Origin of the sequence: Ferrimonas kyonanensis DSM 18153 (assembly GCF_000425405.1) — a bacterium.
GTDB classification, from domain to species: Bacteria; Pseudomonadota; Gammaproteobacteria; order Enterobacterales; family Shewanellaceae; genus Ferrimonas; species Ferrimonas kyonanensis.
The window spans coordinates 1-57,671 of record NZ_AUDJ01000002.1 but is presented as its reverse complement, the minus strand read 5'-3'; the positions used below and the strand labels follow the sequence as shown (position 1 = coordinate 57,671).

49 protein-coding genes and 2 tRNA genes (1 of these 51 running past the window's edge) are annotated in these 57,671 nt (G+C 58.1%); 20 read left to right on the top strand and 31 right to left on the bottom strand.

Annotated features, from left to right (window positions below; all coding sequences use genetic code 11):
- Positions 1-1,593, top strand: partial view of an HD domain-containing phosphohydrolase gene (locus H598_RS23150; protein WP_051252321.1) — the 3' portion only. 339 nt of this gene lie to the left of the window's left edge; 1,593 of the gene's 1,932 nt are visible here — the last part of the coding sequence; its start codon lies beyond the left edge, outside the window; the stop codon is at positions 1,591-1,593.
- A 9-nt stretch (positions 1,594-1,602) separates the two neighbouring features.
- On the opposite strand, the gene H598_RS23145 is transcribed toward H598_RS23150, so the two are convergent.
- From H598_RS23145 to dnaQ, 3 genes are all read right to left on the bottom strand, one after another.
- A complete protein-coding gene (locus H598_RS23145) occupies positions 1,603-4,026 on the bottom strand; it encodes a heavy metal translocating P-type ATPase (RefSeq protein WP_084144295.1) in 2,424 nt (807 codons plus the stop codon).
- Between the two features lie 157 nt (positions 4,027-4,183).
- A complete protein-coding gene (locus H598_RS23140; protein WP_084144294.1) occupies positions 4,184-5,434 on the bottom strand; it encodes a TIGR03503 family protein in 1,251 nt (416 codons plus the stop codon).
- Between the two features lie 3 nt (positions 5,435-5,437).
- Positions 5,438-6,166 carry a DNA polymerase III subunit epsilon gene (dnaQ, locus tag H598_RS0102875; RefSeq protein WP_156896912.1) on the bottom strand — a complete coding sequence of 243 codons (729 nt, stop codon included), beginning with the start codon at positions 6,164-6,166 and terminating at the stop codon, positions 5,438-5,440.
- Positions 6,167-6,232: 66 nt separating this feature from the next.
- Between dnaQ and rnhA the strand changes: the two genes are divergently transcribed.
- Positions 6,233-6,706: a ribonuclease HI gene (rnhA, locus tag H598_RS0102870; protein WP_028111658.1), complete on the top strand. Its 474-nt coding sequence runs from the start codon at positions 6,233-6,235 to the stop codon at positions 6,704-6,706.
- 7 nt (positions 6,707-6,713) lie between these two features.
- Here the strand turns inward: rnhA and H598_RS0102865 are convergent, their stop codons facing one another.
- Positions 6,714-7,457 carry a class I SAM-dependent methyltransferase gene (locus H598_RS0102865; protein ID WP_028111657.1) on the bottom strand — a complete coding sequence of 248 codons (744 nt, stop codon included), beginning with the start codon at positions 7,455-7,457 and terminating at the stop codon, positions 6,714-6,716.
- A gap of 214 nt (positions 7,458-7,671) precedes the next feature.
- Between H598_RS0102865 and gloB the strand changes: the two genes are divergently transcribed.
- Together gloB and H598_RS0102855 are read left to right on the top strand one after the other, a co-directional pair.
- A complete protein-coding gene (gloB, locus tag H598_RS0102860) occupies positions 7,672-8,439 on the top strand; it encodes a hydroxyacylglutathione hydrolase (RefSeq protein ID WP_035415171.1) in 768 nt (255 codons plus the stop codon).
- An 85-nt stretch (positions 8,440-8,524) separates the two neighbouring features.
- A complete protein-coding gene (locus tag H598_RS0102855; RefSeq protein ID WP_035415169.1) occupies positions 8,525-10,111 on the top strand; it encodes a LysM peptidoglycan-binding domain-containing protein in 1,587 nt (528 codons plus the stop codon).
- A gap of 57 nt (positions 10,112-10,168) precedes the next feature.
- On the opposite strand, the gene H598_RS0102850 is transcribed toward H598_RS0102855, so the two are convergent.
- The 5 genes from H598_RS0102850 to H598_RS0102830 form a co-directional block, all read right to left on the bottom strand.
- Complete coding sequence (locus H598_RS0102850) at positions 10,169-11,362, bottom strand: ABC transporter permease subunit (protein WP_028111654.1); 1,194 nt, start codon at positions 11,360-11,362, stop codon at positions 10,169-10,171.
- Complete coding sequence (locus tag H598_RS23135) at positions 11,359-12,174, bottom strand: ABC transporter ATP-binding protein (RefSeq protein WP_051252318.1); 816 nt, start codon at positions 12,172-12,174, stop codon at positions 11,359-11,361. Before H598_RS23135 ends, H598_RS0102850 begins: the two co-directional genes overlap by 4 nt.
- A gap of 157 nt (positions 12,175-12,331) precedes the next feature.
- On the bottom strand, positions 12,332-12,838 hold the full coding sequence (locus tag H598_RS25405; RefSeq protein ID WP_028111653.1) for a BsuPI-related putative proteinase inhibitor: 507 nt from the start codon (positions 12,836-12,838) through the stop codon (positions 12,332-12,334).
- Positions 12,838-14,691 carry an AsmA family protein gene (locus H598_RS0102835; protein WP_028111652.1) on the bottom strand — a complete coding sequence of 618 codons (1,854 nt, stop codon included), beginning with the start codon at positions 14,689-14,691 and terminating at the stop codon, positions 12,838-12,840. Before H598_RS0102835 ends, H598_RS25405 begins: the two co-directional genes overlap by 1 nt.
- Positions 14,692-14,772: 81 nt before the next feature.
- On the bottom strand, positions 14,773-15,261 hold the full coding sequence (locus tag H598_RS0102830; RefSeq protein ID WP_028111651.1) for a putative 4-hydroxy-4-methyl-2-oxoglutarate aldolase: 489 nt from the start codon (positions 15,259-15,261) through the stop codon (positions 14,773-14,775).
- 217 nt (positions 15,262-15,478) lie between these two features.
- Here H598_RS0102830 and H598_RS23125 point away from each other — a divergent pair, with 217 nt between their 5' ends.
- The 5 genes from H598_RS23125 to H598_RS23115 all read left to right on the top strand — a co-directional run bounded on the left by H598_RS23125 (position 15,479) and on the right by H598_RS23115 (position 19,465).
- Positions 15,479-15,694, top strand: a complete 216-nt coding sequence (locus H598_RS23125; RefSeq protein WP_169629200.1) for a TIGR02450 family Trp-rich protein — start codon at positions 15,479-15,481, stop codon at positions 15,692-15,694.
- Positions 15,695-15,993: 299 nt separating this feature from the next.
- Positions 15,994-16,081: transfer RNA gene (locus H598_RS0102815), tRNA-Ser, on the top strand.
- 117 nt (positions 16,082-16,198) lie between these two features.
- Positions 16,199-16,286 (top strand) — tRNA-Ser (locus H598_RS0102810).
- A gap of 1,822 nt (positions 16,287-18,108) precedes the next feature.
- Positions 18,109-18,555 (top strand): prepilin-type N-terminal cleavage/methylation domain-containing protein, encoded by a 447-nt coding sequence (locus H598_RS27090; RefSeq protein ID WP_051252316.1) that lies wholly within the window; start codon positions 18,109-18,111, stop codon positions 18,553-18,555.
- A gap of 121 nt (positions 18,556-18,676) precedes the next feature.
- Positions 18,677-19,465 (top strand): Rossmann-like domain-containing protein, encoded by a 789-nt coding sequence (locus H598_RS23115; RefSeq protein ID WP_051252314.1) that lies wholly within the window; start codon positions 18,677-18,679, stop codon positions 19,463-19,465.
- 42 nt (positions 19,466-19,507) lie between these two features.
- Here the strand turns inward: H598_RS23115 and H598_RS23110 are convergent, their stop codons facing one another.
- The 3 genes from H598_RS23110 to ggt all read right to left on the bottom strand — a co-directional run bounded on the left by H598_RS23110 (position 19,508) and on the right by ggt (position 24,030).
- Entirely contained in the window at positions 19,508-21,523 is a 2,016-nt protein-coding gene (locus H598_RS23110) for an LTA synthase family protein (protein ID WP_084144292.1), read from the bottom strand.
- Positions 21,524-21,536: 13 nt separating this feature from the next.
- Positions 21,537-21,917: a diacylglycerol kinase gene (locus H598_RS0102790; protein ID WP_028111650.1), complete on the bottom strand. Its 381-nt coding sequence runs from the start codon at positions 21,915-21,917 to the stop codon at positions 21,537-21,539.
- A gap of 391 nt (positions 21,918-22,308) precedes the next feature.
- A complete protein-coding gene (gene ggt / locus H598_RS0102785) occupies positions 22,309-24,030 on the bottom strand; it encodes a gamma-glutamyltransferase (protein ID WP_028111649.1) in 1,722 nt (573 codons plus the stop codon).
- Positions 24,031-24,316: 286 nt separating this feature from the next.
- Between ggt and H598_RS0102780 the strand changes: the two genes are divergently transcribed.
- Positions 24,317-24,838, top strand: a complete 522-nt coding sequence (locus tag H598_RS0102780; protein WP_028111648.1) for a GNAT family N-acetyltransferase — start codon at positions 24,317-24,319, stop codon at positions 24,836-24,838.
- Here the strand turns inward: H598_RS0102780 and H598_RS0102775 are convergent.
- From H598_RS0102775 to H598_RS0102765, 3 genes are read right to left on the bottom strand one after another with little or no spacing between them, the layout of a single operon-like run.
- Positions 24,821-25,225: a GtrA family protein gene (locus H598_RS0102775; protein ID WP_028111647.1), complete on the bottom strand. Its 405-nt coding sequence runs from the start codon at positions 25,223-25,225 to the stop codon at positions 24,821-24,823. The two genes, H598_RS0102780 and H598_RS0102775, sit on opposite strands and share 18 nt — an antisense overlap.
- On the bottom strand, positions 25,203-26,618 hold the full coding sequence (locus H598_RS23105) for an ArnT family glycosyltransferase (protein ID WP_051252312.1): 1,416 nt from the start codon (positions 26,616-26,618) through the stop codon (positions 25,203-25,205). Before H598_RS23105 ends, H598_RS0102775 begins: the two co-directional genes overlap by 23 nt.
- Complete coding sequence (locus H598_RS0102765; RefSeq protein ID WP_028111646.1) at positions 26,615-27,619, bottom strand: glycosyltransferase family 2 protein; 1,005 nt, start codon at positions 27,617-27,619, stop codon at positions 26,615-26,617. The genes H598_RS23105 and H598_RS0102765 overlap by 4 nt, the downstream gene beginning before the upstream one ends.
- A gap of 159 nt (positions 27,620-27,778) precedes the next feature.
- Here H598_RS0102765 and H598_RS0102760 point away from each other — a divergent pair, with 159 nt between their 5' ends.
- Positions 27,779-28,471: a response regulator transcription factor gene (locus H598_RS0102760; RefSeq protein WP_028111645.1), complete on the top strand. Its 693-nt coding sequence runs from the start codon at positions 27,779-27,781 to the stop codon at positions 28,469-28,471.
- Positions 28,472-28,500: 29 nt separating this feature from the next.
- A complete protein-coding gene (locus H598_RS0102755; RefSeq protein ID WP_035415156.1) occupies positions 28,501-29,724 on the top strand; it encodes a sensor histidine kinase in 1,224 nt (407 codons plus the stop codon).
- On the opposite strand, the gene H598_RS26340 is transcribed toward H598_RS0102755, so the two are convergent.
- The 5 genes from H598_RS26340 to H598_RS0102730 all read right to left on the bottom strand — a co-directional run bounded on the left by H598_RS26340 (position 29,721) and on the right by H598_RS0102730 (position 40,389).
- Positions 29,721-30,737, bottom strand: coding sequence for an HD-GYP domain-containing protein (locus H598_RS26340; protein WP_028111643.1), 1,017 nt, complete (start codon positions 30,735-30,737; stop codon positions 29,721-29,723). The two genes, H598_RS0102755 and H598_RS26340, sit on opposite strands and share 4 nt — an antisense overlap.
- Positions 30,738-35,420: a response regulator gene (locus tag H598_RS26725; RefSeq protein WP_051252311.1), complete on the bottom strand. Its 4,683-nt coding sequence runs from the start codon at positions 35,418-35,420 to the stop codon at positions 30,738-30,740.
- Positions 35,421-35,431: 11 nt separating this feature from the next.
- Positions 35,432-36,457, bottom strand: a complete 1,026-nt coding sequence (locus H598_RS0102740; RefSeq protein ID WP_028111642.1) for a DUF2860 family protein — start codon at positions 36,455-36,457, stop codon at positions 35,432-35,434.
- Positions 36,458-36,568: 111 nt separating this feature from the next.
- On the bottom strand, positions 36,569-39,598 hold the full coding sequence (locus H598_RS23095; protein ID WP_051252309.1) for an efflux RND transporter permease subunit: 3,030 nt from the start codon (positions 39,596-39,598) through the stop codon (positions 36,569-36,571).
- Positions 39,595-40,389 carry an efflux RND transporter periplasmic adaptor subunit gene (locus H598_RS0102730; RefSeq protein ID WP_084144291.1) on the bottom strand — a complete coding sequence of 265 codons (795 nt, stop codon included), beginning with the start codon at positions 40,387-40,389 and terminating at the stop codon, positions 39,595-39,597. Before H598_RS0102730 ends, H598_RS23095 begins: the two co-directional genes overlap by 4 nt.
- Positions 40,390-40,580: 191 nt before the next feature.
- Here H598_RS0102730 and H598_RS0102725 point away from each other — a divergent pair, with 191 nt between their 5' ends.
- The 5 genes from H598_RS0102725 (at position 40,581) to H598_RS25390 (ending at position 47,764) form a co-directional block, all read left to right on the top strand.
- The gene (locus H598_RS0102725) at positions 40,581-40,895 is read left to right on the top strand and encodes a hypothetical protein (RefSeq protein WP_028111640.1); all 315 of its coding nucleotides are present in this window, start codon (positions 40,581-40,583) and stop codon (positions 40,893-40,895) included.
- A gap of 189 nt (positions 40,896-41,084) precedes the next feature.
- Entirely contained in the window at positions 41,085-42,302 is a 1,218-nt protein-coding gene (locus H598_RS0102720; RefSeq protein WP_028111639.1) for a TolC family protein, read from the top strand.
- Between the two features lie 25 nt (positions 42,303-42,327).
- Positions 42,328-43,596: an efflux RND transporter periplasmic adaptor subunit gene (locus H598_RS23090; protein WP_051252307.1), complete on the top strand. Its 1,269-nt coding sequence runs from the start codon at positions 42,328-42,330 to the stop codon at positions 43,594-43,596.
- A 12-nt stretch (positions 43,597-43,608) separates the two neighbouring features.
- Positions 43,609-46,791, top strand: coding sequence for an efflux RND transporter permease subunit (locus H598_RS0102710; protein WP_028111638.1), 3,183 nt, complete (start codon positions 43,609-43,611; stop codon positions 46,789-46,791).
- Positions 46,792-47,035: 244 nt separating this feature from the next.
- Positions 47,036-47,764 carry a LuxR family transcriptional regulator gene (locus tag H598_RS25390; protein ID WP_028111637.1) on the top strand — a complete coding sequence of 243 codons (729 nt, stop codon included), beginning with the start codon at positions 47,036-47,038 and terminating at the stop codon, positions 47,762-47,764.
- 88 nt (positions 47,765-47,852) lie between these two features.
- Here the strand turns inward: H598_RS25390 and H598_RS25385 are convergent, their stop codons facing one another.
- Positions 47,853-49,385 carry a hypothetical protein gene (locus H598_RS25385; protein WP_051252305.1) on the bottom strand — a complete coding sequence of 511 codons (1,533 nt, stop codon included), beginning with the start codon at positions 49,383-49,385 and terminating at the stop codon, positions 47,853-47,855.
- A 197-nt stretch (positions 49,386-49,582) separates the two neighbouring features.
- Here H598_RS25385 and H598_RS0102695 point away from each other — a divergent pair, with 197 nt between their 5' ends.
- Complete coding sequence (locus H598_RS0102695; protein ID WP_028111636.1) at positions 49,583-50,284, top strand: pseudouridine synthase; 702 nt, start codon at positions 49,583-49,585, stop codon at positions 50,282-50,284.
- Between the two features lie 8 nt (positions 50,285-50,292).
- Here H598_RS0102695 and H598_RS25380 read toward each other — a convergent pair whose 3' ends face one another.
- Positions 50,293-50,712: a hypothetical protein gene (locus H598_RS25380; RefSeq protein WP_156896911.1), complete on the bottom strand. Its 420-nt coding sequence runs from the start codon at positions 50,710-50,712 to the stop codon at positions 50,293-50,295.
- 37 nt (positions 50,713-50,749) lie between these two features.
- Positions 50,750-51,697, bottom strand: coding sequence for an AraC family transcriptional regulator (locus H598_RS0102685; protein WP_051252302.1), 948 nt, complete (start codon positions 51,695-51,697; stop codon positions 50,750-50,752).
- Positions 51,698-51,811: 114 nt separating this feature from the next.
- On the opposite strand from H598_RS0102685, the gene H598_RS0102680 reads away from it, so the two are divergent.
- Both H598_RS0102680 and H598_RS0102675 read left to right on the top strand, forming a co-directional pair.
- Positions 51,812-52,192, top strand: a complete 381-nt coding sequence (locus tag H598_RS0102680) for a hypothetical protein (RefSeq protein WP_028111634.1) — start codon at positions 51,812-51,814, stop codon at positions 52,190-52,192.
- A 235-nt stretch (positions 52,193-52,427) separates the two neighbouring features.
- Positions 52,428-52,913, top strand: coding sequence for a DUF1097 domain-containing protein (locus H598_RS0102675; RefSeq protein WP_028111633.1), 486 nt, complete (start codon positions 52,428-52,430; stop codon positions 52,911-52,913).
- A gap of 62 nt (positions 52,914-52,975) precedes the next feature.
- Here the strand turns inward: H598_RS0102675 and H598_RS0102670 are convergent, their stop codons facing one another.
- The 8 genes from H598_RS0102670 to H598_RS26720 form a co-directional block, all read right to left on the bottom strand.
- The gene (locus tag H598_RS0102670) at positions 52,976-53,191 is read right to left on the bottom strand and encodes a hypothetical protein (protein ID WP_028111632.1); all 216 of its coding nucleotides are present in this window, start codon (positions 53,189-53,191) and stop codon (positions 52,976-52,978) included.
- Positions 53,192-53,406: 215 nt separating this feature from the next.
- Positions 53,407-53,895, bottom strand: coding sequence for a pyrimidine dimer DNA glycosylase/endonuclease V (locus H598_RS0102665; protein WP_028111631.1), 489 nt, complete (start codon positions 53,893-53,895; stop codon positions 53,407-53,409).
- Positions 53,896-54,137: 242 nt separating this feature from the next.
- On the bottom strand, positions 54,138-54,557 hold the full coding sequence (locus tag H598_RS0102660; RefSeq protein ID WP_084144290.1) for a VanZ family protein: 420 nt from the start codon (positions 54,555-54,557) through the stop codon (positions 54,138-54,140).
- Between the two features lie 382 nt (positions 54,558-54,939).
- Complete coding sequence (locus H598_RS0102655) at positions 54,940-55,497, bottom strand: GNAT family N-acetyltransferase (RefSeq protein WP_028111629.1); 558 nt, start codon at positions 55,495-55,497, stop codon at positions 54,940-54,942.
- Between the two features lie 106 nt (positions 55,498-55,603).
- Positions 55,604-55,906 (bottom strand): hypothetical protein, encoded by a 303-nt coding sequence (locus tag H598_RS0102650; RefSeq protein WP_028111628.1) that lies wholly within the window; start codon positions 55,904-55,906, stop codon positions 55,604-55,606.
- A 22-nt stretch (positions 55,907-55,928) separates the two neighbouring features.
- Positions 55,929-56,195, bottom strand: a complete 267-nt coding sequence (locus tag H598_RS25885; RefSeq protein WP_156896910.1) for a hypothetical protein — start codon at positions 56,193-56,195, stop codon at positions 55,929-55,931.
- Positions 56,196-56,365: 170 nt separating this feature from the next.
- On the bottom strand, positions 56,366-56,788 hold the full coding sequence (locus H598_RS0102645; RefSeq protein ID WP_028111627.1) for a UPF0158 family protein: 423 nt from the start codon (positions 56,786-56,788) through the stop codon (positions 56,366-56,368).
- 549 nt (positions 56,789-57,337) lie between these two features.
- A partial coding sequence (locus H598_RS26720) for a hypothetical protein (protein ID WP_035415151.1) occupies positions 57,338-57,671 on the bottom strand: 334 nt, incomplete at its 5' end.

The following is a 57,671-nucleotide window of genomic DNA, read 5'->3' as shown; positions in this document are numbered from 1 at the left end:
CAACTGCACCCGGATTACAACCATGCCCTGCAATCCAGCGATCAGTGGCTTGGCCACCTGGAATCGGTGATGCAATCGGCGCCGGAGCAGGTCTTTCAGCAGGCGATCCTAAATGCGGTTCACCTGTCCGGCTCCGAACACGGCTACCTGATGCAGCTCAGTGACAACCGCGACAGCCTGACACTCACCGCCACCACCCTTGATGACGCGCCGCTGCAGCACAGTTTTGCCACACCACAGTTGCCGTTACAACAGCAGTGCTTGCTCCAGCAACAACCGGTCATCGACAACGCCCCCGACAGTGCCACTGTTGCCCCCTGGCTCAACGGCCTTGGCATCCGCAATCACCTGTGTCTGCCGGTTAACTATCGCGGCCGCACCGTCGGCATTGTCGGCGTGGTCAATCGAGCCAACGCCTACACCGACATCGACGCCAAAACCCTGTTGGTGTACAGCACCATCATCTGGCATGCCATTCAGCTGCCCCGCACCCTGAAAGTGGTGGCCAGGCAATCGCAGTTGATTCGAAAGCAAAAACTGCAGTTGAATCAGTCACTGGTCAAACTGGTCAGCGCCATCTCCGACTCCCTGGAACTCAACGACCCTTACACCGCCGGACACCAGCGAGCGGTGGCGGAGTTGGCCTATCAGATCGGCGAGAAGATGGGCATGAGTCAGCACCAGTTAGAAGGGTTGAAGCTGGGGGCGCTGATCCACGACATCGGTAAACTGGCCATTCCATCCCAGCTGCTCAGCAAGCCTTCGCGCCTGTCCAGCCAGGAATTTGAACTGATCAAAACCCACGCCGTTAAAGGCGCCGACATCATCAAAGACGTGGTCTTCCCCTGGCCCATCAAGGCGATGATTCTGCAGCACCACGAGCGCCTCGACGGCTCAGGCTACCCCATGGGGTTAAAGGGAGAGGCGATCATTCTCGAAGCCCGCATCCTGGCGGTGGCCGACGTGGCCGACTCGATGCTGTCGCACCGCCCCTACCGTCCGGCTCAGGGCTTTGAAAATCTACGACAGGTACTGATGGAGGGCCGAGGCAGCCTGTTTGATGCCACCGCCGTGGATCTGTGCCTGTCGATCCTGTGCAAACAGCAGTCAAGCAACCACAATCTGGTCAACGCCCTGCCCCTGAATAACGTGGTGATCCTGCACCTGGATGACACCCTCGAACAGGCAGAGCAACGGCTGCACAGTCAGGATGCCAGCGTCGGCTTTGTGGTGGACGACCACAGCCCCAGACTGCTGGGCTACCTGACCGCTTCCATGCTGACCTTCTGGCACAGCCCCCTGCTGGATACCGCCGCCGAACGCACTCTGGATAGGGAACTGCAACAACGTAAGCTGCACCAGGTGATGCGCCACAACATTCCCAGCATTCCCTGCTGTACCTCGTTGGCCAATGCCGCACTGGCGTTGCAGCAGAGCGACGAGCACTTCCTGTTAGTCACCGACAACGACGAGCAGCCACAAGGGGTGCTGACCTGGCCCACTCTGGCCACGGCGCTGCAGCATCAACACCCCGCCGACAATCACCCCTGGACCGGGGTCAACCTGGGCTTCAGTGACTCCACCGCCAACTGAGCAACGGCGCTATTGGTGCGGCGACCAGCGAAAGCGTTTTAATCGATTGGCATTGCTGACCACGGTTACCGACGACAACGCCATCGCCGCCGCCGCGACCACCGGACTGAGCAGGCTACCAGTCAGCGGATAGAGCACGCCGGCAGCGATGGGAATGCCCAGGCTGTTATAGACAAAGGCACCAAACAGGTTCTGGCGAATGTTGGACAGGGTTGCCCGTGACAAGGCGATGGTCTTTGCCACCCCGAACAGCGACGGCTTGACCAGGATGATGTCTGCCGACTCTTTGGCCACGTCGGTGCCGCTGCCCATGGCAAAGCCCACATCGGCGGCCGCCAGCGACGGGGCGTCATTAATGCCATCGCCCGCCATGGCCACCTTCAGCCCCTGCTGCTGCAATCGGGCTATCACCCGGGCCTTATCGGCGGGCTTCATCTGTGCCTCAAACCGATCCAGCGTTAACTCGGTGGCAATGGCCGCCGCCGTGGTCTGGTGATCTCCGGTCAACATCATGATCTGCAGCCCCATGGATTGCAGCTGTGCCACCGCTTGTCTGGCATCGTCCCGCAGCGGATCGGCAATGGCCAGCAAAGCCACCACCACTCCCTCACGAGCCAGGTATACCGGCGTCTTACCCTGGGCCGCCAGGGTGGTCATCAGCTCGGCAACCCCTTCCACACCGATTCCCAACTGCGCCATCATCTCGCCATTGCCCAGCGCCATGGCCACACCATCGACCTCACCCTGCACTCCCAAGCCGGTAATGGCCTGAAACCGGCTCACAGCTAACAGTGGCAACTGTTGTTGCTGGGCCCGGGCCATCACCGCCTCTGCCAAGGGGTGTTCTGACCCCTGTTCCAGCGATGCAGCCCAGCTCAGTACCTCGGCCTCGTGGTAGTGCGCCACAACCATCACATCGGTGACCACAGGTTGCCCCTGTGTCAAAGTGCCGGTCTTATCCACCACCAGGATATCCAGATCGGCGGCCTGCTGCAGCGACTCGCCAGTGCGAATCAACAGCCCCATCTGCGCCGCCTTGCCAACGGCGTTGATCACCGACATCGGTGTCGCCAGCCCCAAAGCACAGGGACAGGCGATGATCAGCACCGTGGTCAGCACCACCAAGGCGTGACTGGCCGCAGGCGCCGGCCCCCACAGATACCATAACGAGGCGCTGAACAAGGCAATGACCACCACCACAGGCACAAATATCGAGGCAACCCGGTCCGCCAGACTGGCAATGGGCAACTTGCTGCTTTGTGCGGTCCGTACCAAGCGAATGATCTGCGCCAACGCCGTTTGCCGGCCAACCCGGGTCGCTTCCAGCACCAGCGTCCCCTGTTTGTTCAGGGTGCCGGCACTGACCGTGTCACCAACCCCTTTGGCCACTGCCACCGGCTCTCCCGTAAGCATGGACTCATCCACAAAGGTCTCTCCGGCAATCACGCTGCCATCCACCGGCACCTGCTCACCGGGCTTGAGCCTGAGCCGCTCTCCCACCCTGACCTGATACAAGGGGCGCTGTTGCTCCCGGCCATCCACCAACACCCAGGCGGTTTTCGGTGCCAGCGCCAGCAACGCCCGCAGGGCACTGTTAGTCTGGCGCTTGGCTTTCTGTTCCAAAGCCTGGCCCAGATTAATGAGGCCGATGATCATCGCGGAAGCTTCGAAATACAGGTGCCGACTGATGGCAGGAAAGGCGTCCGGCATCAACACCACCGCCATGCTGAACAGCCAGGCACTGCCTGTACCCAGGGCGATGAGGGTGTCCATGGTGGCACTGCGATGACGCAGCGCCTGCCAGGCACCGCGATAAAAGTGGCCGCCGCAAATCGCCATTACCGCCAGCGTTACGACGCCCACCAGCCCCCAGGCCAGTTGCTGCAGCGGCGTATCGACGGTCATCGGCATGCCGGCCCAGGCCCACAACATCAATCCGCCGCCGAGCAGCAGTGCCACCGCGCTGTCCCGGCGCAGCCGGATCAACTGCTGCTGTGCCTGTTGCCGCTGCGGCTCATCGTCTTGAGACTCCTGCCAGTGACCCGGGTAACCGGCTTGTCGCAACTGCTGCTCCAGTTCCACCGGCTCCAGAGTGCTGTTGATCAGCACCTGTTTGCTGGCCAAATCGGTGCGCACCTCGTCGACACCGGCAACGCCAGTCAGGGCCGACTCGATGCGACCGACGCAGGCGGCGCAGCGCATGGCGGGCACCGAGAACGTCATCCAGTCGGTAAGCCGCTCGCTGGCGTCATACCCCGCTGCTGCCAGGGCCTGAATCAGGCTATCAACGTCGACGTCACCGTCGACCTCAGCCTGCTTCAGGGCCAGATTGGTCCGCACCGAGGTCACTCCGGCGACCGTGCTAAGCGCTTGCTCGATCTTACTGACGCAGGCGGCGCAGCGCATCGGCGAAATCGTTAATTGAATGGACATGGGACTCTCCGCTTAACCGAATGCAAGCAGTATAAAGTCTCCCGTCACTGGAGGGTCAAAGGGAAAGGTCTCCCGTCACAGGAGCGTCATAGGAGAGGGTCACTCGAAGCCGGACGCTCAGCCCTTCGGCACCCAGGATGCCAAAGGGCGCGCTGACTCAGGAGGAGAGATCGATCTTACTGGCCTCAATCTGCATCTCGGCTTCGCGACTGGCCGCTTCCATTTGCTCGGTCAAACGCATCCGCTTGCGCCAAAACAACAGCACCACAATGCCAAACCCGAACAGCAGCGCATTGGCGCCAACCACGATGCTGATCACCCGCCAGCGGGCCGCATCCTCTTTTTCCTGCAGCTGCTGCTGCACCAACGCCGCCCGCTCTCGTGGGCTTAACGTCGGCGGCGGTGGCGGCGAGACATAGAAATTCAACGCCGGTAACGTCAGGTAGAACTCTTTGCCCTCGGCAGTCGTACCGACGGCGATGCCGTTAATGACGTAGCTGCCCATGTCCATCACCATGGACAACGGATAGCTTTGCTGCGGCAGGGTGGGATCCACGGCCAGATCACTGACCATGCCGGAAGGGGCTCGAATCGACAGCGCCAGATGCAATTCACCCGGCATCAGGTCCTCTTGATCGACGCTGACGTGGACCCGAAAATCCCGGGCATCGGCTCCAGGCTTCTCCGGCACCGACAGCCGCACCGGCTGACTGATGATCTCCATCTCCTGCTCGATCACCCGGCTGAAGACCTTGTTGTTCACCATCAGTTTCAGGTCATACATGCCTGAGGGCTGATCAAAATCCAGCGTCGAGGTAAACAGGCCGTCGTCAGGGCGCTCATCCAAGGAGGAGCCGTCGTCGATAAAGCCACCGATTTTGCGCACTCCGGCGGCGTAGTTTTCGTCGCCGGGACGATTGGAACTGGTCAGCCGTACTTCCCAGCTGAGCATCTTATGAAAATCGCGAATGGCCAGGCGCTTACTGTCGCCCTCGATGCTGGCATTAAGCTTGATGCGCTCACCGCGAAATACCTTGGCAGGCAGGGGGTCCAGCTGCAACTGAATGTCGCTGATCAGCAAGATCTTACTGTGTTCACTGACCTGGCCAATCAACTGCCACGGGCCGGGAGTCGGATTGGCGACCTTGATCATGTCACCGGCAGGGCCTTCACTCCACTGCACCGAGTCCGGATGGCGGGTGGAATACCACTTACTGCCATCGGGCAGCACCACGATCACCGGCGCGGAGCGCTCTTTGCGCTGCACCAGCATGGTGATGGCATCAATGCCATGATCCACCCGAAAACGGTTGTCCAGCAGTTTTAACGCCTGGGGCGACACCGCCCAGGCTGCACTGCTCATCCCCATAAGCAGCAGTCCGAAGACCGCCGCTGTCAATCGCCTCATCCGTTACCCTCGTTGCCAGATTGGATCGCTGACCAACTCCATGCGCGTGTCGTGTCTAGTTATATCATCGGCCGATGCCCGAATCACTTTAAGGGGACGTCGGGATGGATCCAACCGAATGATGCCACCACCATCGGCGTCGGCCCCGGAGGCCAGCTCCAACGCCTTTTGGCCACCGGTCATAAACAGGAACACGTCCGCCAGGATCTCGGAATCGAGCAATGCGCCGTGCAAAGTACGGTGGCTGTTGTCGATGCCGTAGAAACGACATAAGGCGTCCAGATTCAGGTTGCCCTGAATCTCACCCTTACTTTTTTTCTCCCGTGCCAGTTGCAGGGTATCGATGATGGTGCAGTGGGCCTCAATGGTTTCATTGCGGCCCAGTTTCTCAAATTCATAGTTGATGAAGCCGGTATCGAACGAAGCGTTGTGTGCGATCAGTTCAGCACCGCGAACAAACTCGACAAAGTCATCCACCACTTCATGGAACATCGGCTTGTCGGCCAAAAACTCATCGGTGATGCCGTGAACTTCGATGGCCTCCGGATCCACTTCCCGGTCGGGCTTGATGTACACATGGTAGGTTCGGCCGGTCAATTTACGATTGACCATCTCCACACAGCCGATCTCAATCAGGCGGTGACCCAGGTAATGGGGACCGGCATCCTGGTTCATACCGGTGGTTTCCGTATCAAATACGATCTGGCGAATTGGGCTATTTATGTCTGTCATAATCCTGATTAGCAACAAGTTGCGATATACTGGGGCGCTACGGCACACGCTATGGTACCAATTTAAATGACTCAACCAAAACATGTCACCCTATATACCGACGGTTCCTGTCTCGGCAACCCGGGGCCCGGGGGATACGGCGTGCTGATGCGTTATCAGCAACACACCAAAGAACTCAGTGCCGGCTACCAGCTGACCACCAACAACCGCATGGAGATGCTGGCCGCCATCGTGGCACTGGAGACCCTCAACGCTCCCTGCACGGTGGATCTGCACACCGACAGCCAATACCTGCGTCAAGGGATCACCCAGTGGATTCATGGCTGGAAACGAAAAGGGTGGAAGACTGCCAGCAAGCAGCCGGTGAAGAATGTCGACTTGTGGAAACGCCTGGACGCCGCCACCCAACAACACCAGATTGAATGGCACTGGGTCAAAGGCCATTCCGGCCAACCAGAGAATGAGCGGGTGGATGATCTTGCTCGTGAAGCCGCCGGCCAGAGCAACCTATTGGAAGACAGCGGCTACCAGCCGGCCTGATTCCGCCCTAGCGGCTACAGCGGCGCTGACCCGCGGCCTCACGCCCCATGGCTGCCGGTGAGGCGATCAAACGCTTCTTCGGCCGCCACAATGGCCGTGCCGGCGTCAATGGCACTGCCAGCTTACGCGCGACGATCAGGTACACCGATGCCAATGACGGCGTCTGTTGCGCCATCCATTGTTGTGGCCACAGGAACCGATCCGGTGACCACAACAGCGAACTGAAGGCCAGCGGTTCGTGTCCCACAATCTGATACCCCAGCAGCCCCAGCCAATCTTTGATTCGATTGGGAGTGAACATGCGGCCGTTCCACGGGTAGCGTTTGCGACAACTGGGCGATAACAATCCCATCCCGGCAGGGCTGACCGGGTTAAAGCCGACGATGACCATATGGCCCCCCTCCACCAACACCCGATCGGCTTCACGCATCACTCCATGGGGATCCTGGTGGAAATCCATCACCAGCGGCAACAGGCAGGCATCGACGCTGCGACACTGCAGCGGCAGATCATCCAGGTCGCCCCACATATCGCCACCGGTGGCGGTGATCACCATCTGATGACGAATGGAGCACAAACCAGAATTCAGTTGCGGCGCCAACGGGCCCAGTTTCACCATGTGATAGCCGAACAGCTTCGGCCACCAGCTGTCCAGGCCAGCAGAGATCTGCTGGCATAACCAGTCACCCCAGGGCAGTTGCTGCCAGTTGGCGGGCGGTGTGATGGCGTTATGACTGTATGCTGGGCGCATCGAACTCCATGGATTGGCTAACCGACTCAGGAGTAAAGATAACTGACAATGTGGTGCCGACGCCAGCATACCGTCGGCAACCGGCGTGGTAATTGCCGCCCAAATCGCGGCAAAGAGCTGCAGCTCATGCCTGCGGCACAAGGCGACGATTTCTCTTTGCTATGTCATTTTTCAGGCTTACACTGGTGACTCACCGCCCTTTCGGAATCCCATCATGCTGAGCATTACCCCGATCCCCGCCTTTACCGATAACTACATCTGGTGCCTGACTGTCGGCGCCAATGCCTGGGTCGTGGATCCCGGCGATGGCGACGCCGCCGAGCGTTACCTCAATCAGCAGGGGCTGGTGCTGTGTGGGGTATTGATTACCCACCACCATTCCGACCACGTCGGTGGCGTTGCCCAGTTGAAGCAGAGCTGGCCGAGCATCAGCGTGCTGGCTCCCGCCGGGTCGCCCTTTACCGGCGCCAGCGTCAGCGTCAATGACGGCGATCTGCACACATTGCAAGGGCTCGGTCTCAGTGCGCTGGTAACCCGCTGTCCGGGCCACACCCTGGATCATGTCGCCTACAAAATCGACAATCACCTGTTTTGTGGCGATACTCTATTCAGCGGCGGCTGCGGGCGGCTGTTTGAAGGCAGTGCCGAGCAGATGTACGACTCACTGCAACGGCTTCGGGATCTCGGCGCCTCCAACCTGCTTTACCCCGCCCATGAATACACCCTGGCGAACCTGGAGTTCGCCTTGGCGGCGGATCCGGACAATCAGCAACTGCAAGCCCACAAGGCCCGCTGCCTGAAGCTGCGCCAGGACGGCATTCCAACCCTGCCCACCAGCATGGCATTGGAGCTCGGCATCAACCCGTTCCTGCGCAGCCACCTGCCGGAACTGCAGCATCAGGTCAGCCAGCACATCGGCCGCGACTGTAAGGACAGCATCGACTGCTTCGCACAGTTACGCTCGTGGAAAGACAAGTTCTGACAAAACGGTTACAATCCCCGTCCATATACGCCTGGCGCAGTCTGTTATCTGCGCCTTTTTGTAGGCTGATAAAAACGGTATATAAATGATTAATAAGAGACTTTCTGCTCTTTCTCTGGCGGTTCTGCTGACCGGCTGTCAAAGCCTGAGCGGCGGCGAAGAGCACGCCTTGAACGACGCAGCAATCCCCGCTGAAGTTGCCCAGGACAACGCCGAACTGGCCCCTGGCAACAACAACGACGAGCAGGAAGCTCAGCAGCCCGTCATTCTGCCCCCCGACGACGTGTGGGAACGAATCAGCCGTCAAATGGCCATGACCGTCCCCGACAACGCCCGGGTCGAGCGGTTCCGTAAATGGTACAAGGCCAACCCTCGCCATCTGGAGATCGTCTCCGAACGCGCCGATCCCTACCTGTATCTGATTGTCGAAGAGGTGGAACGACGCGGGCTGCCCATCGAACTGGCGCTGCTGCCCATCGTCGAAAGCTCATTCGATGCCTTCGCCTACAGCCATGGCGCCGCCGCCGGGCTGTGGCAGTTCACCAGCCCCATGGGCCGCTACTTCGGCCTGCAGCAGAACTGGTGGTACGATGGCCGCCGTGATGTCGCCGCCTCCACCCGCGCGGCCATGGACATGATGGAGTACCTGTATAACAAGCTCGATCACAACTGGTTGTACGCCCTGGCCGCCTACAACACCGGCGAAGGCCGAGTATTCCGGGCGATTAAGAAAAACAAAGCCAAAGGCAAGCCTACCGACTTCTGGTCGCTGGACCTGCCCAAAGAGACCGAGCGTTACGTGCCGCAACTGCTTGCCGTGGCCGACGTGATTCGCAACGCGGAACAGTACGGCATCGAACTGGCGCCCATTGCCAACAAGCCGCAGTTGCAGGAGATCGACACCGGCAGCCAGATTGATCTGGCCCTGGCCGCCGACATGGCCGACATGTCCGTGGCCGACCTGCACCGCCTCAACCCGGCCTACAACCGCTGGGCCACCGCCCCCGACGGCCCTCACAAGCTGCTGCTGCCGGTGGACAAGGCCGACGGCTTTATCACCGCCCTGGCGGACACCGGCTCTACCGAGCGGGTCAACTGGCTGCGTTACGAAGTGAAAAATGGCGACTCTCTGGGCGTCATCGCCAAGCGTTACCACACTCGAGTGGGGATCATTCAGTCGGTCAACAACCTGGATGGCAACATGATTCGCATCGGCCAGCACCTGCTGATCCCGGTGGCCGCCAAGGATCCTGAACTGTACCCGTTCAGCGCCGACCAGCGTCTGGCTCGCAAGCAATCGAAAAAACGCGCCAACTTTAAGCTGGAGCACATTGTTAAGCCTGGCGACTCCCTGTGGACCATCGCCCGAGCCAACAAGGTCAAGGTATCTCAACTGGCCAGCTGGAACTCCATGGCGCCGTCGGACACCATCCGTCCCGGACAAAAACTGGTGGTGTGGGTTAACCGCATCAGCAAGAAGCAGGACAAGACCTCGGTGATGCGCCAGGTCAGTTACAAGGTCAAGAGCGGCGATTCCCTGGCGCGCATTGCCAAGAAATTCAACGTCACTGTGGCCGATCTGGTGCGCTGGAATCAGCTAGACAGCAACAAGTACCTGCAACCGGGCCAGGGCCTGACCCTGTACGTGGACGTGACCAAGATCAGCACCTAGCCGTCCTTTAACACGAAAAAGCCAGCGCTCAACGCTGGCTTTTTTTGTGGCCGACCGTCAGCGGAACAGCACCGACTCTCGCCGGAACCACTGCACGCAGCACCACAGCAGCAGCGACGCCAGAATCAGATTAGAGGCGAATACCGCCGCCAGGTCGTAATAGGCAAAAGTGCCTTTCAACAACTCCTTGGTGGCCAGCGACACGTTAAAGATCGGATACCAGGCATTTTGCCGGGTCAGCTCAATGCCGGGCAGGGTCGCCACCATGGCCGGAATGATGGCGACAAACTGCAGGGCTCCCATATAGTTCTGCCCCTCTTTGTAACTTTTGGCGAAGATGGAGATCGACAGCAACAGCGCCGCAAACACGCCGGCGATGGGCAACAGCAACAGCAGCAACAAGCCGATGTCCATGGGGTTAAACAGTTTGGCCAGGCGAATAAACAGATTCAGATCCAGCAGGTAGCCGATGGCCAGTAACCAGAAGATGGCACTGATCAGAGTCAGTAGCGCCAGCATCATCGAGGTGGTGGCGATCACCAGAAACTTGCCGACCACCAGGGTGGTTCTGGGCTGGGGCACCATCAACAGTGTCTCCAGGGTGCCGCGCTCCTTCTCTCCGGCACCGATGTCCAGCGCCGGCAACATCGCCCCCATCATGCACAGAAACAGCAACAGGAACGGCAAGATCCCCCCTACTTTGTCGCCGACACTCTGACGCTCGGCGGCGGTTTCGATCCGGGCCAGTATCATCGGCTGCTCCACCGCTCGAATGACGTCTTCACCGACCCCCTGATTGAGCAAGTAACCGCTCATCCACCGCTGCTGCAAGGCCGACAGCGCCTGGCGTACCCGCACGAACTGACCATGGTCATCGGTCTGGTTGTACAGCATCTGCCATTGGCTTTTGGGGTTGGTCAGCGGATCGAAGCCCGGCAACATCTGCAAGACGAAATCCAACCGGCCCTCGTTGATCAGCCCCGAGGCCCGCTGGCGACTGACGCCGTCGATGCGGTTCAGATTGGGGACCGAGGCCAACGCCCGCTCGACCTCTTCCACCCATACCGCCGGGCCGATAAGGCCATAATCGATGCGCTCGGCCTGCTTGGTAAGCAGCAACTGGTAGCCGATCAGGCCGACACAGAGGATCAGCGCCGGTAACATCATGGTGGGAAACAGCACCACAAAGCCCATGGTTTTGCGATCCCGCAGCACCTCTTTCATCTCCTTGAGCCAGATGCGGCGAATCATCCGGCCATCCCGCTCAGGCCGTGAGGGTGACGGGAAGCCTCATGCTGACAGGCCACAAATGCTTCACGCAGGGCATCGGGATATCGAGTGCCGGCAAAGGCCGCCAAATCGCCCTCAAACACGCTGCAGCCGTACATGATCACCGCGATGCGATCGCACAACAGGCTCACCTCCTCCAACCTGTGGGTGGAGAAGATAACTGGCCGATTGGCCATTTTTTGGCTATGAATAAAGTCAAGCACCGCTTGGGCAGACATGATGTCGAGCCCGGTTGTCGGTTCATCGAGCACGACGACCTCGGGCTTATGGATAACTGCCCGAGCGATGCTTGCCCTCTGCTTCATCCCCAAGGACAACTCCAGCACCTTGCGCTGTAAAAACGGCTCCAACTCCAACTGCTGCGACAACTCGGCGATGCGCTCATGAATTAATGCCGGTGTCATGCCATAGAGATGACCGAAAAACTCCAGATTCTCTGCGACGGTCAGGCGCTCGTACAACGCGGTGGACGCGGACAAAAAGCCGATTTGCTGACGCATCTTTTCCGGCTGACGGTGCCAATTTCTGCCATTGATTTCGATGATGCCCTGATCCGGGCTCAACACCCCGGACAACATTCTCAGCACCGTGGTTTTGCCGGCGCCGTTGGGGCCAAGCAGTCCCAGCACTTCACCGGGCCGGGCATGGAAACTGACCGAACGCACCGAGTGAAACACGCCATTGCCCATTCTCGGGTCCTGCCCCGACAACTCCGGGCGCCGTTTTTGATCGGGCACGGCAAAGCCCTTGGCCAGATCCCTGACAATGATCATAACTCTTGCCATCCCAAAGCAACCCTGAATGAAATTAACTATAGTCCAGTCCGTGCTTTAGGGCGGGCCGAGATCCCCATTCCAGCAGGGGCAGGCAACAAAAAAACGCCCCGGCACTGGGCCGGGGCGGGGTCTGACGGGCAATTTAGTGTGGCTGTTATTTCAACTGAATGACCAGAGGCGCGGTTTTAGGGTGCGCCATGGTATTCAGCACGGCCTGCAAGGTGTACTTACCTGGCGCCAGATCAGACAGACGCTCACTGCCAATGGTAAAGCTCAGGGTCTTGGTGGTGCCGGCAGCGATGCGCCACTCCCGCAGCGCCTGGGTAAACATCATCTCATGACTGAACTGCCATACCACCCCTTCGGCCCCGGTCATCACCAGATCGGCGGTCATGCCCGACAGGATGGTCAACGCGGTATCACTCTGGGTATCGTTGCTGATGGTCAGAGTGACCGGCAGGTCCTGCTCCCGGGGCCATGGAGTGTCCGGCACCTCAAGTGCCATCGTAAGTGCCGACATGGGTTTCTCCTGCACCAGGGCTGGGGTGTCCGCCGCCTGCAGCGGCGCGGCGGGCGGCGTTACCGCTGCGGTCTCTGTGGACACATCACTGCCACAGCCGGTCAATGCCATGGCCAACGCCAGGGTCCATAGGTATTTCATCAGCCTCTCCCGAATCCTTTAAACAGTTTGTCCTTCAGCTTGTCTTCCAGTTTTTCTTTCAGCTTATCGCCTTCCTGATCCAGCTTGTTTTGCAGCAACGCGTCCATGTCGATGCCAATGGAAGGCGACGCAAAACCGCCACCAATCTGCAGCGGAATCGCCAGGCCCTTGAGGTCATCCAGGCTCTTGCCGCCCTGGCCTTCCAGCGAGCCCACCACGGCAACCTCCATGTCGTAATCCAATTGCTGAGTCACCAGGTTAGAAGAACCGCCGCCATTCACTCTGAGCAGTGGCGAAGACAACGCGACGTCCGGGGTGGTCACCACCCCTTTGTCGATGGAGAACGCGGTGGCAAAGCTGGAAAAGTCCGTCTTCTGCACTTCGGCCGCGGCTGGCGCCGCACTGCCATCGAAGCTGGCTTTCACTTCACGGATCTTCTGTGCCACATTGATGCCGTAGACCGCGCCGTCGTCCAAGGCCAGGCGTCCCTTAGCCACCAGATTCGCCAGTACTTGGTCCGGTGCCAGGCTGGCGCCGGTGCCCGCTACAGTCAGCTCTCCGGTCCCCGCCATCACCTCTGAATCGATGGCGGCTTTCAGCAGTGGCTGTATGGACAAGTTGACCAACTTGGAGTCGAACTGGTAACTGACCGGCTGAGTGCGACTGTCCAGAGTTGCCTGGGTAGTCAGGGTGCCCTCAAACGCCGATGCCTTCATCTGCTTCAGAGTAAACAAGCCGTCCACCAGTTGCAGATCCAGGCTAGGCTGGGTCACCAACCACTGATTGGCCTTAATGGAGGACAACGACATGTTGGCATACAGGTCAAATTGCCTCAGCGCCGACAGGTCTGGCTCTTCATTGCCGCCCTCGGCGGCAGGCTTGGGCTCGGAGGCGGCGGTGCCTTGCTCGGAAGCGCCGGAAGCCGGCATCCACGGGTCCAGAATCAGGTCATTACCTTTAAGTTGCAGATTAAGAACCGGACGTACCTGATTCAGATCGACACTGCCGGAGCCCTGTAACTCGAAGCCCTCCTGGTCCAGTTTCAGGTTAGTCAGGGCAAACTGCTGCTGGCCCAGGTTGAAGTCGGCATCAAACTGCACCGATACCGTCAAAGGCTTACCGTTGGGCAGAGCCGGACCACTGACGTTAAACTGCTGCTTCCAGGCGTCCAACTGAATCCGTGAAAAATCCTTGGCCACGGTCAGCATCGAGGAAGCCGATGTCGACAGGGCCAACTGCGGGTCTTCCAGGCTGACCACCATCTCAAACGGGGCGGCGCGACCGGGTTCAAACTCCTCCAGCGACAACGACTCGATGGCTAATTTGCGGCTTACCTGAGTCTGGCGGTTATCGCTGTTGAAGCTGAATTGTTGCAGGTGCAGCTGCCCCAGCTTCCAACTCATGGGCGTCGGCGCCGAACCGCTGTCGGACGAGCCTTGAGTGTCTGTCGCCGCTGGCGCTCCGCCACCCAGCCCTTCGAGGCTGTTGCGACCATCTTCCAGGGTGACCATGTTCAGGGCCACACCGGCCAGGGTCACCTCTTCAATCTGCACGTCTTTTTGAAGCAGTGGCAGCAGGTTCACCCCCACCACCGCCTGGTTCACCGACAGCAGTGGCGGCAGATTTTCTCCGGGAATGTTACCCAGAGAGATGCCGGCGATGTCCAACCCCACCTTGGGGAACAGGCTCCAGCCAATGTCGCCGTCGATGGACAAAGTGCGACCGGTGGCTTCTTTCACCTTGGCCTCAATTTCCGGTTTAAAGGCGTTTGGATCCAAAAAAACGCCCACATACACTGCGATCACCAGCACCAGGGCCAGTACGCCGATAAAAAACCATTTAATTGCTTTCATCACTTTTCCGTTCAAAATCGATAACGCCCGCCAGTGGTGGCCGGTGTTTATCTCTTTAGTGTATACCAACCTAAGGCTATGTTACTCAGATAGCGGCAATTCTCGGTTGCAAACCACGATGCCGTTATCATCGGCGTACAGATATTGACCCGGTTCGATGCGCCGGCCTTCAATCTCGATCACCACGCCCTGTTCGCCCAGGCCGCGCTTATCGGTTTTCAGCGGCATGGCTCCTAAGGCCTGTACCCCCAAATCCATGGTTCCAATGGTGGCCACATCACGAATGTAGCCGTACACCACCACACCGGCCCAGCCGTTATCCAAGGCCAGTTTTGCCAGGTTGTCCCCCAGCAAGGCTCGCCGCTCCTGGCCGCCGCCATCGACCACCAGTACCCGCCCCTCTCCAGGCTGAGACAGGCAATGGCGCACCAAGGTGTTGTCTTCAGGGCATCGGATGCAGTGAACCGGGCCCCAGAATAGGCTCTTGCCGCCAAATTGGCGGAATCGGGGAGGCAGTATGGTCAATTCCTCACTGAACTGATCACACAAGTCAGGTAACAGGTCCAACATCGCTCGCTCCTTTGCTGTCGGAATCAAATCCCATCCTGAACAATCGCCGTGACATTGACAAGTCATGGCCGCTAATGGACTGAATTATTTCCGACTCTTTTCACCCTTGAGGTGCCTCCGCCCCCTAGTGTTGCAGCGGTGCCATCACCGACTACACTGAATTCAGGGGCCACGCAGGAGGCGCGCACCTGTTCTTAGCATTATGGGGACCGGACTGATGAACGTATTTCCTGAAAGCCAGCTTCACCTGAGTAAATGGACCGCCTACAGCGCCGTCAATGACGACACCCACTTCTGGGTCACCTACACCTTTACCGACAGCCACGGCCACGTCACCCGGGTTGGCCTGCAGGGGGTCAATAACCGCATGCCGGTGGAACTGCGTACCGAAGAGCTGCAAAACTCCGACCGCTGGCACATGGGGTGGGTCTGATCCGCCCCAACGCTCCCGTTAATGCTGCAGCCGCTGGCAAAAACCTGAGAAAATTCAACCGAAGCGGCTAAAACCAAGGCAAACGGCCACAAACTCTTACATTGCTTCTTGACCCTCACCAACTCAGCCCGTAAAGTACGCCCCGTCTTCAGCGATACGTCGTTCAAGACAAACAATTTGGTGAGGTGTCCGAGTGGCTGCACGCAGCGCAGCTTAATCACGCCACAGGCGGGATTCTCAGCCACCAAAAATCACCGAAACAGAGCACGGTTGGCTCTCAAAACAAAAACCCAAAATTTGGTGAGGTGTCCGAGTGGCTGAAGGAGCACGCCTGGAAAGTGTGTATACGGCAACGTATCGAGAGTTCGAATCTCTCCCTCACCGCCATATTTGGTTAGGTGTCCGAGTGGCTGCACGCAGCGCAGCATAATCACGCCATAGGCGGGATTCTCAGCCACCTGGCATAGAGTTTGATTGAGCTCTTAAAACTCTCAATTGAAAATTGGTTAGGTGTCCGAGTGGCTGAAGGAGCACGCCTGGAAAGTGTGTATACGGCAACGTATCGAGAGTTCGAATCTCTCCCTAACCGCCATATAAACAAAAAAGCCCCTGCACGAAGTGCGGGGGCTTTTTTGTTTATGCGCGTTGTGGAGATCTTGGTTCAAACTCTTCAGTTCGCAACGGAGCGAAGCATGAGCGCAGTAACGCCGAAGGCGATCATCTCTCCCTGATTCGGCGGCACGGCGGTAGTTTATGGCTCCGCAGTTCCCCTTCACTCCGTCGCCCTTGCGAATGCGAGGGCCCAGCGGCTTTGACCTTGATACCAGATACAGACGCTGGGTACCCGCGTGCGCGGGCACGACGGAGAGCGTTTTAGGTTGGCGAGCGCAACGACCGGCATCGAGCTCTACCGACACCGCAATCACTGCTCGCTTACTACCGCTCTTCCTTAATCACTCCGTCGCCCTTGCGAACGCGAGGGCCCAGTGACTTTAACCTTGATACGAATTACAGACACTGGGTACCCGCGTGCGCGGGCACGACGGAAGGATGGATTAACCCACAGTCGCAATCGAAATGTCCCACGAACCTTCAGCCTGAAAACCTCATAACCTGGTGGCGACCTGAGCCCCCCGCTAGCACTGCATTCCAAACGTGTCGCCCTTGCGAACGCGAGGGCCCAGCGGCTTTGATCTTGATACCAGGCACAGACGCTGGGTACCCGCGTGCGCGGGCACGACGGAAGGATGGATTAACCCACAGTCGCAATCGAAATGTCCCACGAACCTTCAGCCTGAAAACCTCATAACCTGGTGGCGGCCTGAGCCCCCCCGCTAGCACTGCATTCCAAACGTGTCGCCCTTGCGAACGCGAGGGCCCAGTGACTTTAACCTTGATACGAATTACAGACACTGGCTACCCGCGTGCGCGGGCACGACGGGAAGGGTGTTTAAGGTTGGTGAGGAGAACAACCAACTCCGAGCTGTACCGACACTGCAATCACTGCTCGTTTACTACTCCCCCTCCCCTATAGCACCGTCGCCCTTGCGAAGGCGAGGGCCCAGCGACTTTAACCTTGATACAAATTACAGACACTGGGTACCCGCATGCGCGGGCACGACGGAAGGGTGTTTGAGGTTGATGACGGTAACGACCGGCAACACGGTCTGCCGACACCACAATCACTGCTCGTTTACTACTCCCCCTCCCCTATAGCACCGTCGCCCTTGCGAACGCGAGGGCCCAGTGACTTTAACCTTGATACCAGATACAGACGCTGGCTACCCGTGTGCGCGGGCACGACCGAAGGGTGTTTTAGGTTGGCGAGCGCAACGACCGGCATCGAGGTCTGCCGATAGCGCAATCACTGCTCGTTTACTCCTCCCCCTCCCCTATAGCACCGTCGCCCTTGCGAACGCGAGGGCCCAGTGACTTTAACCTTGATACCAGATACAGACGCTGGCTACCCGTGTGCGCGGGCACGACCGAAGGGTGTTTTAGGTTGGCGAGCGCAACGACCGGCATCGAGGTCTGCCGATAGCGCAATCACTGCTCGTTTACTCCTCCCCCTCCCCTATAGCACCGTCGCCCTTGCGAACGCCAGGGCCCAGCGGCTTTGACCTAGATACGAATTACAGACACTGGCTACCCGCATGCGCGGGCACGACGTATGGGTGTAGCACAGACACTGGGTACCCGCGTGCGCGGCCACGACGAAAGGGTGTAGCACAGTCACTGGCTACCCGCCGAGCGGGTACAGCGAAAGCGGTGTGACACGGACTCACCGCGGCTCCATGGATTGGCGCAATGAATTTCAATGCATTAGAATCACAGTCGCCTGCAACACTCCGCCAGAACATCGCCGCCAATGCTGTGGTAGAACGTATGCCCTTCGGCCGCAATAAGGATCCTTCATGACTCGAACACCCTCCAAAGGCTTTACCCTTATCGAACTGGTCATCGTGATCGTGGTCGTTGCCATCCTTGCCGTGATTGCCGCCCCCAAGCTGATCGACCTAGCCGATGATGCGGAGATGGCCACCTTCGAGTCGCTGGGCTCTGCCTTGATTGCTGCCGCCAACATGGCCCACTACAAACAGCGGGCTGCGGGGCTGCAACCCAATGACAGCATCGAAGTCAACGGCGTCCAGATCGCCATGATCAATGGTTACCCCACCGATGCCGCCATTGGCCTACTGGTGGATACCGATGGCTTTACCTATCAACCCAGCACCGGCTGGTTTGTGTGGATCCCTTCGGGCAACAACCTGTGCCGACACGACTACAACTATGCCGGATGGAGTGGAAACCCGACACCGGATAAGCCCTACGTGGTCATTACCCGCAGCGGCTGCCAATAATCCGGGCCGTTAGGTTCGCCAGCGCCCTACCTCTGAGCCGATAAAAAAACCGGTTCACCGCTCTCGGTTCTCACATCTAATACCTTGTATTATCAAGGTACATTTCTTCAGGTAAATTGTTATGGAAGCCATCTATCACGGCGTAATGCAGGCCCTGGGGCCGCAACAAGCGCCGGCCATCAAGGCCATTCACATCGCCAATAACGACCTCGACTCCAACCCCAGCGCCAAGTTTGGCGCCATTGAGTTGGCCGACGGCACCATCGGACTGACCTACACCAAGCTGGGCGATGCCCTGGAACAACTTCAAGACCCGTCGCACTACCAACATTTCTGCCAGCAACCGGTTACCGAGCTGGCCAAGCTGTACCTGGCCGATGAGCCCTGGCAGCGGGTGTTGGGGACCGGGGCGTTGAATGCACTGAGCCAGTGGTTGCTGCAACAACAGCAGTATCAGTATCCAGATGCCGCCGATACCCTTGAGTTACTGAAAATCGACAACGGCGACAGAGTCGGCATGGTGGGGTACTTCCCGCCTCTGGTCGCCGCCCTGACCGAGCAAGGCACCCCGGTGACCGTGATCGAACTGAAGCCAGAATTGGCGCGGGAAGAAGGCACGCTTAAGGTGACCATGGATCCCAGTGAGTTACAGCACTGCCAGAAGATCCTGATCACCGGCACCACGGTGATCAACCACACCCTGTCCTCCCTGCTGCCCCATTGCCAGCAAGCGGCTCAGGTGGCACTCATTGGTCCCAGTGTCGGCTTATTGCCTCAGGTGCTGTTTGATCTGGGCCTGACCGCCATCGGTGGCCGAGTGATCCTTGACGGGCCGCTTTTCCTGGAGCGCTGGCAACAGGGACAGAAATGGAAAGGCGCGGCGCAGCGCTACAGCCTGACCGCACAATAGTCCCCACGACGCCATTGGCTGGCCACCTCACCAGTGCCGACGCTACTCGGCACTCATCGCTGCAATGGGCGCGGCGGTAGGGGCACTGCGCACCTTAGCCAAGGACACCATGCCGCCATAGAGGCTATTTTGGTAGGCAAGGCTACCCCAAAGGGCATTGGCCAGCGCCGTGCGTTGCATCTCCTGCGGCACGGGCGCTGCGGCCGGCAGCAGTTCGGTGGTGTCAGGGTGGTAGACAAAACTCTGAGCCTGACGCTGCGGCTGGTAAATCACCACATCATTGTCGGCATTCATCCAGGCGAAATTCTTATAGAACTGCATGATGGCCCGCTGCTTATTACGAGGTACCGGCTGAGTGAGATCGTGACCGATCATCGGGTGCTCGGCATCCACGCCAATCAATGACAACAGCGTCGGTGCCAGATCCAACTGGCTGGTCAGGCGCTGATCCTGGCGAGGCTCAATCCCCTCTCCCACGATCACCGCCGGAATGCGGAAATGATCAATCGGCACCAGCTGATCCCCCCAGGCCCGGGAATCGTGATCCGCCACCACCACAAACACCGTATCCTGCCAATAGTCCGACTGGCGGGCTTGTTTGAAGAACTCCCCCAGGGCCCAATCTGAATACTTAGCGGCATTTTCCCGAGTTTGAGCCGGTTGATTGTAAGGCTCGATGCGCCCCGCAGGGTAATCGTAGGGACTGTGGTTGGAGGAGGTAAACACCAGGCTGAAGAACGGCTGGTCGTTCTGGCTCAGCGCCGTAAACTGCTGATGCGCCTTGATGTACAGATCTTCATCGGACGCCCCCCAGGCCCCTTCAAAGTTCATCTTGTCGAAGGTGGGAAAGTCCTGCATGTCTTCAAAGCCATTCCCCAGGAAGAAGCTCTTCATGTTGTCAAAGTGGCTCTCGCCACCATAGACAAACTGAGTATGGTAGCCGCGGCTCCTGAGCAGATCGGCAACGGTAAAGAACCCCTTCTGACTCTTGGTGAGTTTAACCACCGAGCGAGCCGGGGTCGGCGAAAAGCCGGTCACTACCGCTTCGATGCCTCGCACCGATCGAGTGCCGGTGGCGTACATGCGGTTGAAATTCCAGCCCTGGCGGGATAAAGCATCGAGGTTGGGCGTCAGCGGCAACCCACCCAGGGCGCCGACGTAACGGGCTCCCAGGCTCTCCTGCAGCAGAATCACCAGGTTTTTTGGCTTGCCCTGATAGCTGGCCGGGTGCCTGGCCAGCGACGGCATCGCCTCGGACAAAAACTGTCCGGGTTCGATGAGAGTCGATGCTCGCATTCGCTCAATAATCTCGGCTCTGGCCATGGTGGGGTAGTGCTTAAAGGCGCTGTCTTCCGACTCCATCTGTTTATAGGCGAACAGCATGGAGTACGCCGAATTCAGAGTCAGATCATTGATCAGCGGATCGGTGGAAAATGCCACCAAAGCCGGATTTAAAGGGCGATGCCCCAGAGTCGAACGGGCGCCGCCGACGCCCACTGCCACCACCAGCAGTGCCAATAACGGACGCCAGTACCATCGAGGCAGGGTCAAGCTTTGGGTCCAATCGCCGCTCCAGCGCCACGCCAGTCCCAGAGTCAGGCTACTGACCACCACGCCAATGGCCAGCTCCAGCTTATAACCGCTCCAGAGCATGCCAAACACCTCGTTGGGATAGATGAGGTACTCGAAAAACAGCCGGTTGGGGCGCACATCGTATTCCAGAATGAAACTGGGGGTGGCCACCTCCATAAACACCACAAACCACACACTGGCCACCAATATCAGCCGCAATAATCGCAGCCAGTTGCGGCCAATGACGCCGTTGCCCGCCAACAATGTGGTTAACAACGCAGGCAGAATCAACAGGTAACACAGGGAGGACAGGTCAATGCGCAGACCGCGCAGCAGGATTCGAGACCAGCCATCGGCTTCGGCCACCCTGTCTGCCTGCCACACGGCCAGGCCGAGTCGGGACAGGGTCATCACCAACAGACAGATGCCGAAGGTGACCGCGATGGGGTACAACACCCCGAATGAAGTTTTTATTTTTCTTGTCATGATGCTATCGCCGTTATTGTTGGTATTTTTGCAACAGCCCAAGCAGCACCACGGCCCAGGTGGCCACCGCCATGATCAGGGTAAACAGCACCGCCGCTGACCCCATGTCCTTGGCCTGCCCGGACAGTGAGTGGTATTCGGCGCCAATGCGATCAACGACCGCTTCGATGGCAGAATTGAGCAGCTCCACCACCATCACCGCCACCAGAGCACCAATCAGCAACAAGGATTCGACCGGGGACACCGGCAGCCACAGAGCCAGAGGCCCCAGCACCAGAAAAGCCACCACCTCCTGACGGAAGGCGGCTTCACAGCGCCAGGCGGCGCGCAGGCCGAGCCAGGAGTAACGGGTGGCATGGATTAGACGGCGGACGCCAGTTTGACCAGGTTTCAAGACACTACTCAGCAAGTTGTTGCAATCGATAGCGAATTGTAGCCCTGAGGCATGAAAAAAAAGTGTAAGTGGAAGTAAGGGAGTGTCGTCAGGGCGTCATGTTAGCTTCTGACAGAAAAGCAAAAAGCCCCCGATAGGGAGCTTCTTGTGCGTGAAATATCTATGCACAACCGAAACCGGTTGTGTGGTGTGCATCCTTGCGGGTGGGGAGTGTGCGCCTATCCCCGTTTCGCCTCCAGAAAAAAAAGGATTTTCAGTACAAAATCGTGCATAAACTCACATTCAACTTTAAAGTGCGAAAAACCTCCTAGAACAGCAATGTTTTTGTCACACTTTTGAAAAAATTGCGTTAGGGGAATCCGGTTCTGCGACTCCCCTGCCCGCGCGCCATTCAGTAACCCAGGGTTGCCGCCCCTCGACGGCGAGGATCGGACGCTCCCAGCAACCCTTGTTCGGTAACCATGATCGACTGAGTGCTGCCCATGGAAGCCTTCACCTTCACTTTATGCCCCATGGCTTCCAGCAGGCGCTTGGTATCCGGATTCAGGCTTTTTTCGGCACGAATTTCATCCGGCCACCACTGGTGATGAATCCGGGACGCCGCCGTGGCTTCGGCGACGTTCATCCCATGATCGATGACGTTCATGATCACTTGCAGGGTGGTAGTGATGATTCTCGAACCGCCGGGACTGCCGGTCACCAAAAACGGCTGTTGCTGTTTCATCACTATGGTCGGGCTCATGGAACTCAGCGGACGCTTGCCCGGCTGGACCTCGTTGGCTTCGCCACCAATCAGGCCAAAGCCATTGGGCGTGCCGGGTTTGGCGGAAAAGTCATCCATCTCGTTGTTCAGCAAAATGCCGGTGCCTTGCGCCACCAAACCGGAGCCATAACTGAAGTTCAGGGTATAAGTGTTGGACACCGCATTGCCCCACTTGTCCACCACCGAATAGTGGGTGGTCTGATCGCTCTCGTACGGAATCGGATTGCCGGGCTTAATGTCGCTGCTCGGGGTCGCCTTTTCGGGATTGATGGTGTCGGCCAACGCCCTGGCATAACGACGGCTGGTCAGGCCCGCGACCGGAACCTGAGTAAAGTCCGGGTCCCCCAGATACTCGCTACGATCGGCGTAGGCGCGGCGCATGCTCTCTGCCATCCAATGCAGAGTTTGGGCACTGTTGGCCCCCATGCGACCAATGGGCTGCTGTTCCAGCATGTTCAACATCTGAATGATGTGCACACCACCGGATGACGGTGGCGGCATGGAGATCACCTCGTAGCCACGGTATTGGCCCCGCACCGGTTGCCGCTCCACCGCCTGATAGGCCGCCAGGTCGGCCTCGGTCATCACACCGCCGGCCTGGCGAACCGACAACGCGATCTGGCGGGCGGTTTCACCTTTATAAAAACCATCACTGCCGTGCTCGGCAATGCGTTTCAACGAGCGGGCCAAATCCGCCTGAACCAGGCGTTCACCGGCCTGGTAGTCACTGCCGTCCGGGTGATAAAACACCGGGCGAGTACTGGGCCATTGCCACAGGCGCCGCTTCAGTCCCTGCAGAGAACTGCTCAGATCCGGGGTCACCGTAATCCCCTTTTCAGCCAGCTCAATGGCCGGAGCGATCACCTGTTTCAACGGCAGGGTTCCGTAGTTTTTCAACGCCAGTTCCAGCCCTCGAACGGTACCGGGCACCCCCACCGCTAGCCCATGCTCTCGAGACAGTTTGGCCACCGCCTCACCCTGCTCATTCAAAAACATGTCACGATGGGCCCTGGCCGGGGCCATCTCCCGATAATCGATGGCCACATCACGGTTGCCCTCGGCCTGGTGCAGCAGCATAAAACCACCGCCTCCCAGGTTACCCGCCCGCGGCAAAGTTACCGCCAAGGCAAAGCCCACCGCCACCGCCGCATCGACGGCATTGCCGCCCTGACGCAGGATCTCGACCCCCACGGCGCTGGCCAGCGCTTCCTGGCTGGCCACCATGCCATTGGCCGCCCACACCGGATGGGCAACATCCATGTGGCTGTAGATGGAAGGCTGATCAGCCTGAACCGATTGCGCTCCCAGCATCAGCGGCAACGCCACCAACGCCGACAACAGGGGTTTCATCACCATTTTCACTCTTTAGTCCTTTCTGCCATTCCCGCTTCGCGCCGCATCTTCGGCCCAGCCGTAATGGCCGTGGTCGGGATCCTTCAAGATCCGTCCATCATATCGATTTTTTTAGGGATTTCAGCAACGGCTTAGGATTAATCGCCGCTAACTTATGCCAGAGCGGCTATCGCAATACTCACAACAAAGAGCGGAAAGTGGGATCGGACTCGAGTATTTGAGTCTTGCTCATTATCCCGGCGCTGGTTAGTCTGAATGTCCATCACAATCAGGGGTATACCGGATGATACTGGACACCGAACGACTGAGAATCCGCAAGTTAACCGTCGACGATGCACCCTTCTACCTGAGTCTACTGAATCAGCAGAGCTTCATCGACGGCATCCATGATAAAGGCGTACGCACACTGGAGCAGGCACAGGAGCATCTGCGTCAGGGGCCCATGGCCAGCTACCAGGATCATGGCTTTGGCATGTACCACCTGAGCCTGAAAAGTAACGGCACCCCGGTGGGGATCGCCGGCCTGCTGCAACGTGACGGCCTCGACCATCCGGACATCGGTTACGCCATCAGCGATACCTACTTTGGCCTGGGCCTGGCCACCGAAGCCTGTGAAGCGATCATGATCTACGGCCAACAGGCTCTGGGACTGGGCACCATTTTGGGGGTGGTTGCAGAAGACAACCTGGCCTCGCGGCGGATTCTGGATAAGTTGGGACTGGAATCCCAGGGCAGCATCGAACTGACCCCGGGGGAAGAGCTGCTGTTGTATCAACCTAAACGGCCGTCAAGGCGACCGCGCTGATTCGGCAAAGACCCAGCGACTGCTGAGCAGATAATTCGACAGGGTGCCGGCACCGATGCCGGCCACCAGTGCCGCCCAGGGGGCCAACGACCATGGACTCAGCAGCGTCAGAGTCCATGAGAACAGGGCAAAGTTGGGCAGCGCCGACATCAGCGCCGCCGTCAGGGATTTCAACCACTGACGGCTGGCGTCCTGCGGCGGACGCTGGCGAAAGGTAAACCAGCGGTTGCCGGCCCAGGTGGTCGAGGCCGCCGCCAGAAAGGCCAGCACTCGGGCCGGGTAAGGGCCCCACTCCAACCCCAGTGTCAGCGCGCTGAACAGCGACACGTCCACCACGAAACCGGTTCCCCCCACTAGGGCGAACTTAATCCAGGCTGGCCAGCGCATCGGGGCCACACTCCAACAATTGACGCTTCAGCTTCACCGTCTGCACCCGACAACTCTGCCGCGGCAATGACAGCTGCTGCCAGGACTGGCTGGACGGCATCACTAGAGAGTAGCGCCCCTGTTGCTGATTCAGGCGGGCCAGATCCGCCTTTTGGGCGCGGCCATCGGAATAGAACTGACCAGAGAAAGTGCGCTTGCCATAGTACAACAGCGGCAACGCCGGGTTGGCCTCGCTGGCCAGCAGCGCCTTGTCGCTGCGCTCATCCCCCACCTTAAGGTTTAACACCCCGGTGGCCACCAGCAACAACACTGGCATGGTGACCCCGACCTTAGCCAGCCAGGCCTGATCCGAGTCCTTGGCCAACGACGCACACAGCAGCGCCAGCGACGGAATGCCGGGTAGCACGTAGGCCGGCAGGATGTTGCCCGCCATGGTAAACAACACCATGGGTGAGATCAGCCAACACAGCAGAAAGCTGCGCCACCCCGATGGCGCCGGTTGCCGACTTGGCTGACTGCGGCGACCGCGCAGATACAACAGCGGCAGAATCAGCGACCAAGGCAGGGCCGCCGCCAGCCAGAACAGCCAGATGGTGCCGCGAGGTTGATCATGGGCACTGCCGTACAGGTCGCCGGTCCAGCCACTTTCGACGAAGCGCAGGAAGTGTTCCCCCACCAGGAAGTAGTTTAAAAAACCGGGTGTGGCCTGTTCCGCCGCCAGGTACCAGGGCGCGGCGATCACCAGCATGGCACAGGTGCCCAGCAACAGTGGGAACCGTTGCCACAGCACCCGAAATGCCCCCAGTCCATGTTGAATCAGTAGCCAGGGCGCCACCGCCAGTCCCATCAATACGATCACCAGTGGCCCTTTGGCCAACAAACCAATGGCCAGCCCGGCAAAACCGAGATAGCCGGCCCGATAGTGGCCTTGCCAGCCCAGATAGAAGCCCAACATCGCCACCGTCATCCCCAGGGTCAGCGCCATGTCGGTCATGACCGCGCCTGAAGCCACACTGAAGATGGCACAGGTCGCCAGCACCATGGCCGCCAGCAGCGGGTTTTCTCCCTGTCGACGCGCCATCCAGGCCACCAGGCCGACCACCGCCAATCCAGCCAGCCAATGGGGCAGGCGCAAAGCAAACTCGGTCATGCCCAGCATGGCGGCGGAACCCGCGCTCATCCAGGTATGCAGCGGTGGCTTGCCCCAGAAAGGCACGCCGAGATCAAACTGGGGCGTAAGCCAGTTGCCGGTGTCTACCATCAGTTTCGCCATGTAGCCATAGCGGGCTTCGGTGGTGTCCATGAGCGGGTAAAGCCCCAGGGACAACAAGCGCACCGCCAATGCCAGCAGCAGAACGGTCAGTAACGGGTTACGACAAATCCAGTTTTTCATCGGCGCGCCTCAAGGGATACGACCGTGTCCAGGCCTTCTTGGTGGGAGACTTCACGAATCAGATACTGAGGCCTTTGCTTCACTTCCATCACCACCCGGCCCAAGTACTCGCCGATGAGGCCCAGCGCCAACAGTTGAATGCCGCCAATCAGCAGTTGCACCACCATCATCGACGGGTAGCCAGACACCACCTCGCCAAAGGCCAGGGTCTTAACCACCACCCAGGCTCCGTACAGGAAGGCACTCAACGCGGTCAGCAATCCACACCAGGTTGCCAACCGCAGCGGTCGAATGCTGAATGAGGCGATGCCGTCCATCGCCAGGGCAAACAACTTGCCGTAGTTCCACTTGGTTTCACCCACAGCGCGAGGATCGCGATCGAACTCCAGCGTCACCTGCATGAACCCCGGCCAGGCGAACAACCCCTTCATGTAGCGGTTGCGCTCTGGCAACTGATTGATGTGATCCACCACCTGGCGGCTCATCAGCCGAAAATCACCGACATTCTCCGGCACCGGCACCTCGGATGCCCAGTTCATCACCTTGTAGAAGCTGGCCGCCGTCATTCGCTTAAACCAGCTCTCCCCCAGGCGGGCACGTCGCTTCATGTTGACCACGTCGGCGCCTTTGCGCCAGGCCTCCATCATCTGCGGAATCAGCTCCGGCGGGTCCTGAAGATCCGCATCCAACAGAATCACCGCCTGACCACGGCACTGTTGCAACCCGGCACTCATGGCGGCTTCTTTGCCGAAGTTGCGACTCAGGGTGACCCCCACATGGTCACTGCTGGATTCCGGCAGTTGCTGCACCAGCTGCCAGCTGTTGTCGTTGCTGCCGTCGTCCACATAGATGATCTCACAGCGCTCCACAATGGCATCCAGTACCTCAGTCACCCGCTGATGGGTGTACGCCAGTCCCTGGCTCTCATTAAAGACGGGAATGATCACCGACAGCACGATGGGCCGGTCATGATGGCGTTGTTGAGGCCGGGCTTTCAGCATGTTGCACCCCTGAAGTTCAGATAATTAGCGTGCCAATGCCACGCAGGCATTGCAGAATGACCGTCATTATCCGAAGCCGCCGTGAAATAATTGTCATCGACATTTTATCCACATCAACGGCATCATACTGAGTCACACTGATACAAATCCGGGCGCTCAATGGAAGATTTAAGCAACACCAAGATTCTGCTGGTGGAAGACAACCGCGAAATTGCCGGCATCCTGTTCGATTTTTTTGAAGCCAAAGAGGTGGAACTGGATTACGCCGACAACGGCGAACTGGGGTTGAAGCTGGCGCTGGAGACCCATTTTGATGCCATCATTCTGGATCTGATGTTGCCAAGAATGGACGGTTTCGAGGTATGCCAGCGGCTGCGCGACCAGGGCAAGAATACCCCGGTACTGATGCTGACCGCGCTGGACAACCGTCAGGATACCCTGTCCGGTTTTAAGCAGGGCGCCGACGACTACCTGACCAAACCGTTCGACCTGGACATTCTTGAAGCCCGGCTGCTGGCGCTGGTAAAACGCTTTCGCGGCACTCTGGCCGCCAGCAAACTGACGGTCGGCGACCTGGAGGTAGACCAGAAAACCCGTAAGGCCCACCGCCAGGGCCAGATGCTGGCACTGAACCCCACCACCTTTAAGATCCTGCACGTGCTGGCACAGGCCGCACCGGACGTGGTCAGTCGCGACCAGCTGACGGAAGCGATTTGGGGTGACCAGCCTCCCAGCAACGATGTGCTGCGCAGCCACATCTATCAATTGCGCAACCAATTGGATAAGCCCTTCGCCCGGGCCATGCTGGTCACGGTACCGAAAATTGGTTTTCGACTGGATGACAGCCTGTGATACGGCATCGACTCTCTAACGTCCGCACAATGACCTCGCGGTTGATGGCGGCATTTTTCGTCATGAGCATTGGCATCAGCTTCACCATGATGAGCCTGTTCAACACCGCCCTGCACTGGGGAGAAGATGCCGTCAACGAACGGTCGCTGCAGATTTCCAAAGACGTGGCCATCGCCCGCTACCTCACTGGCGCCAGCGGTCCGCTGGAGATCGATCGCATCACCTTCGCCTACGACAACACCGACGACGTACCCGATTTCATTCCCGATCGGCTGCGGTTTGCCGGTCATGCCCTGGAGGAGCTGATCGACGACGATCTGGGCTCCATCTACGTGCTGACCACCGAGTTTGTGAAGCACGGCCATACCCAACCGCTGATTCTGATTGCCAAAACCGAGCAGGTAGAGGTGACCGATCGGGAGACCGTGCTGCTCAATCTGCTGATCATCGCCGCCACCATCGGCATCATGCTGGTGGCCGGAGTGATCGTCTACCTGCTGTCTGTGCGCCTGATTCAGCCGGTAAAAGAGCTTGGGGATCAACTGGCGGCACTGAACAACGACACCCGCACGCCGCTGAGTGTGCCAGAATCTTCGGCAGAAGAGTTTGTGCAACTAACCGACGCCTTCAATGCCTACCGCCACCAGCTGGATCTGTTGATCCGCCGCGAACAGGCATTCGCCCGTTACGCCAGCCACGAACTGCGCACGCCGCTGACCATCGTCCGCGGCGCCGCCAACCTGCTGAACCACTCCGACAAACCGGAGTTTATCGGCCGTCAGCAGAAACGGATTCTGACCGCCACCGAAGAGATGCAGACCATGGTGGATGCACTGCTGTCGATGGTGCGCTATGAAAAGAATGAGCATCATCTTGAGCCCCGTCACCTTGAAGAAAATGAGCTCAGGGCCATTATCGAACATGAGCAAACCGGGGCCGACAACAAGCACGTCGGCCTGCAGCTGAGCCTGACTCAGGCGCCGCTGATTAAAGCCGAGCCGGCGGTGGTGAGGATGATCATCGGCAACCTGCTGCGCAACGCCATCGCCGCCACTGAGTCCGGCGAGGTCAAGGTCTGCGTCGACGCCGAAGCGCTGGAGGTGCGGGACCAGGGACCGGGATTGAATCAAACCCACTGCGGAGGCCACGGCCTGGGACTGTTGATTGTCGAAGACCTGTGCCAACGCTACCACTGGCGGTTCAGCCTGACCGACATCGACGGCGGAGGCTGCTGCGCCCGGATTGAGTTTTAGCCGGCAAACTGGTCACGAATGGCCAGGATCTCCGGCAGACAACGCTGAAACAGCTGCACCAGCTGCGGATCGAAATGGCTGCCGGCATTGTCGACGATGAACGCCACCGATTCCTGCACCGGCCAGGACGGCTTATAGGGGCGCTCCGAAGTCAGGGCATCAAACACGTCGGCGATGGCCACAATGCGCGCCGACAAGGGGATGTCGGTGCCGCTGAGGCCGGCGGGGTAACCGCTGCCATCCCACTTTTCATGGTGGGTCAGGGCAATTTCCCGGGCCATCACCAGTAACTCCGAGGTGTGTTGGCGCAAAATGTCGGCGCCGTATTCAGAGTGGCGCTTCATCTCCTGCCACTCCTCCCCTTCCAGCCGGCCAGGCTTACGCAAGATGGCATCGACAATGCCGATTTTACCGATGTCGTGCATGGGCGAGGCGTTGAACAACAGGTCGACCCAGTGCTCGCTGACGTCCAGCTGCTGGGCAATCAGGCGCGAATAGTGGCTCATGCGGATCACGTGCATGCCGGTCTCGTTGTCTTTGTATTCCGCCGCCCGGCCCAGTGTCTGAATCACCGACAGCCGGCTCTGATTCAACTCTTCCGTTTTCTCCGCCACCTGCCGGGTCAGTTCCCGGTTCTGATCCGACAACGCCAGATGGGTGTGCACCCTCGCCCGCACCAGAGACGGATTGATGGGTTTGGTGATGTAATCCACCGCCCCCAGCTCCAGTCCGCGGGTTTCATCTTCGACGGCGATCTTGGCGGTCACGAAAATCACCGGGATGTGGGCGGTAGTGGGATCCTTTTTCAGCCGCTCGCAAACCTGATAACCATCCATCTTCGGCATCATCACGTCCAGCAGAATCATGTCCGGTCTGGGCGTACGGGCCACGATCTCCAACGCCTTATGGCCGCTGGTGGCGGCCTTGACCTTGTAGTCGTTACGCAGCACGGAGCTGAGTAGATTGATGTTGTCAGGATTGTCGTCGACCACCAGGATGACGGGGTTGTCCACTTACTCCTCCTCCAGCGGCCACCCCTGCGACAGTGCCAGTTTTCTCAGCAACGCCAGGGCCCGCTCGAAATCAAACTGTTCCACCGCCTCGCCAATCTTAGCCAAGCGCCGTTTCAAGCCCGGTTCCTTTATCTGAGCCAGCAATTGATCAATCCGATCCACTGCTTCTGTGTCGTCATCCTTGAGAAGGGATTGCAGCGCCCGCAGTTGTTGCAGCCGCTGCTCAGTATCAACCTCTATTAGTGTAGACTCGACCGGCATCTCCGTTTGCAGAAAGCGCTCAATCTGCTGGCACAACGGCGCCAGCACCGTCTGCAACCGCTGCGCCAGCGACAACAGCTGGTCCGAAGGTTCCGAAGCCAGGCAGGCCTGCTCCAGTCGATCCGCCAGTTGCTGAACCTGGTTGGCTCCCAGATTGCCCGCCACCCCTTTCAGGGTATGGGCAAACCGAGTGGCCTCGTCCCGGTCCTGCTGCAGCAGTTGCTCAAACGGCTGTGAAAACTGGCCGTGATCCCGAACGAAGTGACTAAGCAGTTTATGCAACAAACCGGTGTTACCCAGGGTAATGGTCTGCAGATGGTCGGTATCGATGCCGGGCTGCAAAGCACTCAATGCCATGGCGGGTTCGGCTGGCGACGATGGCACCGATTGCGGATCCCGACCAATCCAGCGGGCCAGGGTGGCAAACATCTCCTCCACGTCGATGGGCTTGCCGATGTGATCGTTCATGCCCGCCTCTCTGGCCCGCTCCAGATCCCGGGCCATCACATTGGCGGTCATGGCGATGATGGGCAAGGTTTCAAACTCCGGCCGCTGACGAATCGTCTCGGTGGCCCGGTAGCCATCCATCACCGGCATCTGCACGTCCATCAGCACCACGTCAAACTCGTCGTCGTGCTGCAACCGCTCGACCGCTTGCTGACCGTCGCCGGCCACCTCGACCTTCAGACCATTTTGCTGAAGCAGTTCCCGCGCCAACTCCTGGTTAAACTCGTTGTCCTCCACCAGCAGTACCCGTGCCCCCTGCAGGCGCGGCAACGAGTCCTGCATCTGGCTGCGCTTATCTAACTTACGGTTGTGGCGCACTACCGCCTCCCCCCGGGCCTCGCCGATGGCATCGAGCAAGTTGGAAGGGGTGATGGGCTTGCTCAGCACCGCATCCAGCTGCTGGCCGTTGTCCAGCCCTTCCTGCATCGCCTCTTCGCGGCCGTAGGCGGTGACCATGATCACCTTAGGCTCCGACTCCAGCCCACATTGACGCATGCGGCGAATGCAGCCGAAGCCATCGATGCCCGGCATCTTCCAGTCCACCAACAGCAAATCAAAGTGACGGCCCAGCATCAGCTTCAGCGCCTCATCGGCTGCCGGCGCATCCTCCACCTCCAGGTCAAAATTCTCCAGCATGTTCACCAGGATGTTGCGGGCCACCGGATTGTCGTCCACCACCAGGGCGGTCAGCTGCCGCAGTTGATTGCGATCGTAGCGGGCCCTCGGTTCGGCGTTTGTCTGCACCTCCAGGTGAACGGTAAAATTGAACACACTGCCCTGCTGGGGCTGACTCTCCACCCAGATCTCACCGCCCATCATCTCGGTCAGGGTCTTACTGATGGTCAGCCCCAGGCCGGTACCACCGTACTTGCGAGTGGTGGAACTGTCCGCCTGGCTAAAGGCCCGAAACAATCGCTGTCGCTGAGCCGGGCTCATGCCGATGCCGGTATCGCGCACCGAGAACAGCAATTGCGCCTGGCCCTGAAACTGCTCCTGCAGGCGGATGGCGACCACAATCTCGCCGCTGTCGGTAAACTTGATGGCGTTGTTTCCCAGGTTGGTCAGGATCTGCCCCAGACGCAGGGGGTCGCCAATCAGGGCCTGAGGCACATCCGGGTCCACATTAAACAGCAGCTCCAGCCCCTTCTCTTCCGCCTTGAGGGCGATCAGGTTGCTGAGATTGCTGAGCACATCGTCGAGGTAGAACGGAGTGGATTCCAGCGTCATCTTGCCCGCTTCAATTTTCGAGAAATCCAGGATGTCGTTGATGATCCCCAGCAGCGCTTCCGCCGAGCGGTGCACCTTGTCGATAAAGGAGCGCTGTTTGCGGTTCAGATCGGTCTCCAGCGCCAGGTAAGACATGCCGATGATGGCATTCATCGGGGTACGAATTTCATGGCTCATGTTGGCCAGAAACTCACTCTTGGCCAGCGAAGCGTTTTCCGCCTCTTCCTTGGCCTGAGCCAGATCCCGGGCCATCGCCTTACGGGCGGTGATGTCGCTGAACACCACCACCGCCCCGATGATCTCATCCTGCTTCAGCACCGGATGGGCGGCAAATTCCGCCGAAAAAGACTGGCCATTGCGCCGCACCAGCAGTTGATCGTCAATCTGCTCCTTCAGGCCCTGTTTCAGGGTTCGGGCCAGTGGACTCGGGGCCACCGGCCCGGCAGCCTCGGTGGTCGGAAACAGGATCGGCTCTATGGGTTGCTGCAGCAACTCGGCCTCCTGATAGCCCAGCATCGCCAGCGCCGCCGGATTGACGAAACTGACCCGGCCGTTGTTCTCGATCCCCAAAATCCCCTGCCCCACCGAGCCGAGCAGCAACCGTACCTTCTCCTCCGACAGCGACAACTCCAGGGTGCGCTGCTTCACTCGCCGATCCAGCGATGCCTTGGATCGAGCCAAACGAGCATTGGCATTTTTTCCCAGGTTCAGGGTAAACAGGATCGCCGCCACCGCGAACAGCAAGGTCACTCCCAGCACCAGCGCCATGGTATTTTTCAGGGTGTTGTAAGACATCAGGGCTTCGGCCTCGTCCATCTCGGTCGCCAGCCCCAGCCCCAGTTTATCGCTCCATTTCCACACCCCCACGACCTTGACGCCGCGATAGTCCCTATAGCCCTGAATCGATGCCCCGCTTTGACCCAGGGCGATACTGGCCGCCATTCGGGTCAGGGGCCGCTTACCGGAGCGAACCGGTTGACCCTGGGTCAGATCCCGGCCCGGATCGCGCACCTCGATGGCGCGCATGCTGGGCTGACCCGGAGCCAGCAGCCCGCTCTCTACCAGCGTTTGTTCGAAACGACTGCTGGACAGCAACAACCCGCGCTTACTCAGGGCGTAGGTTTCGCCGGTTTCGCCGACCCGGCCGGTCTGAATGATGGCGTTAAAGCCCTTTATCGGGTCGAGCCGCTCCGCCAGCACCGCAATCACCTTGCCCTGGCTGTTAAAAATCGGCATCGCCACAAACATGGTGAAGCCACTATCGCCGATGTCCGACGGCAGCGGCGGAATGAACAGACTTTGCCCCGCCAGCAACTGAATAAACTGTCGAGTCTTGGCACTGGCGATGATGTTGCGTACGCCGATGTTTTCATCCCTGACCGCCGCCAGGCTGGTGCCATCCGGGGCGATGACGAAAAAGCCGAGATCACCGAGAATGCTGTTCAGGGCCGCCAGTTCCACCCGCACCGCAGCCAACTCCTCAGACTGAATCAGAATCTGCGGGTGGCGGGGTAAGGCCAACAACCGTTCCACCAGTTGGATAAACTCCTGCTTTCGGCTCATCAGCGCCAGCGCCTGCTGACGACTGCTGACCTGGTTTTCCAGGCTCTCCTGCACCGAAGTGGCAATCACATCCAGAGAGATAAAGGTGCGGTCCTGCAGCACCCGCTTGTTGTAATCGAGCATCAACAGGCTCATGGCGATGACAAAGGTCACAAACACCCCCAACCCAATCAGCACCATATGGCTGAATCGGGGCGAACCAAACTGCAGTTCGGCCCGCTCGGAACGAGCATAACGGGCCAGCAGCTTGGTGACCGCGAACAACAGGGCGATGATGGCCACCAGCCCACCCACCAGCCATTGCAGATTGAGGTAGGCCGATTCCTGAGGCTTCTCCTCGGACACCCCGGTAACCAACCACTGATTCTGAATTGAGCGCATCTCCTCGGCGCTGATGGTGTTCAGCCCCTTCTGGAGAATGGACGCCAACTCCGGGGCCGCGACTCGGGAAATGATGTGCAGGGGAATGTCTTGAAAGGCGTGTTGCTGCAACCCTTTCAGGCCACCGACCATGGAATCGTTGAGAGCTTGCTCCACCACGATCTGAGACTCAAAGGTGGCATCGACCTCGCCATTGAGCACCATATTGATGGCTTGCAGCAGATCGTCCGCCGGTACCAGCTCGATATCGGGAAAACGCTTGGCCACCCGCACCCAACTGGTGTAGCCCCGTACCAATGCCAGTCGCTTGCCGTTGAGATCGTCAAACGACTGAATCGCGTCATTGCTGGCTTTAACGTACAGAAACTCCTTTATCTCGTAGAATGGCTCACTGAAGATGCCAAACGCCTCCCGCTCTGGCAGATGAAAAATCGCCGGAATAATATCGATTTCATCGTTTTTCATGCCATCCAGCAGCGCCAGCCACGGCCGGGATTCGTAGCGGAAATTCAGTCCGGTTCGAGTCGCGATCAGCTCCATGTAACCGGCAGCCAGGCCGCCAATCTGACCGTCCTGCTGGCTGAAGGACAATGGCGCCCACTCTTCAACCCCCACCACCACCGTCGGGTTCTGAGCCATCCAGGCCCGCTCCTGCACCGTCAGGGTCACCGTAACCCCGGGCGGGGGCTGAGCCCAGGCCGAAGAGCACAGCAGAATCAGGCCACACAACCATACTCGCCCCATGGCCGCCGCCCCTAATGAAAGCGGTACAGTAGCGATACGTTGGCTCCCAGCAGATCGCTGTCGTAGAAGTCCACCTTGGCGCGGCTGTCAAAGTACATCACCCCTAAGCGCAGATCCCAGTGGTTAAGATCAAACAGACGGTGCACAAACAGGTTGCCGCTGATGCCATACTCATCGGCATCGGCTTCGCGTTCATAGATGGGGTTGGCCTCATCGTAGTCGCGCTCACCAAAATAACCGCTGAGGGTGCCGCTGATGCGATCGCCCCGGTAGACGTAGGTCAGCTGCACCCCCTTAGTCTGGCCACCGTTGGCATCGCCGTCGCTGTCGCGCTCGATGTACAGCAGCGCCGGCGTCAGGTGTTGATTCTGAGACAGTTTCCAGTGAGCAAACAGATCCAACCGGTGCCGATTGCCATCCCGCTGCAACTGCGACGCCTGTTGCGGGGTTAGCCGCCCCATCAGTGTCAGTTCGGCGCCGCTCAGTTCCTGATCGACGTCGATGCGGCGGTAGCTGTAATGCACGCCGATGGTGGAATCGGCGATGTTGTCCCAGCCAAGGCGAAATCCCTGGGAGTCGCGATCGGTTTTGCTGCGCGGACTGTCGACCTGGAATGGGTCTTGCCACACCTCATTGGGCACGGCGGAAAACAGGTAGGCGAGCGAACCGATGCCCCAGGATCCGAACTGACGCCGCACCCCCAGCTGTTCACTGAAATCCAGCCGCACCATGTCCTGCACCAGATTACCGAAAAACAACTGGGTCTGATGCTCGGCAAAGGTGTAGCGCAGGTCCACCAGAATTTCCGGTGCGACCTGGCTGTCACTGGCGGGGGACGATTCCAGCCCCCGACTCTGTTGATTATCAAAATCGACGAAGCGGTTGCCGGTAATGAAGTTAGAACTCAAATCAAAATAGGTCGCCCCCGCCCCCAGATAGCCACTCCAGCCACTCTGTTTCGGCAGGTGCAAGGGATCGCTGGCCAGCGCCGTTCCCCCGCCCATCAACATCAATACCGCAGTCACGGCTCGTAACATGGTGAATGCTCCGTTTTTTCAATAAGGATGCAGCCATTTGAGTATAGCCATCGATACCGCGCTCGCCGGTCGATGCCACCATGAATTCTGCCTAAAGGCCAAGGTGTTATTTCATGCGGTCTGGGCCTCGGCTGCGGCCTGACTCCGCTGCGGCTGCTGCCGGGCCCGATGACGCAACACCAGCAAATAACCGGCGGGAATCAGCATGAGCACCATCGGCGCGGTCAGCAATATTCCCCAGCCAATCACCAGTGAGATGGGAGACATCAGGTTGTCATAGCCTCCGAGGCCATAGGCCAGTGGCAGCAATCCCGCCACCGTGGTCAGGGTGGTGACCAACATCGGCCGCACCCGGCTGCAGGCCCCCTCCAGCAGCTGCTGAATTCTCAGGCTGTCATCGTCACTGAAGCTTCGGCCATGATAGTGATACAGCAGTACCAGCGCATTGTTGACCACCACACCGGTCATGCCGATGATGCCGACGGTGGCGAAGAAACTCAGCGGCTTGCCATGGAGCCACAGCACCAACAGCGCCGCCGCCACGCCCACCGGCACCACCAATAGCCCCACCAGTGCCTCGCCCAGTCGATCAAACAGCAACATCATCAGCACCGCGATGGCCAATACCGCCATTACCATGGCGATGGCCAGCCCCACCAAGGCTTCGCGAGTGTCCTTGGCCTGGCCGCTGCTGACGATGGCCACCGTCGGATCGACACTGCCCATGGCCGCCAACAAGGCATCTTCGACAGCAATGGGATCGGTCAGGGCGGTGTCGATGTTGGCCGACACTCGAATGCTGCGCTCGCCGTTAAAGTGGTTGATCACCTCATCCCGTTGTCCCGGCTGCCATTGAACCAGTTTGTCCAGGGACACCAGCTGACCACCGCTGCCGCGGACATACAGATTATTAAGCTCCTCCGGGCTGCGATCGTTGTCCTCCAGCACCACCCGGTAAAACACCTCCTCATTGCCTTTAAACACCCGCGACACCCGCTCGCCTTCGATGGCGATGCGCACCGTCCTGGCCAGCTGTTCCAGCGTCACGCCATAACGGCTGAGCCAGGGATAATCGACACTGAGTTTCAGCTGCGCCACCGCGTCGGCCTGGGACTGATGCGGCGCCAACACGCCGGGGTACTGTGCCAGCCACTGAGTGACCCGATCGGCCGCCTGCTGGCGGGCCTCGTCACTGCCGCCAACGATCTGCAGATCCACCGGGCGGCCACTGGGGGCACCGCCGCTGTCGACATCGAACTCCAGGCTGAGAATGCCGGCAAACTGTTCCCCCTGCTGTTGCCACTGCCTCGCGATCTCATCGGCACCGATGCGGCGTTCCGAGGCCGGTGTCAGGCTCACGGTCCAACTGGCCTGGGTCTCAGACACCTCACCGTACCAACTGACCACCTGCTCGGTATCCGCCAGCATGCGATCCACCGCCGCCGCCCGCCGCCAACTCTGCTCCAGGGTTTGATTGCCCTCCAACTGGGCGCTGATCTCCACCAGGTAGGCACCGTCGGTGGGGAAAAACAGCGTCGGCAACTGGCTGTACAGTGCCCATGCCAGGCAGGATGCCGGCAGTAAGGTCAGCAGCAGCAACCGCTTCGGATAACCCAGCGCCCTGCGCACCACCGGCGCAAAACGGGCCCCCCAGGGATCCTTTGCCGCCGGGGCTCGCCCCATCACCGACTTCATGTGGGCGGGAATGATCACCAATGCGTCGATAAAGGAAAACACCAGGGCGATGGAGATGGTCAGTGGCAACACATACAGCATCTTGCCGGCGTTTCCGGGCAGAAACAGCAACGGCAGGAACGCCAGCATGGTGGTCAGAATCGATACGGTAATGGCAGGAAATACGTCTCTGACGCCGCCGCTAACGGCGGTCATGACATCGTCTCCGGCTTGGCGGCGGGCGGTGATCCGTTCGCTGACCACCACCGCGTCATCGACGATGATGCCAATGATCAGGATCAGCGCCGCCATGGTGTAGCTGTCGAGGATCTGACCGCTCATCGACAACACCGTCAAGGTGCCCAGCAGACAGAAGGGGATGGAAAAGGCCACCCAGGGCGCCACCTTGCGATGCAGACACAAAGACAGCGCCACCAGCACCAACGCCAGACCGCCCAGGCCGTTGTACTTGACGATGTCAAACCTGGACTGAATCTCGCGGGCGATATCAAAACCGATGGGCAATTGATAGTCCGGCCCCAAGCGGGCCTGTTCTTGCTTTAGCAGCGCCTGCACCGCCTTCGAGGTGGCGATGACGTCCGCCGCTTCGGTGGCCCGCAGATCGAAGCCGATGGCCACCTGGCCATTGAGGGTTGCCAGGCTCTGGCGGCGCTCAAACCCCTGTCGAATGGCGCCGCTGACGTCCTTCAGGGTCACTTGTGGATTGGCTTTGAGCACCATTGACGACAGGTCACTCAGCGCCAGCATCTGCGCCGAGGTAATCAGCTCCAGATTCCCTTCCTCAGTTTGAATCGAACCACCGGTCATCAGTACGTTACGCTGGCCAATGGCATCGGCAATGTCGGTCAGGGTCAGTTGGTAACGTTTCAGTTGTTCCGGTTGCAGTTCCAGCCAGTACTCCGGGGTGCGCAGGTCGATAAGCTGAACCTCGCTGATCCCCGGTACCCGCCTCAGTTTCAGCTCCAGCTGACGGGCTTGCTCCCGCAGTTGGCCATAGGGCAGATCGGCGCTGATCCCCACCACCATAAAGTCCAGGTTCGACGACTTCGCCACCCGTACCAAGGGCAGCTCGGTGACGCCGGCCGGCAGATCCGACACCCGGTTAACCGCATCGCGAATGTCCTGATAGACCTCGGCCGGACTACTGACTTCGGGATCCAACGAGATGGAGATGCTGGACTGACCCGATGCCGACCGAGAAGTGAACTGCCGTATGCCCGCCACCGACAGCAACTCTTTCTCCAGCTTGCCGGTGACATTGGCTTCCACATCCTCCGCCGATGCACCGGGATAGAACGTCGACACCGATACGTGGCCAAGGTCGATGCGCGGCTTTTCCGCCATCGGCAGATCCCACAGTGCCACCAATCCCAGCACCACCACCACCACACTCAGCAGATTGGCCGCCAGACGGCGGCGGGTAAACCAATTCAGTAGCGCACTCATTGGCCGCCTCCCGCTAGCAGACTCACCTCAACCCGAAAACCGGGCTTTATGTGATGATTCGGATTATCCAGCTCCAGCTCCACCGGATAGCCGCGACCATCATCGAGCAGCGATGGCGATACCCGCAGCACCCGGGCAGTGGTCTGTAGCGACAACGACGGCAGGGTCACCTGCACCTCATCCCCCAGAGTCAGGCGCACGTAATCCTGCTCCAGCATCACCACTCGCACAATCACCCGATCCACGTCCACCAACTCGTACAAAGGGTCGCCGGCATTCACCCACTGGCCATTGTCTACCAACCGGGCGGCCACGACCCCGGCGAACGGCGCCTGCACCCGATTTTTTTGCTGCTGGCGCAATGACTGTGCCAGCAGTTGGCTGTCCACCTGCACCTGGGCGGCGCTGATCTGGGTGATGCGATCCTGATCGTCCAGCTCGCTTTGAGCCAGGGTCTGCTTGTCAATCAGGGCCTGCAGCCGTTTCAGCTGCTTTAACTGGCTTTGGTGCTCAGCACGACTGAGGCTCAGTTGCGCCCGGCTCAGGGCCACCGCCAGGGTGGCATCGCGATCGTCCAGCGTCAGCAGCAACTGCCCCTGCTCCACCGCATCCCCCAGAGAAGCCCGGTAGGCCGACACCACCCCGTCCACCTCGGCGCTGACCACCACCCGCTGCAACGGCCGCACCTCGCCCACCAGGTAGTCTGCCGCCATGGCGAAGCCGCTCATCAGCAACGTCAGCAGCAAGGAGAGTGAAAAACGCGGTAACCAAGAGAACGAAGTTGGAGTCATGTCGCCATAGCCTATGAATGAGAATCACCCCCAGCATGACTCAAGGCACGTAAAACAAATGTCAACGCGGCGGCCATCAGCGGCTTTGCGGTCGCGATCACACCGGCGTGGATTAAAATCTCTTTTGTGGGAACTAAATTTGCTGATAGGATTCCAAGCCGTGACTGCCACTGATTTAAATACAGGTTGTAATGAAACGACTGGTTCTGTTGATTGTTCTGACGCTGCTTAGCCAGACCGCCAATGCGGTGCTGGAAGGCCGTCATGTGCATCTCGGAGACACCATCGAGTTTCACTTCGACACCGGCACTCACCAGCATGACGCCGACGACCATCAACACGCGGACGGCGAAACCTGTGTCCACCACCACTGCCATGCCGGTCATCTTGGCATCACCGTGGCGTCGGTGACGTTGCCCCCTGCGCCTCAGTCGGGGCACTTTCATTATCTCGGCCGCTATCCCGACCCGGCCCCGTCGAATCTGCTGCGCCCCCCCATAGCCTGATCCTGCTCTGCCACTGCGTCATCAAAGCCAACCGCCCAAGTCGACCCGTTTTCGCGATGTCGTACTCAGCTTGGCGGCCAACATCCTAAGGAATGATCTCAGCTTCACCCCCTGAGTCAGCATGCCTTTGGTCACGCAGTGGTATCCCAAAACTTTCTGACATTCAGATCCATTTTGCAGGATATTACTATGCACCCAACTATTCGCATCGCCCTGGTGGCGGTCAGCGTCGGTGTCACATTTCAGGGGCAGGCCTCTGAACTGTCGCGATTTGCCACTCAGGCATTGAGCCAACTTGAGGCTCTGCCGCAGATCCGTGCCGAAGCCGAGCAGCTGACCCTGGCCAAGCTGTCGATCAGTAGCGCCAACCAGGCACTGTACAACCCCGAGCTCGCTCTTGACGTGGAAAACATCGGCAGCGACAGCAGCGATGAAGATTACACCCTGTCCGTGGCTCAGGCCGTGGACTGGGCCGATAAACGCGGCTATCGCACCCGCCTGGCGCAACTCAACGCCCTCAAGGCTCAGGCCGACTATCAGCAGTTACGCAATGACACCCTCGCCAGTTTGCTCAGTGCCTGGGTGAGCTTGCGTCAGGCGCAGCAACTGGACCAGTACGCCACCGAACAGCAGCAACGCACTCAGTCGATGCTGGCGTTGGCAGACAAAATGGTTCGGGTCGGTGAACTGGCCCCCTTGGACAAGCAACTGCTAACCCTGGAACTGGCCCGGGTCAGCGGCAGCCGCGCCGATGCCCGTCAGGCCCTGATCAGTGCCGAGTCACAATTAACCCTGTTTGGTGGCGACCCGGCTCTGGCCCTGCCGCCGTTTCATTTCCCCCTTCCCAGTACCGAAGTGAATCAGCAACTGCCGGCGTTGAAGGGCCAGTATCAGGCCGTTCTTGCCGCCAAGGCCGGTTTCAGCCTGGCCAGACAGGAGGCCAAAGCCGATCCCACGGTCTCTGTGGGCGCCGTCACCAATGGCGATGACAACAGTGTGCAGCTGGGAATCTCCATGCCACTGAACATCCGCAACCGTTATCAGGGCGAAATCAACGAAGCCAATCAAGGCGTCATTGTGGCCGAGCAGCAATACCTTGCCCGCTCCCGCGCCCTCGAGATAGACCTCGAATCCCTGAGTCGCCGCTACGGCGCCGTTGCCGACAGCCTTAGCCGCTGGCAGCAACTGACTCAGGACTCCCTGGACAGCAGCCACGAACTGCTGCAGCGACTGTGGCGCGGTGGCGAGATGCCAACGTCACAGTACCTGCAATCCCAGCAACAGCTCACCGACACCTGGGCCACCGGCGCCATGCTTGAAGCACAGCAAACCAACCTGTGGCTCGAGATGATGGCCAGCCGTGGCGAACTGGAAAGCTGGCTGACTCAACAGGCTGTGAGCCAATAACACCGAATTCGAGGAATACAACATCATGAAAAATCTGACACTGTCCCCTATGGTTCTGGCCATGTCTCTGGCTCTGCCACTGACGATCGGCAGCCACAGCGCCCTGGCCGGCGACGACCACGGCAGCAGCACTGACCCGAAAATCCAACTGGCGCAGGACAACTTCCATGCCGAACACGACCACAACGACGCCTCACACCCCGAAGCGGACGGTGGCGATCACGCTGCCGAAACCGCTCACGGTGAAGAGGACGACGGTCATGGTCATGACGAAGAGGCGGAAGAGGCGGAAGAGGAAGGTTTGCATCTGACGCCGGCCCAGAGCGCCATTGCCGGCATCGAAGTGGCTACGGCCGTTGAATCTCAACTGAACTTTGAGCATCCGGTGCCGGCACAGCTGTTGGCCAACCCCAATGTCACCAGCCAGCTGTCATTACCCGTTGACGCCCGGGTCATCGCCCGCCACGTCAACCCTGGCCAGGACGTGGCCAAAGGCACCCCGCTACTGACCCTGGCGTCCAGCGACATCGCCAATGCTCAAGGCCGCTACCTGCTGGCCCAGGCCGAGTGGAAGCGAGTACGCTCCCTCGGTGAAAAAGCGATCTCTGCCAGCCGCTTTCAGCAGGCGCGCATTGACATAGAAACCAGCTTGCAGGATCTGCTGGCCCTGGGCATGACTCAGGCACAAATCGATGGCCTCAACCACGAACAAACCCGACTGGGTCAATTTGAGCTGTTGGCCCCTCATGCCGGTACCGTTCAGCAAGACAACTCGGTGATGCAGCAGAACCTGCCGGCCCTGACCCCCCTGATGGTACTGGCCAACGAGCGAACCCTGTGGGCGAACGCTCAAGTGGCTCCCAGCCAGTCCGGTAATGTCCGTATCGGCCAGGCGATGACACTGGCGGTCAACGGTGAGCTGTTTCAGGCCACCGTCATCGGCCGCGATCATCAATTGAATCCACAGACCCGCACCGAATCCATCCGCCTGGAGGTGGCCAATCCCGACCATCGCCTGCATGCCGGGCAGTTCGCCACCGCCTATCTGGGCCAGAGTCAGCGCCAGGGCATTGTGCTGCCGGACTCTGCCCTGAGCCGAGGTCCAGACGGCGATTGGATGGTGTACCTGTATGACGGCAAGGAGTACCGGGCCCAGGAGATTCAGGTTATCAACGCCATCGAAAAGCAAAACCTGATCACCGGCATTCCGCTGGGCAGCCAGGTGGTCATCAAAGGGGCGTTTTTCCTGACTTCAGAGCAGGCGAAATCCGGCCTCAGCATCCACAACCACTAAGGCGGCGCCTCTATGCTCAATACTATAATCGCATCAGCGGTGCGCAACCGGCTGATCATTCTCATTCTGCTGATTGCCACTATGGCTGGCGTCGTCGCCATGCTGCCAAAGCTGAACCTGGATGCCTTTCCTGACGTCACCAATGTTCAAGTCACCGTCAACACCCAGGCCGAAGGCCTGGCATCGGAGGAGGTGGAGCAGTTAATCACCTACCCCATCGAGGCGTCGATGTACTCGCTGCCCGCCGTCACCCAGGTGCGCTCCCTCAGCCGTACCGGCCTGTCGGTGGTCACCGTGGTGTTTGAAGAAGGCACCGACGTCTACTTTGCCCGTCAACAGGTGTTTGAACAGCTGCAAGCGGCCCAGGAGAACATTCCCGATGGCGTTGGTACCCCGGAGATGGGCCCCAACACCTCGGGTCTGGGTCAGGTCTACCAATACCTGCTGCGGGCCGAACCGGGTAGCGGCTTTGATGCCATGGCCCTGCGCGGGCTGAACGATTACCTGGTCAAACTGATGCTGATGCCAGTGGAAGGGATCACTCAGGTGCTGTCCTTCGGCGGCGAAGTTCGCCAGTACCAGGTGCAGTTGGATCCCACCAAGATGCAGTCCTACAGCTTAACTCTGGATGATGTGCAACAGACGCTGGAGTCCAACAACCGCAACACCGGCGGCTGGTTTATGCCCAGAGGGCAAGAACAGTTCGTGGTGCGGGGCTACGGCTTTATTCCCAGCGGTGAGGCGGGGCTGGAAGCGATTCGGTTATTGCCGCTGAAAACCATCAACGGCACTCCCATCACCGTTAATGACATCGCCTCGGTGCAATTCGGCAGCGAGATTCGGGTCGGCGCCGTGTCCATGAGCCGCCGCGATGACAACGGTCAGGTGCAGCAACTGGGGGAAGTGGTATCCGGGGTGGTACTCAAGCGCATGGGGGCCAACACCAAGGCCACCATCGATGACATCGAAGCGCGAATTCCGCTGATCCAGCAAGCCCTGCCTCAAGGGGTCACGTTTGAACCCTATTACGACAATGCCGATCTGGTGAGCAAGGCGGTCAAAACCGTCCGCGACGCGTTACTGATCGCCTTTGTGTTCATCATCGTGATTCTGGCACTGTTCCTGCTCAACATTCGCGCCACCGCCCTGGTGCTGTTGTCGATTCCGGTGGCCATCGGCATCGCCTTGATGGTCATGGCCTATTTTGGCGCCTCGGCCAACCTGATGTCTCTGGGCGGCCTGGCGGTGGCCATCGGTATGCTGGTGGATGGCTCGGTGGTGATGGTGGAAAACATCTTCAAACACCTGAGCCAGCCGGACCGCCGCCACCTCAGCCAGGCTCAGTCCCGGGCTAACGAAGCCGATCCCCACAATGCCGGTGCCGACCATCACGGTATTGCCATGCGGGTCAAGGCGGCGGCTCAGGAAGTTGCCAGCCCGGTGTTCTTTGCCACCATCATCATTATTGTGGTGTTTGCCCCGCTGTTTACCCTGCAAGGGGTAGAAGGCAAGATGTTCCAGCCGATGGCGGTGAGCATCATTCTGGCGATGATGGCCGCCCTGGTTGTGGCCCTGTTTGTGGTGCCGGCTCTGGCCACCATGGCGTTCAAAAAAGGCGTCAGCTTTCGCCCCAGCCCGGTGGTCGCCCCCCTAGAGAAAGCCTACCGGCGCCTGCTGGGTCGCATCATCAACCGCCCCAAAGCGGTGATCGCCGCCGCCCTGATCGCCTTTACCGCCACCATGAGCCTGGTACCTAACCTGGGCACGGAGTTTGTCCCCGAGTTAGAGGAAGGCACCATCAACATTCGGGTCACCCTGGCCCCCACCGCCAACCTGGATACCGCCTTAAACCTGGTGGCACCCAAGCTGGAACGGATTCTGATGACCTTCCCCGAAGTGGAGTACGCCCTGAGCCGGGTCGGTGCCGCCGAGCTGGGTGGGGATCCGGAGCCCATCAACAACGTCGAGATCTACGTCGGCCTCAAGCCCGTCGAACAATGGACTTCGGCGTCGAATCGACTCGAGCTTCAACGGCAGATGAACGACAAGCTGAGTGTGTTCCCGGGTCTGCTGTTTACCTTCTCTCAGCCCATTGCCACCCGAGTGGATGAGCTGCTGTCCGGGGTGCGGGCTCAACTGGCGATCAAGCTGTTTGGACCGGATCTGACCGTATTGGCGGAGAAAGGCAAGCAGATCGAAGAGCTGGTAAAAAACGTCGACGGTGCCGTGGACGTATCGATGGAGCAGATTCAGGGGGAACTGCAACTGGTGGTGCGGCCCAATCGCAGTAAATTAGCTCGCTATGGCATCAGCGTCGATCAGGTATTGCAACTGGTGTCCGACGGCATCGGTGGCCGTCAGGCCGGCCAGGTGATTGACGGCAACGCCCGCTACGACATTCAGCTGCGGTTTGCACAGTCGTTCCGCGACAGCCCGGAGAAACTGGCGGACCTGCTGCTGTACGGCAGTGATGGCAGCCAGGTACGCCTCGGAGACGTGGCCGACATCGGCATGGAGAGTGCGCCGCCGAATATTCGTCGCGACGATGTGCAGCGACGGGTGGTCATTCAGGCCAACGTCTCAGGACGTGACATGGGATCGGTGGTCAACGACATCTATCAACGCGTGGCCGACGGTGCCGATCTGCCGGCAGGCTACTCGGTTAAAGTGGGCGGCCAATATGAAAGCCAGCAGCGCGCCCAGCAACGGCTGGCCATTGTGGTGCCCATCTCCATTGCCCTGATTGCCTTACTGCTGTATTTCTCGTTCGGCTCGGTAGCGCAATCTCTGCTGATCATGGCCAATGTGCCACTGGCGTTGATTGGTGGCGTTCTGGCGCTGTTTTTGACCGGCACCTACCTGTCGGTCCCCAGCTCCATCGGCTTCATCACCCTGTTTGGGGTAGCCGTGCTCAACGGCGTGGTGCTGGTAGATGCCATTAACCAACGGGTGAACGCCGGCGAACCGGTGGCCGAAGCGGCGTTCGAAGGCGCCATCTCTCGGCTACGGCCGGTACTGATGACCGCCCTGACCTCGGCGCTGGGCTTGCTGCCAGTGATCTTCTCCTCCGGCGTCGGCTCAGAAGTTCAGCGACCGTTGGCGATGGTGATCATCGGCGGTCTGGTCACCTCCACGGCCCTGACCCTGTTGGTGCTGCCGACCCTGTACCAGCGTTTCCCACCCAAGGTGGACTGAGCCTGTACAACGGGGTCTGTCTGGCCCCGTTGGGTTTTTCCCCGGGTTGTTCGGGGAGTGTTAGGGAACCGGTAATCCTAACCTTTTCGGCCCCTGCCCCGTGTTCAGCGACCCGTGGATGTTGCGCCTCCTGATGGAGGCGCCTTTTTATTAACCTTGATAACATGTGTGCAACTTTTTGATCTAGGTCAGTTTATAAAGCCCTAACCGCCCCTACACTCAAACTAAGCCAATTGAGGTGTACATGGACTGGTTAAAACTCTACCCCTGGATCAACGACCTGAACCACTGTCAGGGCCCGGCACACTTGCGGGCATTGCTGAACCGACTGCTGCCGATCGTCGGCGCCGATGCCTGCCTGTTGATGCTGATTGATTTGCGCCGAGGAGTGCAACACACCTTTTGTGCGGGCCTGTCGGCACGCTCTCAGGCCTTTGTGGCCGGCAACACCGAGCAAGATCGTTATCTTCATACCTACATGAGCAACAAGCTGGTGGGCGAGTCCGTGTGCCTGCAGGAGCTGCTGCCCCGCCCCAAGGCGGAAGCCGGCGGCTTTCTCGAGCGTTACCAACCTTACTTCGACTACCGTTTCTCTTATGGCCTGGTGCTGCCATTAAACGCTCACCAACAGGTGGCCATCTCCCTGCACCGACACCGCACCCCGTTTCAAAAACTCTACCAGCACGACATGAATGGCCTCGGTGCCGCCATCTTGCCCTGGGCACACCACTACCTGAAACTTCGGAGTCACTCGCCTCTGGCCGAGCTGTGTCTGGAGCCTTTGACGCCGGCCGAGCGACAGGTTCTCAACCTGCTGATGGAGGGGCTCGATGGCAGTGAAATAGCCGATTACCGAGGCGTCAGCAAAGAAACCGTTAAGTCTCAACTCAAAAGCCTGCTGCATAAAACCGACAGCCGCCATCAGAATCAACTGCTGCACCGCGCCTACACCCTGACGCCCCGTTTCGACTGAGCCGTTCGCCAGGCACAAAAAAGGCGAGCCGGAGGTCAACTCGCCAGGGGGAACGGACTGAAGGGCTCAGCCCGTAAAGCTCTGCGATCTATTTCTGTCTCACCAGTACGGCGTAGGCATAAATCCCTTCTTGCTCAGGGTACAAGTTGACCGCCACGGTATAGTCGGCATTCACCAACCAGTAACCGTTGTACTGATCTTTGAACATGCCCTGTTTCAGCTCGACTTTCATAGTATCCACCACCTCCAGGTCGGCCTCGGGGTCATCGGTGGCTTTCTGGTGCCAGGCTGAGTTACCCGCGGCATCGAATACCACCTGATCCAGGCTGTAGTTAAACAACTTGGCGTCATTGGCCTGGGCCGGAATGTCCATGGTAACGGAATACCACTGCCCTTCCAGTTTCGCCAGTTCCAGCTGCTGCGGCTGTTTTACGGCCACCATCACTTCCTGCTGCTCGCCGTCCCAGACTGCGACCTGAACGATCACGTCCTTCTCGGCCGACAGTTGCAGGTAGCCTTCGTCCTCATCAAGGATGCGACCACGGTCGTCCATCGCGAAGGTAAAGTTATCGGTGGCATTGTCGTCGGTACCGCCCAGATCGGTAAAGGCTACCGCCCCGGCATCATCGATGACCAGTTGGTACACGCCAAAACCAAACTGACCCGGGTCGCCCAGAGAATGCGCCGGCGTGTACAAGCTGCCGACCAGCCACTGGCCCTGCAGATCGCTGAGCTGATAGCTGTCGGCACGGCGAACCGACAGCGCCAACCGCTGCCGATGCTCTTCACCGTTCCACCACAGCATCATCTGCTCGCCAGAATCCATCTGCACCATGTCGGTCTCTTCATCGACGGTGATCTTGCCGGTGTTATCCATGGTGATGTCGTAGCTTTCATCCGGATAATACTCACCGGCAATGTTGCGCTCTTTAACGGTCAGGGTGCCGTCATTGATGAGCCAATCTGCCAGACGATAATCAAACGAGTCCGGGGAGTTGTGATCGTAACGAGGGGTCAGAAACTCAATAGACAACCAGTCACCGTCCAGATCGCCGGCCGTGAAGCCCGGGTTAACGGTTTCATCGAAGTGGTCGAGAGCGTCTTCGGCACTGACCAGATCGTCGGCGTCCATGCCTACGGCGTCCAGCGCCACGGTCATTTGAGTTTCAAAGGCTTCGGTACCTTCATCCAGTGTGACGCTGGGCATCGCCTGCGCCACCGCTTCGGCAATGGTGATGCCATTATCCGGATCGCCGTCGCTGTCCAGAGACTGCAGCAACCGCAGCGTATTCACCACCGCGGGCGTAGTGGCGTCCTCGGTGGCAAACAGGGTCAGCGGCGTCACTTCGGCGGCGGCATTCACCACCGGAAACTCGGTGGCACCCAGGCTGAAGTTCACCTGCTCCCCCTGCTGATAGACAAACTCACCAGCCGCATTGGTCACGCCCTGCTGAGTGCCGGTGGCGTAACTCAGTCCGGCAACCGGACTGTCCAGAAATACCCCGGTGTAAAGTTCAGGCTCCACCGGAGCCGGGCTGCTGTCGCTGTCACTGCCACAACCGGCCAGGGCCACCATGGCGGCGACCAGTGCACACAATTTGAATCCATTTTGATTTTTCATACTCACCTCCTGCTAGTTACTTCATTGATACGCAAATGAAATAACCGCTTCATCCCCCGTTCGGGGGATAAACGCCAGTAAGCTGATCTACCTCAATAGCCCGGCGTCGGTTTCCACCATTTGGCGGCGGCTTTATCGCCATTGCCTTTCGTCGCCAGCGCGTTACCATAGGCGCCCCAAACAGGCAGAGGCCGTCTATGCGACTGGATCGTTTCATCAGCAAAACCACCCGAGAGAGCAATCGCCGCATTCGAGACTGGATTCAGAACGGTCAGGTGTGGGTGGATGGACAGCCGTGCCTGGATGGAACCCGTCGAATCACCGAGTTCAGCCAGGTTCGCTGCAACGGCATCGAACTGCCGTGCAAGCAGGCACAATATTGGCTGATGAACAAGGCGGCCGGGATTCTGAGCGCCACCCGGGATGCGAATCACCGCACGGTGATTGAGGAACTGGCAACGCAACAGCCGGAGCTGGATCTGACCGAGATCCACATCGCCGGTCGACTGGACCGGGCCACCACCGGCCTGTTGATTCTGACCAACGACGGCAACTGGTCGAAACGACTGACCCGGCCGGAAATAAAAATTCCTAAGACTTACCTGGTGACCACCGCCCACCCCATCGACCCGGGCACCGAAGCCCGATTCGCCGAAGGAATTCACTTTCCGTATGAGGGAATCACCACCTCGCCGGCACAGTTGACCCGGCTTGGCTCTCAGCAGGCCAGGCTGACCATCTACGAGGGAAAATACCACCAGATCAAACGGATGTTCGGAGTGTTTCGAAACCCGGTGGTGGCCCTTCACCGAGAACGCATGGGTGAAATAACGCTAGAACCGTCACTGCCGCCGGGCAACTGCCGCCGTTTAACCCGTGCCGAGATTGACTGGCTGTAAAGCCGGACTCAGGGACCGGCGCACACCAACGGCTGATCAAACACCTCATTTTGCAGCATTGCCACGCCAGTTTTAGGGTTTAAAGTCAGCACCATATCGCTGCCATGGTCGCCTCCCGGAGCCGACCATGGAATGGCACTGCCAACCACCACCAGATAGGGCCGGGTTGCCAATACCTCGCCTCGCCCCTGCCAACAACCACTGTAGGCGCATACCGACAGCGCGCCGCGGTCATCAAGACTGACACTCAGCGGGGTAAAATCCGCCGTGGTGGCAACCGAACATCCCTGCGACGAACAGCGGCTTTCAAAGTCGTTGCTGCACTGCCAACTGTCGGCACAGACTTCGCTGCTGACCAGCAGCAACGCCGCCACCGGCAGCACCCTTAGCCTGCTCCTGCTAGTTTCCAGACGGGTAGCAATAAACATCGGCACCCTCACACCCGGCTTCCATTTCGCTGATCTGTCACCCATGAGTTGCTCCCTGATCTGACCGAGTCCGTCGCCGGCGTCGTACCGCACCGGGCGTAGTGCCCGTCACCACTTTAAAGGCTTTACGAAACGCCGCTTCCGACTGGTAACCATACTGCTCTGCCAATTGAGCCACCGAGCACTGTCCGGTCGCCAGTTGTACTGACGCGCAGTGCATTCGCCATTGGCTCACATAACGCATCGGTGACACGCCAACCAGAGACTGAAACCGACGGGCAAAGCTCGAGCGGCCCAGCGCGGCAATCTGCGCCAGGCCATTGAGAGTCCATGGCTTCGCCGGCTGATTGTGTATCGCGGCCAGCGCCGGCGCCAAGTGACGGTCGAACAACGCCGCCAGTAACCCCTGCTCAACCTGGCCCGATTCAATTTGTTGCCTGAGCAGGGTGACAAACATCAACAGCGCCAGTTGATTCACCACCGCATAATGGCCTGGCTGCTGCTGTTTTAACTCCAGTATCATCAAGGCCACCAGCCGTTCCAGACGCGATTCGGTGCCCAGATTGTGCACCACCATCAGTGGAGCCAACGAATCCAGCAGCGGCCAGGCGGCGGCATTGCGAAACTCAAAAAAGCCACAAATTAACTGGGTTCGCGGCTCATCCGCCACTGCAGTCGACAGCGGCGCATTGACCAGGGCGGCATCGGGTTGCTGCGGCGAACTGGCCAGAATGTGGTGGTTGTCGTGAGGAAACACCAGCAGATCCCCCGGTTGCAGCGCCAGCGCCGGTTGCCCCTCCATGTGCAACCAGGCACGGCCATTGGCGATCAGATGAAAGGGGATGCGACGACTGCCGGCGGTATCCACCGCCCACTGGCCGCAAAACTCACCATTAACGTACACCTCGGTCTGCAACTGCAAACTGGAAAGTACCGAACTCAGCGCATCCGGATTGTTCAGATACACATTTGGACGATCTGACATAAAACCAGCACCATTTGACGCAGAATAGAGCAATTATGCTCACTATACTGGCTCCATCAAGGCTCAACAAGGACCTTGACTGCCCTGTTAATTTGGACCTTACGGAGACACATCATGAAAGCACTACTTGGAATGACCAGCGCGATAATTCTGACACTGAGTTTGGCGTTTGGCGCAGCGGCCGCCACCCCTGAAACCCGGGACGATGGCGTAACCGTGATTCACCTCGACGAGTACAACGGCTACTTCGCCGCCGAAGAGACCATCGCCGGACTGAAGGCCGGCGAGTACGAATTTGTCGTGACCAACCGCTCTGACAAACTGGTGGGCTTTCAAATCCAAAACCTGGCCAACCGCAACACGTTGGACAAGTTTCCTCTGGAGCCGGGCCAAACCCGCAGCTCCCGGGTCACCATTACCGAAGCGGGCGTGCGCTACCGCTGCCCCATCAACCCGACCCCCTGGTATGAACTGGACGGCATTAAAGCCCGATAGTTGAGCCAAACAGCAGCCAGGCGGGACAACCGCCTGGCTGCGACTGGTCGCTACGAACCAGGACGGTGAGAGCCAGCCCTAAAATTGTAAAAAAATTTCACTTAAGTCACATAAACCATACGAAATAGCGTCAAACCCGACCTGATCCGCCCAATAGCGTGATCGTGATCACTTGGATGTGAAAATAAGTAAGATACACTCCGTCATCTTTCTGAGATAACGACGAGACGATTACATGTCTGTATTGGTGGCGATTGCAATCACAACCGGAATACTGTCCGGCATCTGGGGCTGGGTGTCGGTGTCATTGGGTCTGCTGACCTGGGCTGGCTTTCTGGGTTGCACAACCTACTTTGCCTCCCCTCAAGATGGCGTAAAAGGGTTGGCACTGAGCGTGGCCACCAATATGAGCGGCGTATTCTGGGCCATGGTGATCATCCAACTGTCCACCATCGCCGGCGCCGAAGTGATTGGCTATGTGATTACTGGCATCGTCGCCACGCTGATGTGTGTTCAAGCCAAACAGACCTGGCTCAACTACATTCCCGGTACCTTTGTCGGCAGCTGTGCCACCTTTGCCGCCGCGGGCGACTGGCAGGCGGTGATTCCGGCTCTGATTGTTGGCGCCACCTTTGGCTTCCTGATGAAAGCCTCCGGTCTGTGGCTGCATCAAAAAATCAACCAACCGGCTGCTGCCATGGAAACCGCCAAGGCAGATTGAGCCTCATCGATTTTCAGACACAAAAAAACGGCACCCTGAGTGCCGTTTTTTGATCGTCGCCCCTACTCGTAACGCCGCAACCTGCGGCTGTCTCCCTTCAGGGCCAAGAAGCCCATATACGCCATGCCCAAAGGGGGAATCAACGACAACACCGCCCCAACCAAGGTTACCAAAGCCGGGGTATCGCTGCGCTTTCTGGCCAGCAATGCAATCAATACCGTTGACAATACCAGCCACAACACCATCATCTGGCCAGCAAGGGTTGCATTAATAGACATTGAAACTCCTTTTCTGTCTGTCTTGCTCCAGCCCAAAGCATCATGCCGGACCCGTCGCGGAGCAGGTCAAGAATAACGCCAGCCAACAAAGCAATGCAACGGCAACCGTGACCTCTCCTGCGCTTCTGATGTAAAGCTGTTACAACACTAGCGGGCGGAGCCAAAAGAGGAGCTAAAGACCGGTTGCCCTTGCCAAAGGGCAAGTTTCGATCCCATTAATCCAAAGCCGCGTTCAGCATCTGAGTGTACCAATCGGGTTGGGGCCGAACTGTCCAGCGGGCAAAGCGCGACTTGTCCTGAACGTAGAAGCGCCGATAGGCCAGCACCGCATTGCCCTGAACTTTAAACGGCTCTGGCATCGCTTGAGCAAAGGGTGTCAGTCCACGGCGGGCAAACGGCATCGCCTCAATGATCGACAACGCCGCCATCGACTTATGGTCTTGAGGCTTACCGTAGCGAAACCGATATTCATCGTTCAGGGCCACCGCCAGATCCCGTAGCCAGCAAAAGTTGTCGTAGGACTCCTCTACCCATAACACACAGGGATGCTTAAGGTGGGTGGAGCGATAAGGGGTGTCAAACCCCTTTTTGTTTAACGCCGTGCACAGCAGTTGCACGCTTTCGAGGATCATCTTGACCACATGCTGATCGCAGTGACTGCGGGCACAGCGCTCAATGTCGTCATCCAGTACAAAAATGTTCATCGCCCCTCCCCTACTGAAATCAACCTGTGTCTCGGCCGAAAGTCGCCGTTTGCAGTAAACACCAACAAGTACGAGCAATCGGTCAAAGTGGTTTAGGGAAGCAACCGCCGTACAGAGGATGTGTTCAGCTGCCAAACAGCCCGAATTCCAGCGACGCGAGCCGAATCTGCCCAAGAAAGTTAAATTGACGGGTAATGAGCTCGATGAAGCAAAAACACTGGGACCTGGCCACCTCGGCGGGATCAGCTCTCGGCGTGCCGACGACAGAGCCAGCGTGTTGCCGCCAGCTTCTTACTGACCCAGGTAAACAGCACAATCCCCACCAGATCCGCCGCCAGGTCGGTAACATCGAAGGTGCGCCGAGGCAGAAGCAGTTGACTCAGCTCCTCCAGCAGCACAAACAGCGACACCAGCGTCGTGCCGAGGTACCAGCGCCCACGGCCGACGGGAAAAGTCTTAAGGCCAGTGCCCAGATTGGCAGCCAGGGTTAACAAGCCAAACAAACAGAAGTGACCCAACTTGTCGCCATACGGCAACTGCCGAACCAGATCGAAAAACACACTGTCGCCACCGCTGTTGGCCAGATAGATGATCCACAAAATAAACCCAAAGAAGCCAATGCCCAGCAGGCCAATGCTCTTTTGAATTCCGGTACTACTCATTCCTATCACCCTTTTGTATAAAATGGCCAATCGTCTCGTTACTGCCGCCATCCGCGATCATGGCCGCGATACGGCCTAGCGGGCCCAGACCCACACAAGGACTGGTGTCGATGGTCTTTGCAGGGATCACAGCATAGTTAACCTCGACCCGGCTGTCAGGATTAACTGACTGAACAGCGCCTGTTTCTGTACCCAGCAGGGACGATTCCGTATCGCTTGGGTTACTCGATACACTGAAAGTTCAGTCCGTTTGAACTGGTTTTATCTATTCACAGACAGGAAGCGGTTAGAAGGCAGAATCTAAGTACCGAGATTCACACCTAGGGAGCGTTGCCTGCGTTGACACTTCTGAGCCGTCCTATATGTCTCACTCATCATTAGCTCAATCTGCTTTATTGCCCTCTGAACGTAAAAGGGAAAATACTTTGAGGTCATGATAGGAACCCTTCCATTTACCATGCTGCCTCAGTATGCCGTCACATTGAAAGCCTAACTTTTCAAGCACAGACTCCGAAGCACCATTGCCCAACATAACATACGCCTCAATTTTATTAATAAATTTTGGGCAGTCATTTGAAAATGAGTACTCGACAACTTTACTTACAGCTTCTTTAGCAAAGCCCTTTCCCCAGGATCTTTTTTGGAGTTCATAGCCTATAACCGCTACGTCATTGCTTTCTTCGAAACGATTAATGCCACAACTACCTACAAATTCATTCGTTGATTTTTCTCGAATGGCCCACCGACCACTTTTTTGCTCTCTAAAACTCTTATTATCATTTTCTATTAATTCAAGCGCTTCATTTTCCGAAGTGAAGTATAAATCGTAAAATTCAGTCACTTCGCTATCAGAAAACATGGCGAAAATTGCTTTAGCATCATCGTTGGATTGCTCATCCAGGATAAGCCTTTCCGTTTCTACTATTGGGAAATTATTCATACATCTCCGAGAATATATCGTCCCTTTAGAGGGAACTGCTTGTCTGGCTATACTCGGCGAGGCACGAGCGCAACCAGACTGATTGCTATCCGTCTTGAGTCTTTCGTTATCTTGCGCCGGCTCCGGGCAAAAAGAATTCAACCTTGCCGCACGATTCACAAGCAAACATATCGAGCGCTTGTTTATCGACTAACAACTCGGCGAAATTGCCCAACGCGCCCCATCGAGTGCCCTCATGAAACTCCTTGGAGCCAAGCATCAGCATCGCTGACCCACAGCGAAGGCTTTTCAGAACTTGGGCCTGTGATTCAGCTGGCTTTAGTTGCCCTCTCTCACAGCCGCAGTTCCAGCAAACTTCAAAGCTGGACTCGTCGATCTCTGTACTACAGTTCTGGCATTTCCAAGCCATAGGACCTCCTAAAATTGGCTGTCTATTTTACAGAAGTGCCAGCACTGACAGCAGACACCAGCCCAACTAGAAAGCCAAAATCGTACCACACTCCCGAGTTAGGGAAGGTATAGATTCTGACATCAGAAAACAGGCTTGCGATAAAACTAAAAATAAAGAAAAAACCATGCATTAGGCCAGTGAAAAAGCCTGGAAGATCGTTACCATGCGTTTCGGGTTGAGATGCACAACCTGATAATAGAATCAATGCCGTTAGGAAAAAAGCAATGTAACATTTATTTTTATTCATAGACACTATTTACGTTGTTTTATGTAGTTCAGTTGATATCAACAGAATTAAATCAATTGTAATCTCTAGCGATTTATTAAGGCAACCAGTCCTCAATGAGATACGCTCTTAATATGACATCCAATAAAAAAGAGTACTGCTAGCCAGTAACAACCGCCTGCAGTGCATTGTCAAGAATCTTCATTGACTGTTATTTCATTGACAAGACACCATTCAAGCAATTCCCTAGTTACGGCCTCCTCTTCATATCGATACCATTCATCGAGCATGTTAGCTTGCTCAAGGAGAACCTTAAACCTTCCGTATGCGCCACGCCGACTAAATATGTTATGCACAGTTTCAACATGTTCTGAAAGGTGCTCTGCGGCAAACCTTAGAACTAACCGTTTGCCCAAGTTCATATCTTGCTTCGATGGAATCTCTACGTAATCTGGATTGTCATAAAGATCATCAGGTAGCTCTTCATCGTCGATGAGATCGCCAGTGTAAACTATCTTGCCGCTGCACCTATTTAGATACGTACAACTATCAAACAACAGCCCAGACGATGAAAAATCAACGGCTAAGGCAAGGTCGCTGAGCTTAACTTCCATACTAAACCTCCTGGGCGATTTACCTCCCACATTAAGGGAAAAGATGTTGGATAGAAAAATCATCGAAGTACGAGCAAAAATCCGCCTGTAGTGGCTTGTTAAGTATTGTCTACACACCTGAATAGGTTTGCTCGACAGAGTAGCCACTATAGTTACCTGACTCATCAATGTTTATGTATATTTGAATATCGCAGTCATACAACAACCAAAGCAAAAACGTTCGGACTGTACATTCTGTTGCATCGTCTGCAGGCCTAGCCTGAAATCTATTTTGAAACCGATCATAAGAATAGAGCCACGATGTACTGTTTAAAAAACCTTCGACTTCCTGCGTTGGCTGGCCAAGAGTTAATCTGGCTTCAATTAGGTTCTCTATGCTCTCAACATCCTCTAGATCTTTTGCCAACGTAAGAGCAGGAATCAAAGCAAGAGCCATTATGAATATTCGCACGTACTCTCCAAGACACTTAACGCTTTTGTAAGGGGTGCGTGCAGTTTACGCGTCCCAGCCCAACTCGTTGGGCGAACTTAACAAACTTGTTAGAGGAACTAGTCAACAAAGTGTCCATCAATATTCTGTAATTGAAGTTGTTCTAGCCAACTATCACGGTTTTCCATTATCTCGTTGAAGTTAACCTGCTCAGCAAATGGAATTCGATGAGAGTAAAAAATTGATTTAACCGATTCATCATTATCTCGATAAAATCGATTTATTACGTACTCATAATGTGATTTGTCAGGAGCTAACAGAAGCATGCGTAAGTATACTTCCTTCTTTACTTTTGACTTGTCTGACTGAAGTATATCCGGCTTCATAGCGAACATTGGCTTGACGCTGTTAACGTAGCCAGGAAGAACCTCTTTCAGCGCTTTTTTCCCTTGA

Excerpts from the sequence above, each read along its gene's own strand:
- H598_RS23145 (WP_084144295.1), bottom strand. The coding sequence starts at position 4,026 with ATGTCCATTCAATTAACGATTTCGCCGATGCGCTGCGCCGCCTGCGTC.
- H598_RS23140 (WP_084144294.1), bottom strand. The coding sequence starts at position 5,434 with ATGAGGCGATTGACAGCGGCGGTCTTCGGACTGCTGCTTATGGGGATG.
- dnaQ (WP_156896912.1), bottom strand. The coding sequence starts at position 6,166 with ATGACAGACATAAATAGCCCAATTCGCCAGATCGTATTTGATACGGAA.
- rnhA (WP_028111658.1), top strand. The coding sequence starts at position 6,233 with ATGACTCAACCAAAACATGTCACCCTATATACCGACGGTTCCTGTCTC.
- H598_RS0102865 (WP_028111657.1), bottom strand. The coding sequence starts at position 7,457 with ATGCGCCCAGCATACAGTCATAACGCCATCACACCGCCCGCCAACTGG.
- gloB (WP_035415171.1), top strand. The coding sequence starts at position 7,672 with ATGCTGAGCATTACCCCGATCCCCGCCTTTACCGATAACTACATCTGG.
- H598_RS0102855 (WP_035415169.1), top strand. The coding sequence starts at position 8,525 with ATGATTAATAAGAGACTTTCTGCTCTTTCTCTGGCGGTTCTGCTGACC.
- H598_RS0102850 (WP_028111654.1), bottom strand. The coding sequence starts at position 11,362 with ATGATTCGCCGCATCTGGCTCAAGGAGATGAAAGAGGTGCTGCGGGAT.
- H598_RS23135 (WP_051252318.1), bottom strand. The coding sequence starts at position 12,174 with ATGATCATTGTCAGGGATCTGGCCAAGGGCTTTGCCGTGCCCGATCAA.
- H598_RS25405 (WP_028111653.1), bottom strand. The coding sequence starts at position 12,838 with ATGAAATACCTATGGACCCTGGCGTTGGCCATGGCATTGACCGGCTGT.
- H598_RS0102835 (WP_028111652.1), bottom strand. The coding sequence starts at position 14,691 with ATGAAAGCAATTAAATGGTTTTTTATCGGCGTACTGGCCCTGGTGCTG.
- H598_RS0102830 (WP_028111651.1), bottom strand. The coding sequence starts at position 15,261 with ATGTTGGACCTGTTACCTGACTTGTGTGATCAGTTCAGTGAGGAATTG.
- H598_RS23125 (WP_169629200.1), top strand. The coding sequence starts at position 15,479 with ATGAACGTATTTCCTGAAAGCCAGCTTCACCTGAGTAAATGGACCGCC.
- H598_RS27090 (WP_051252316.1), top strand. The coding sequence starts at position 18,109 with ATGACTCGAACACCCTCCAAAGGCTTTACCCTTATCGAACTGGTCATC.
- H598_RS23115 (WP_051252314.1), top strand. The coding sequence starts at position 18,677 with ATGGAAGCCATCTATCACGGCGTAATGCAGGCCCTGGGGCCGCAACAA.
- H598_RS23110 (WP_084144292.1), bottom strand. The coding sequence starts at position 21,523 with ATGACAAGAAAAATAAAAACTTCATTCGGGGTGTTGTACCCCATCGCG.
- ggt (WP_028111649.1), bottom strand. The coding sequence starts at position 24,030 with ATGAAACCCCTGTTGTCGGCGTTGGTGGCGTTGCCGCTGATGCTGGGA.
- H598_RS0102780 (WP_028111648.1), top strand. The coding sequence starts at position 24,317 with ATGATACTGGACACCGAACGACTGAGAATCCGCAAGTTAACCGTCGAC.
- H598_RS0102775 (WP_028111647.1), bottom strand. The coding sequence starts at position 25,225 with ATGCGCTGGCCAGCCTGGATTAAGTTCGCCCTAGTGGGGGGAACCGGT.
- H598_RS23105 (WP_051252312.1), bottom strand. The coding sequence starts at position 26,618 with ATGAAAAACTGGATTTGTCGTAACCCGTTACTGACCGTTCTGCTGCTG.
- H598_RS0102765 (WP_028111646.1), bottom strand. The coding sequence starts at position 27,619 with ATGCTGAAAGCCCGGCCTCAACAACGCCATCATGACCGGCCCATCGTG.
- H598_RS0102760 (WP_028111645.1), top strand. The coding sequence starts at position 27,779 with ATGGAAGATTTAAGCAACACCAAGATTCTGCTGGTGGAAGACAACCGC.
- H598_RS0102755 (WP_035415156.1), top strand. The coding sequence starts at position 28,501 with ATGACCTCGCGGTTGATGGCGGCATTTTTCGTCATGAGCATTGGCATC.
- H598_RS26725 (WP_051252311.1), bottom strand. The coding sequence starts at position 35,420 with ATGGGGCGAGTATGGTTGTGTGGCCTGATTCTGCTGTGCTCTTCGGCC.
- H598_RS0102740 (WP_028111642.1), bottom strand. The coding sequence starts at position 36,457 with ATGTTACGAGCCGTGACTGCGGTATTGATGTTGATGGGCGGGGGAACG.
- H598_RS23095 (WP_051252309.1), bottom strand. The coding sequence starts at position 39,598 with ATGAGTGCGCTACTGAATTGGTTTACCCGCCGCCGTCTGGCGGCCAAT.
- H598_RS0102730 (WP_084144291.1), bottom strand. The coding sequence starts at position 40,389 with ATGACTCCAACTTCGTTCTCTTGGTTACCGCGTTTTTCACTCTCCTTG.
- H598_RS0102725 (WP_028111640.1), top strand. The coding sequence starts at position 40,581 with ATGAAACGACTGGTTCTGTTGATTGTTCTGACGCTGCTTAGCCAGACC.
- H598_RS0102720 (WP_028111639.1), top strand. The coding sequence starts at position 41,085 with ATGCACCCAACTATTCGCATCGCCCTGGTGGCGGTCAGCGTCGGTGTC.
- H598_RS23090 (WP_051252307.1), top strand. The coding sequence starts at position 42,328 with ATGAAAAATCTGACACTGTCCCCTATGGTTCTGGCCATGTCTCTGGCT.
- H598_RS0102710 (WP_028111638.1), top strand. The coding sequence starts at position 43,609 with ATGCTCAATACTATAATCGCATCAGCGGTGCGCAACCGGCTGATCATT.
- H598_RS25390 (WP_028111637.1), top strand. The coding sequence starts at position 47,036 with ATGGACTGGTTAAAACTCTACCCCTGGATCAACGACCTGAACCACTGT.
- H598_RS25385 (WP_051252305.1), bottom strand. The coding sequence starts at position 49,385 with ATGAAAAATCAAAATGGATTCAAATTGTGTGCACTGGTCGCCGCCATG.
- H598_RS0102695 (WP_028111636.1), top strand. The coding sequence starts at position 49,583 with ATGCGACTGGATCGTTTCATCAGCAAAACCACCCGAGAGAGCAATCGC.
- H598_RS25380 (WP_156896911.1), bottom strand. The coding sequence starts at position 50,712 with ATGTTTATTGCTACCCGTCTGGAAACTAGCAGGAGCAGGCTAAGGGTG.
- H598_RS0102685 (WP_051252302.1), bottom strand. The coding sequence starts at position 51,697 with ATGTCAGATCGTCCAAATGTGTATCTGAACAATCCGGATGCGCTGAGT.
- H598_RS0102680 (WP_028111634.1), top strand. The coding sequence starts at position 51,812 with ATGAAAGCACTACTTGGAATGACCAGCGCGATAATTCTGACACTGAGT.
- H598_RS0102675 (WP_028111633.1), top strand. The coding sequence starts at position 52,428 with ATGTCTGTATTGGTGGCGATTGCAATCACAACCGGAATACTGTCCGGC.
- H598_RS0102670 (WP_028111632.1), bottom strand. The coding sequence starts at position 53,191 with ATGTCTATTAATGCAACCCTTGCTGGCCAGATGATGGTGTTGTGGCTG.
- H598_RS0102665 (WP_028111631.1), bottom strand. The coding sequence starts at position 53,895 with ATGAACATTTTTGTACTGGATGACGACATTGAGCGCTGTGCCCGCAGT.
- H598_RS0102660 (WP_084144290.1), bottom strand. The coding sequence starts at position 54,557 with ATGAGTAGTACCGGAATTCAAAAGAGCATTGGCCTGCTGGGCATTGGC.
- H598_RS0102655 (WP_028111629.1), bottom strand. The coding sequence starts at position 55,497 with ATGAATAATTTCCCAATAGTAGAAACGGAAAGGCTTATCCTGGATGAG.
- H598_RS0102650 (WP_028111628.1), bottom strand. The coding sequence starts at position 55,906 with ATGGCTTGGAAATGCCAGAACTGTAGTACAGAGATCGACGAGTCCAGC.
- H598_RS25885 (WP_156896910.1), bottom strand. The coding sequence starts at position 56,195 with ATGAATAAAAATAAATGTTACATTGCTTTTTTCCTAACGGCATTGATT.
- H598_RS0102645 (WP_028111627.1), bottom strand. The coding sequence starts at position 56,788 with ATGGAAGTTAAGCTCAGCGACCTTGCCTTAGCCGTTGATTTTTCATCG.